60 protein-coding genes and 1 other annotated feature (1 of these 61 only partly in view) are annotated in these 57,503 nt (G+C 41.9%); of the genes, 42 read left to right on the top strand and 18 right to left on the bottom strand.

The annotated features are described in order from the left end of the window. The first annotated feature begins 50 nt into the window (after window positions 1-50). Both metK and asnB read left to right on the top strand, forming a co-directional pair. Window positions 51-1,253 carry a methionine adenosyltransferase gene (metK, locus tag MHH61_RS03665; RefSeq protein ID WP_024424909.1) on the top strand — a complete coding sequence of 401 codons (1,203 nt, stop codon included), beginning with the start codon at window positions 51-53 and terminating at the stop codon, window positions 1,251-1,253. Between the two features lie 148 nt (window positions 1,254-1,401). Beyond that, window positions 1,402-3,300, top strand: a complete 1,899-nt coding sequence (gene asnB, locus MHH61_RS03660; protein WP_024426217.1) for an asparagine synthase (glutamine-hydrolyzing) — start codon at window positions 1,402-1,404, stop codon at window positions 3,298-3,300. A 142-nt stretch (window positions 3,301-3,442) separates the two neighbouring features. Here asnB and MHH61_RS03655 read toward each other — a convergent pair whose 3' ends face one another. Then, window positions 3,443-3,958: a gamma carbonic anhydrase family protein gene (locus MHH61_RS03655; protein ID WP_024426216.1), complete on the bottom strand. Its 516-nt coding sequence runs from the start codon at window positions 3,956-3,958 to the stop codon at window positions 3,443-3,445. A gap of 45 nt (window positions 3,959-4,003) precedes the next feature. On the opposite strand from MHH61_RS03655, the gene MHH61_RS03650 reads away from it, so the two are divergent. After that, window positions 4,004-4,783 carry an alpha/beta hydrolase gene (locus MHH61_RS03650; protein WP_024424906.1) on the top strand — a complete coding sequence of 260 codons (780 nt, stop codon included), beginning with the start codon at window positions 4,004-4,006 and terminating at the stop codon, window positions 4,781-4,783. A 30-nt stretch (window positions 4,784-4,813) separates the two neighbouring features. Then, window positions 4,814-5,893 carry a tetraprenyl-beta-curcumene synthase family protein gene (locus MHH61_RS03645; RefSeq protein WP_025092387.1) on the top strand — a complete coding sequence of 360 codons (1,080 nt, stop codon included), beginning with the start codon at window positions 4,814-4,816 and terminating at the stop codon, window positions 5,891-5,893. Window positions 5,894-6,072: 179 nt separating this feature from the next. Here the strand turns inward: MHH61_RS03645 and MHH61_RS03640 are convergent, their stop codons facing one another. Together MHH61_RS03640 and MHH61_RS03635 are read right to left on the bottom strand one after the other, a co-directional pair. Next, window positions 6,073-6,645, bottom strand: a complete 573-nt coding sequence (locus MHH61_RS03640) for a class I SAM-dependent methyltransferase (protein ID WP_125587185.1) — start codon at window positions 6,643-6,645, stop codon at window positions 6,073-6,075. Continuing rightward, window positions 6,642-7,607 carry a TIGR01212 family radical SAM protein gene (locus tag MHH61_RS03635; RefSeq protein ID WP_368004463.1) on the bottom strand — a complete coding sequence of 322 codons (966 nt, stop codon included), beginning with the start codon at window positions 7,605-7,607 and terminating at the stop codon, window positions 6,642-6,644. Before MHH61_RS03635 ends, MHH61_RS03640 begins: the two co-directional genes overlap by 4 nt. 152 nt (window positions 7,608-7,759) lie before the next feature. Here MHH61_RS03635 and MHH61_RS03630 point away from each other — a divergent pair, with 152 nt between their 5' ends. From MHH61_RS03630 to MHH61_RS03600, 7 genes are all read left to right on the top strand, one after another. Beyond that, entirely contained in the window at window positions 7,760-8,035 is a 276-nt protein-coding gene (locus MHH61_RS03630) for a YtzC family protein (protein WP_024424902.1), read from the top strand. 144 nt (window positions 8,036-8,179) lie between these two features. Beyond that, on the top strand, window positions 8,180-8,359 hold the full coding sequence (locus MHH61_RS03625; RefSeq protein ID WP_125587184.1) for a hypothetical protein: 180 nt from the start codon (window positions 8,180-8,182) through the stop codon (window positions 8,357-8,359). A gap of 17 nt (window positions 8,360-8,376) precedes the next feature. Continuing rightward, window positions 8,377-8,769 carry a GntR family transcriptional regulator gene (locus MHH61_RS03620; RefSeq protein WP_019743690.1) on the top strand — a complete coding sequence of 131 codons (393 nt, stop codon included), beginning with the start codon at window positions 8,377-8,379 and terminating at the stop codon, window positions 8,767-8,769. Beyond that, window positions 8,762-9,640: an ATP-binding cassette domain-containing protein gene (locus MHH61_RS03615; RefSeq protein WP_125587183.1), complete on the top strand. Its 879-nt coding sequence runs from the start codon at window positions 8,762-8,764 to the stop codon at window positions 9,638-9,640. Before MHH61_RS03620 ends, MHH61_RS03615 begins: the two co-directional genes overlap by 8 nt. Beyond that, complete coding sequence (locus tag MHH61_RS03610) at window positions 9,634-10,620, top strand: ABC transporter permease subunit (RefSeq protein ID WP_025092389.1); 987 nt, start codon at window positions 9,634-9,636, stop codon at window positions 10,618-10,620. The genes MHH61_RS03615 and MHH61_RS03610 overlap by 7 nt, the downstream gene beginning before the upstream one ends. Window positions 10,621-10,641: 21 nt before the next feature. Next, window positions 10,642-11,340 (top strand): ABC transporter ATP-binding protein, encoded by a 699-nt coding sequence (locus tag MHH61_RS03605; protein WP_044332340.1) that lies wholly within the window; start codon window positions 10,642-10,644, stop codon window positions 11,338-11,340. After that, entirely contained in the window at window positions 11,330-12,640 is a 1,311-nt protein-coding gene (locus MHH61_RS03600) for an ABC transporter permease (RefSeq protein WP_024424896.1), read from the top strand. The genes MHH61_RS03605 and MHH61_RS03600 overlap by 11 nt, the downstream gene beginning before the upstream one ends. 65 nt (window positions 12,641-12,705) lie before the next feature. On the opposite strand, the gene MHH61_RS03595 is transcribed toward MHH61_RS03600, so the two are convergent. Together MHH61_RS03595 and MHH61_RS03590 are read right to left on the bottom strand one after the other, a co-directional pair. Further along, window positions 12,706-13,404: a hypothetical protein gene (locus MHH61_RS03595; RefSeq protein ID WP_024426209.1), complete on the bottom strand. Its 699-nt coding sequence runs from the start codon at window positions 13,402-13,404 to the stop codon at window positions 12,706-12,708. A 287-nt stretch (window positions 13,405-13,691) separates the two neighbouring features. Continuing rightward, a complete protein-coding gene (locus tag MHH61_RS03590; RefSeq protein WP_125587182.1) occupies window positions 13,692-14,495 on the bottom strand; it encodes a PAS domain-containing protein in 804 nt (267 codons plus the stop codon). A 422-nt stretch (window positions 14,496-14,917) separates the two neighbouring features. On the opposite strand from MHH61_RS03590, the gene MHH61_RS03585 reads away from it, so the two are divergent. From MHH61_RS03585 to MHH61_RS03560, 6 genes are all read left to right on the top strand, one after another. Beyond that, complete coding sequence (locus MHH61_RS03585) at window positions 14,918-15,247, top strand: DUF4257 domain-containing protein (protein ID WP_008343006.1); 330 nt, start codon at window positions 14,918-14,920, stop codon at window positions 15,245-15,247. Between the two features lie 103 nt (window positions 15,248-15,350). Continuing rightward, window positions 15,351-15,572 (top strand) — a binding site (T-box leader). Window positions 15,573-15,669: 97 nt separating this feature from the next. Next, window positions 15,670-18,084 (top strand): leucine--tRNA ligase, encoded by a 2,415-nt coding sequence (leuS, locus tag MHH61_RS03580; protein WP_024424893.1) that lies wholly within the window; start codon window positions 15,670-15,672, stop codon window positions 18,082-18,084. A gap of 130 nt (window positions 18,085-18,214) precedes the next feature. Further along, window positions 18,215-19,117, top strand: coding sequence for a dienelactone hydrolase family protein (locus MHH61_RS03575; protein ID WP_125587181.1), 903 nt, complete (start codon window positions 18,215-18,217; stop codon window positions 19,115-19,117). Between the two features lie 46 nt (window positions 19,118-19,163). Beyond that, window positions 19,164-19,916: an NAD(P)-dependent oxidoreductase gene (locus MHH61_RS03570; RefSeq protein WP_025092391.1), complete on the top strand. Its 753-nt coding sequence runs from the start codon at window positions 19,164-19,166 to the stop codon at window positions 19,914-19,916. Window positions 19,917-20,135: 219 nt separating this feature from the next. Next, window positions 20,136-20,996 carry a carbohydrate ABC transporter permease gene (locus tag MHH61_RS03565; protein ID WP_087976618.1) on the top strand — a complete coding sequence of 287 codons (861 nt, stop codon included), beginning with the start codon at window positions 20,136-20,138 and terminating at the stop codon, window positions 20,994-20,996. Window positions 20,997-21,021: 25 nt separating this feature from the next. Continuing rightward, window positions 21,022-22,521: an extracellular solute-binding protein gene (locus MHH61_RS03560; RefSeq protein WP_024426205.1), complete on the top strand. Its 1,500-nt coding sequence runs from the start codon at window positions 21,022-21,024 to the stop codon at window positions 22,519-22,521. 45 nt (window positions 22,522-22,566) lie between these two features. Here the strand turns inward: MHH61_RS03560 and MHH61_RS03555 are convergent, their stop codons facing one another. Both MHH61_RS03555 and MHH61_RS03550 read right to left on the bottom strand, forming a co-directional pair. Beyond that, on the bottom strand, window positions 22,567-23,409 hold the full coding sequence (locus MHH61_RS03555) for an aldo/keto reductase (protein ID WP_024426204.1): 843 nt from the start codon (window positions 23,407-23,409) through the stop codon (window positions 22,567-22,569). 10 nt (window positions 23,410-23,419) lie between these two features. Next, complete coding sequence (locus tag MHH61_RS03550; RefSeq protein WP_024426203.1) at window positions 23,420-24,607, bottom strand: MFS transporter; 1,188 nt, start codon at window positions 24,605-24,607, stop codon at window positions 23,420-23,422. Window positions 24,608-24,762: 155 nt separating this feature from the next. Here MHH61_RS03550 and MHH61_RS03545 point away from each other — a divergent pair, with 155 nt between their 5' ends. Next, a complete protein-coding gene (locus MHH61_RS03545; RefSeq protein ID WP_003217763.1) occupies window positions 24,763-25,134 on the top strand; it encodes a helix-turn-helix domain-containing protein in 372 nt (123 codons plus the stop codon). Window positions 25,135-25,172: 38 nt separating this feature from the next. Here the strand turns inward: MHH61_RS03545 and MHH61_RS03540 are convergent, their stop codons facing one another. Then, window positions 25,173-27,473, bottom strand: a complete 2,301-nt coding sequence (locus MHH61_RS03540) for a helix-turn-helix domain-containing protein (RefSeq protein WP_125587180.1) — start codon at window positions 27,471-27,473, stop codon at window positions 25,173-25,175. A gap of 231 nt (window positions 27,474-27,704) precedes the next feature. Here MHH61_RS03540 and MHH61_RS03535 point away from each other — a divergent pair, with 231 nt between their 5' ends. The 7 genes from MHH61_RS03535 to MHH61_RS03505 all read left to right on the top strand — a co-directional run bounded on the left by MHH61_RS03535 (window position 27,705) and on the right by MHH61_RS03505 (window position 32,986). Further along, window positions 27,705-28,670 carry a sugar ABC transporter permease gene (locus MHH61_RS03535; protein WP_024424886.1) on the top strand — a complete coding sequence of 322 codons (966 nt, stop codon included), beginning with the start codon at window positions 27,705-27,707 and terminating at the stop codon, window positions 28,668-28,670. An 18-nt stretch (window positions 28,671-28,688) separates the two neighbouring features. Beyond that, window positions 28,689-29,801: a glycoside hydrolase family 88 protein gene (locus MHH61_RS03530; RefSeq protein ID WP_125587179.1), complete on the top strand. Its 1,113-nt coding sequence runs from the start codon at window positions 28,689-28,691 to the stop codon at window positions 29,799-29,801. Beyond that, window positions 29,798-30,322 carry a lipoprotein YteS gene (locus MHH61_RS03525; RefSeq protein WP_125587178.1) on the top strand — a complete coding sequence of 175 codons (525 nt, stop codon included), beginning with the start codon at window positions 29,798-29,800 and terminating at the stop codon, window positions 30,320-30,322. Before MHH61_RS03530 ends, MHH61_RS03525 begins: the two co-directional genes overlap by 4 nt. Before the next feature lie 17 nt (window positions 30,323-30,339). Beyond that, a complete protein-coding gene (locus MHH61_RS03520) occupies window positions 30,340-31,629 on the top strand; it encodes a Gfo/Idh/MocA family protein (protein WP_125587177.1) in 1,290 nt (429 codons plus the stop codon). Between the two features lie 24 nt (window positions 31,630-31,653). Beyond that, complete coding sequence (locus MHH61_RS03515) at window positions 31,654-32,337, top strand: YesL family protein (protein ID WP_125587176.1); 684 nt, start codon at window positions 31,654-31,656, stop codon at window positions 32,335-32,337. 54 nt (window positions 32,338-32,391) lie between these two features. Then, the gene (locus tag MHH61_RS03510; RefSeq protein ID WP_024424882.1) at window positions 32,392-32,703 is read left to right on the top strand and encodes a rhodanese-like domain-containing protein; all 312 of its coding nucleotides are present in this window, start codon (window positions 32,392-32,394) and stop codon (window positions 32,701-32,703) included. A gap of 100 nt (window positions 32,704-32,803) precedes the next feature. Beyond that, the gene (locus MHH61_RS03505) at window positions 32,804-32,986 is read left to right on the top strand and encodes a sporulation protein Cse60 (protein ID WP_024424881.1); all 183 of its coding nucleotides are present in this window, start codon (window positions 32,804-32,806) and stop codon (window positions 32,984-32,986) included. Between the two features lie 44 nt (window positions 32,987-33,030). On the opposite strand, the gene MHH61_RS03500 is transcribed toward MHH61_RS03505, so the two are convergent. From MHH61_RS03500 to MHH61_RS03485, 4 genes are all read right to left on the bottom strand, one after another. Next, a complete protein-coding gene (locus MHH61_RS03500; RefSeq protein ID WP_024426197.1) occupies window positions 33,031-33,555 on the bottom strand; it encodes a CbrC family protein in 525 nt (174 codons plus the stop codon). A 130-nt stretch (window positions 33,556-33,685) separates the two neighbouring features. Further along, window positions 33,686-35,161 (bottom strand): BCCT family transporter, encoded by a 1,476-nt coding sequence (locus tag MHH61_RS03495; protein WP_175579188.1) that lies wholly within the window; start codon window positions 35,159-35,161, stop codon window positions 33,686-33,688. Between the two features lie 197 nt (window positions 35,162-35,358). Next, window positions 35,359-35,556 (bottom strand): hypothetical protein, encoded by a 198-nt coding sequence (locus MHH61_RS03490; RefSeq protein ID WP_024424878.1) that lies wholly within the window; start codon window positions 35,554-35,556, stop codon window positions 35,359-35,361. Beyond that, entirely contained in the window at window positions 35,553-36,824 is a 1,272-nt protein-coding gene (locus tag MHH61_RS03485; RefSeq protein WP_125587175.1) for an NAD(P)/FAD-dependent oxidoreductase, read from the bottom strand. The genes MHH61_RS03490 and MHH61_RS03485 overlap by 4 nt, the downstream gene beginning before the upstream one ends. 175 nt (window positions 36,825-36,999) lie before the next feature. On the opposite strand from MHH61_RS03485, the gene MHH61_RS03480 reads away from it, so the two are divergent. Then, window positions 37,000-38,622, top strand: coding sequence for a polysaccharide biosynthesis protein (locus MHH61_RS03480; protein ID WP_025092401.1), 1,623 nt, complete (start codon window positions 37,000-37,002; stop codon window positions 38,620-38,622). 16 nt (window positions 38,623-38,638) lie between these two features. Further along, a complete protein-coding gene (locus MHH61_RS03475) occupies window positions 38,639-39,355 on the top strand; it encodes a pseudouridine synthase (RefSeq protein ID WP_024424876.1) in 717 nt (238 codons plus the stop codon). 130 nt (window positions 39,356-39,485) lie between these two features. Here the strand turns inward: MHH61_RS03475 and MHH61_RS03470 are convergent, their stop codons facing one another. After that, window positions 39,486-39,707, bottom strand: coding sequence for a DeoR family transcriptional regulator (locus MHH61_RS03470; protein WP_008356419.1), 222 nt, complete (start codon window positions 39,705-39,707; stop codon window positions 39,486-39,488). 370 nt (window positions 39,708-40,077) lie between these two features. Further along, the gene (locus MHH61_RS03465) at window positions 40,078-41,376 is read right to left on the bottom strand and encodes an NCS2 family permease (RefSeq protein ID WP_024424875.1); all 1,299 of its coding nucleotides are present in this window, start codon (window positions 41,374-41,376) and stop codon (window positions 40,078-40,080) included. Window positions 41,377-41,470: 94 nt separating this feature from the next. On the opposite strand from MHH61_RS03465, the gene pepV reads away from it, so the two are divergent. Both pepV and MHH61_RS03455 read left to right on the top strand, forming a co-directional pair. Continuing rightward, window positions 41,471-42,871 carry a dipeptidase PepV gene (gene pepV, locus MHH61_RS03460; RefSeq protein WP_125587174.1) on the top strand — a complete coding sequence of 467 codons (1,401 nt, stop codon included), beginning with the start codon at window positions 41,471-41,473 and terminating at the stop codon, window positions 42,869-42,871. A 29-nt stretch (window positions 42,872-42,900) separates the two neighbouring features. Next, window positions 42,901-43,527, top strand: coding sequence for a Type 1 glutamine amidotransferase-like domain-containing protein (locus MHH61_RS03455; RefSeq protein WP_125587173.1), 627 nt, complete (start codon window positions 42,901-42,903; stop codon window positions 43,525-43,527). Window positions 43,528-43,575: 48 nt separating this feature from the next. Here the strand turns inward: MHH61_RS03455 and cysK are convergent, their stop codons facing one another. Next, entirely contained in the window at window positions 43,576-44,508 is a 933-nt protein-coding gene (gene cysK, locus MHH61_RS03450; protein ID WP_164512179.1) for a cysteine synthase A, read from the bottom strand. A 91-nt stretch (window positions 44,509-44,599) separates the two neighbouring features. On the opposite strand from cysK, the gene thpR reads away from it, so the two are divergent. From thpR to MHH61_RS03430, 4 genes are all read left to right on the top strand, one after another. Continuing rightward, complete coding sequence (gene thpR / locus MHH61_RS03445) at window positions 44,600-45,151, top strand: RNA 2',3'-cyclic phosphodiesterase (RefSeq protein ID WP_125587171.1); 552 nt, start codon at window positions 44,600-44,602, stop codon at window positions 45,149-45,151. Window positions 45,152-45,176: 25 nt separating this feature from the next. Next, window positions 45,177-46,112 carry a hypothetical protein gene (locus MHH61_RS03440; RefSeq protein WP_125587170.1) on the top strand — a complete coding sequence of 312 codons (936 nt, stop codon included), beginning with the start codon at window positions 45,177-45,179 and terminating at the stop codon, window positions 46,110-46,112. 48 nt (window positions 46,113-46,160) lie between these two features. Beyond that, the gene (locus MHH61_RS03435; RefSeq protein ID WP_024426188.1) at window positions 46,161-47,090 is read left to right on the top strand and encodes a YegS/Rv2252/BmrU family lipid kinase; all 930 of its coding nucleotides are present in this window, start codon (window positions 46,161-46,163) and stop codon (window positions 47,088-47,090) included. A gap of 283 nt (window positions 47,091-47,373) precedes the next feature. Then, entirely contained in the window at window positions 47,374-48,174 is an 801-nt protein-coding gene (locus MHH61_RS03430; RefSeq protein ID WP_024424868.1) for a phosphotransferase family protein, read from the top strand. On the opposite strand, the gene MHH61_RS03425 is transcribed toward MHH61_RS03430, so the two are convergent. Then, complete coding sequence (locus MHH61_RS03425) at window positions 48,171-48,446, bottom strand: YtzH-like family protein (RefSeq protein WP_025092409.1); 276 nt, start codon at window positions 48,444-48,446, stop codon at window positions 48,171-48,173. The two genes, MHH61_RS03430 and MHH61_RS03425, sit on opposite strands and share 4 nt — an antisense overlap. Before the next feature lie 188 nt (window positions 48,447-48,634). On the opposite strand from MHH61_RS03425, the gene trmB reads away from it, so the two are divergent. The 3 genes from trmB to MHH61_RS03410 all read left to right on the top strand — a co-directional run bounded on the left by trmB (window position 48,635) and on the right by MHH61_RS03410 (window position 52,013). Continuing rightward, window positions 48,635-49,276 (top strand): tRNA (guanosine(46)-N7)-methyltransferase TrmB, encoded by a 642-nt coding sequence (gene trmB / locus MHH61_RS03420; RefSeq protein ID WP_024424866.1) that lies wholly within the window; start codon window positions 48,635-48,637, stop codon window positions 49,274-49,276. Between the two features lie 116 nt (window positions 49,277-49,392). Beyond that, window positions 49,393-50,241 (top strand): MBL fold metallo-hydrolase, encoded by an 849-nt coding sequence (locus tag MHH61_RS03415; protein ID WP_125587169.1) that lies wholly within the window; start codon window positions 49,393-49,395, stop codon window positions 50,239-50,241. Window positions 50,242-50,369: 128 nt separating this feature from the next. Next, entirely contained in the window at window positions 50,370-52,013 is a 1,644-nt protein-coding gene (locus MHH61_RS03410) for an NAD-dependent malic enzyme (RefSeq protein WP_044332427.1), read from the top strand. Between the two features lie 41 nt (window positions 52,014-52,054). Here the strand turns inward: MHH61_RS03410 and MHH61_RS03405 are convergent, their stop codons facing one another. Beyond that, a complete protein-coding gene (locus MHH61_RS03405) occupies window positions 52,055-52,369 on the bottom strand; it encodes a PepSY domain-containing protein (RefSeq protein WP_003217759.1) in 315 nt (104 codons plus the stop codon). A 199-nt stretch (window positions 52,370-52,568) separates the two neighbouring features. Here MHH61_RS03405 and MHH61_RS03400 point away from each other — a divergent pair, with 199 nt between their 5' ends. Next, on the top strand, window positions 52,569-53,642 hold the full coding sequence (locus tag MHH61_RS03400) for a M42 family metallopeptidase (RefSeq protein WP_024426183.1): 1,074 nt from the start codon (window positions 52,569-52,571) through the stop codon (window positions 53,640-53,642). Window positions 53,643-53,688: 46 nt separating this feature from the next. Here MHH61_RS03400 and MHH61_RS03395 read toward each other — a convergent pair whose 3' ends face one another. After that, a complete protein-coding gene (locus MHH61_RS03395; protein ID WP_024426182.1) occupies window positions 53,689-54,135 on the bottom strand; it encodes a YtoQ family protein in 447 nt (148 codons plus the stop codon). A 200-nt stretch (window positions 54,136-54,335) separates the two neighbouring features. Between MHH61_RS03395 and MHH61_RS03390 the strand changes: the two genes are divergently transcribed. The 5 genes from MHH61_RS03390 to MHH61_RS03370 all read left to right on the top strand — a co-directional run. Further along, a complete protein-coding gene (locus tag MHH61_RS03390; protein ID WP_024426181.1) occupies window positions 54,336-55,364 on the top strand; it encodes a PTS transporter subunit IIC in 1,029 nt (342 codons plus the stop codon). Further along, window positions 55,351-55,671 (top strand): thioredoxin family protein, encoded by a 321-nt coding sequence (locus MHH61_RS03385; protein ID WP_024424860.1) that lies wholly within the window; start codon window positions 55,351-55,353, stop codon window positions 55,669-55,671. The genes MHH61_RS03390 and MHH61_RS03385 overlap by 14 nt, the downstream gene beginning before the upstream one ends. 20 nt (window positions 55,672-55,691) lie before the next feature. Continuing rightward, complete coding sequence (locus tag MHH61_RS03380) at window positions 55,692-56,504, top strand: DUF1444 domain-containing protein (RefSeq protein ID WP_076840277.1); 813 nt, start codon at window positions 55,692-55,694, stop codon at window positions 56,502-56,504. 16 nt (window positions 56,505-56,520) lie between these two features. After that, entirely contained in the window at window positions 56,521-57,126 is a 606-nt protein-coding gene (ytpR, locus tag MHH61_RS03375) for a YtpR family tRNA-binding protein (protein WP_024424858.1), read from the top strand. Between the two features lie 196 nt (window positions 57,127-57,322). Continuing rightward, on the top strand, window positions 57,323-57,503 hold the beginning of the coding sequence (locus tag MHH61_RS03370) for a DNA translocase FtsK (RefSeq protein ID WP_125587168.1). It continues 2,540 nt past the right edge of the window; the window shows 181 of its 2,721 coding nt (coding positions 1-181); its start codon is at window positions 57,323-57,325; the stop codon falls past the right edge of the window.

Genomic DNA, 57,503 nt, shown 5'->3' with positions numbered 1-57,503 from the left:
GAGGCCTCATCTTGGGATGATGTGGTCTTGTACAGGAGGAAATAGCCATTATGAGTCAAAATCGTCGTTTATTTACTTCAGAATCAGTGACAGAAGGACATCCGGATAAAATCTGTGATCAAATTTCAGACAGCATTTTGGATGAAATTTTAAAGAAAGATCCAAATGCACGTGTTGCCTGTGAAACTTCTGTTACAACCGGTCTCGTATTAGTAAGCGGTGAAATTACAACGTCTACTTATGTCGATATTCCAAAGACGGTGCGTGACACAATTAAGGAAATTGGCTACACACGTGCGAAATATGGTTTTGATGCGGAAACATGTGCGGTACTTACATCAATTGATGAACAGTCTGCTGATATTGCGCAAGGTGTAGACAAAGCGCTTGAAGCACGTGAAGGAACAATGACTGAAGAAGAAATTGATGCGATTGGTGCAGGTGACCAAGGATTGATGTTTGGTTTTGCTAACAACGAAACCGAAGAGCTCATGCCGCTGCCAATTTCACTAGCGCATAAATTATCTCGCCGTTTAACAGAAGTACGCAAGAATGAAACACTTGCATACCTTCGTCCAGACGGAAAAACACAAGTCACAGTTGAATATGATGAGCAAAACAAACCAGTTCGTATTGACACAGTGGTTATTTCTACGCAGCATGCACCAGAAGTGACGCTTGAACAAATTCAAAGTGACTTAAAAGAGCATGTCATCAGTCCTGTCGTTCCAAGTGAACTGATTGATGAACAGACAAAATACTTTATTAACCCAACTGGCCGTTTCGTGATCGGTGGACCTCAAGGGGATGCTGGTTTAACTGGACGTAAAATCATCGTTGATACGTATGGCGGGTACGCTCGTCATGGCGGCGGTGCTTTCTCAGGTAAGGATGCAACGAAGGTTGACCGTTCTGCGGCATACGCTGCACGTTACGTAGCGAAAAACATCGTAGCTGCCGGCCTTGCAGATTCTTGTGAAGTACAGCTTGCTTATGCAATTGGTGTTGCACAGCCTGTATCGATTTCAATTGATACATTCGGAACAGGAAAAGCTTCTGAAGAAAAATTAATTGAAGTGGTTCGTGCAAACTTTGATCTTCGTCCAGCTGGCATTATTAAAATGCTTGACCTGCGCCGTCCGATCTACAAACAAACAGCTGCATACGGGCATTTCGGCCGTCACGACTTAGATCTTCCGTGGGAAAAAACGGATAAAGCCGATACACTTCGCAAAGAAGCATTGGGACAATAACAACATAAAAAACCGCTTATTTTAAGCGGTTTTCCTTTTGATTAAAAAAAAATATGCAAAAAGCGAAAAAATGTGAAACAAAATCGGACAAAATACTGTCTAATTATAGGTCTACTTTTAAGAAATAACATAACGTGGAGGCAATAATATGTGTGGGTTTGTTGGTGTATTTAATCACCGTCCATTGTCCGAAACTACTGAACAGGAAGAGCTAATTAAACAAATGAATCGTCTCATCGTTCATCGTGGTCCGGATGATGAGGGTTACTTTCATGATGAGCATGTAGGATTTGGATTTAGACGTTTAAGTATTATAGATGTTGAGCACGGAAAGCAGCCGCTTTCTTATGAAGATGAAAAGTATTGGATTATTTTCAACGGAGAAATTTATAACTATGTGGAGCTGAAGGAAGAGCTTGTGAAAAAAGGCTATACGTTCAGCACAGATTCTGATACGGAAGTACTTCTTGCCACATACCGTCATTATAAAGAAGAAGCGGCTTCAAAGCTTCGCGGCATGTTTGCATTTTTAATTTGGGATAAAGAAGCGCAATTATTATATGGCGCAAGAGATCCTTTTGGCATCAAACCGCTTTATTTTACACAAATGGATGAGCAAGTGTACTTTGCGTCTGAACGCAAAAGCTTGATGGCAGTGAACGAGAACATTTTATTTGATGAGACATCCTTACAGCAATATATGTCATTCCAGTTCGTACCTGAGCCAAATACACTTGATCAAAAGGTTCACAAAGTAGAGCCAGGTCATCAGTTTACTTTACGCCCAGGACAGGAGATTGAATTTAAGACTTACTGGAAGGTTCAATTCAAGCCTGAGCAAACACAAGAACAAAAGCTGATTGAAGAAGTCCGCGATGCAATCTATGATTCTGTGAAAATTCATATGAGAAGTGATGTACCTGTTGGTTCATTCCTATCAGGTGGTATCGATTCTTCTTTCATCGTATCTGTCGCAAAGGAATTTCATCCTGAGCTGAAGACGTTTTCTGTTGGTTTCCAGCAGGATGGCTTTAGTGAAGTTGATGTAGCGAAGGAAACGGCTGATAAGCTTGGCTTACAAAACTTCAGCGCGGTGATTTCTCCTGAGGAATATATGAATGAGCTTCCGAAAATTGTTTGGCATTTAGATGATCCTTTAGCTGATCCGGCGGCGATTCCATTGTACTTCGTGGCAAAGGAAGCGAAGAAACAAGTGACGGTTGTTCTTTCTGGTGAGGGAGCAGACGAGCTGTTCGGTGGATATAATATTTACCGTGAGCCGCTTTCTCTTAAACCATTTGAATCTGTACCATCTATGCTGAAAAAGCTTCTTCTTCGTCTGGCGCGCTTAATGCCAGAAGGAATGAAAGGAAAAAGCTTTATCGTCCGCGGCTGTACACCATTAGAGGAACGTTATATCGGTAATGCGAAAATCTTTGAAGAGCCAGTAAAGAAAAACCTCTTAAAGCAGTATGATCCGAACATTACATATCGTGATGTGACGAAGACATACTTCGAGGAAAGTGCAGGCTACAGTGATATTAACAAAATGCAATATGTTGATATTCATACGTGGATGCGCGGGGACATCTTACTGAAAGCAGATAAGATGACAATGGCGAATTCTCTTGAGCTTCGTGTTCCTTTCCTTGATAAGGTCGTATTTGAAGCGGCTTCTAAAATTCCAGAAGAGCTGAAAACAAAAGATGGCACAACGAAATATTTATTGCGTAAAGCAGCAGAAGGCATTGTGCCTGACCATGTGTTAAACCGCAAGAAGCTGGGCTTCCCTGTTCCAATTCGTCATTGGCTGAAAAATGAGATGAACGCTTGGGCGAAAGACATCATTAAAAACAGTCAAACTGACGAATATATTAACAAAGCGTATGTGCTTGATTTATTAAATGAACATTGTGCTGGTAAAGCAGATCATAGCCGTAAGATTTGGACTGTCCTGATCTTTATGATTTGGCACAGCATTTATGTCGAGCGCAGTATTGATCCAGAGCAATTGAATCATCAACCGAAAGAAGTCATCTTCAGTTAATGAAAAAAGGTTTTCAGCTTTGTGCTGAAAACCTTTTTTGTCATGATAGAAAGGGATGGAAAAGGGTAAAATAACAAGCGGTTCATAGTTATTGCTTAATATCCTGAAAAAAACATGATAAAGTGAAGATACACGTATGATGTTAACGAGATAAAAGGGAACGATAGTATTGTCCTTTTTCTACATATTCTCTGCGGATTCGGTCCATGTCTTGGATATCTTCATCTGTTAACAGCCGAACGACTTTGGCTGGACGGCCAAAAGCGAGTGATCCTTTTGGGATGACCTTTCCTTGAGGGACAAGACTTCCTGCACCGATAAAGGCGCCTTCGCCAATCTCCGCACCATCGAGAATAATAGACCCCATGCCAATGAGGGCATTTTTTCGAATGATTGAGCTATGTAATGTGACTTGGTGTCCAATAGTAGCACCATCTTCAATAAGAAGTGTTTTTCCAGGACTTTGATGCAGGCACGATAAATCTTGAATGTTGACGTTCTTTCCAATTCTCACAGGGGCAACATCGCCTCTGATGACGGTTTGAAACCACACGCTCGAATATTCTCCGATTGTGACATCACCGGTAATGGTGGCGTTATCTGCGACAAAGACCGATTCATGAATCTCAGGTGTAAACTGATGATATGGATAAATCACTTTTTCGACTTCCTTTCTTAATACAACATTTGTGAGGTGTTTACTTTGTGGACTTGGCATGCTGAAAGACCAGTTGGTACAATTGTCATTGTACATGGTGCGAGTGAATATCACGGCCGATATAAATGGCTGATTGAAATGTGGCGGAATGCAGGCTATCACGTCGTCATGGGTGACTTGCCTGGACAAGGCACATCAACACGTGCGCGAGGCCACATTCGTTCGTTTCAAGAATACATTGATACAGTCGATGAATGGATCGAACATGCGAAATCATTCAGACTTCCTACTTTTTTACTTGGACACAGTATGGGTGGACTCATTTCAATTGAGTGGATGAAGCAGTATACCCATACGAAGTTGAATGGCCTTATTTTATCATCACCTTGTTTAGGTCTGCAATTTAAACCGAAGAAGCTGATGGATTTTGCGTCAAAAGGTCTAAATGTGCTGGCACCGTCTTTTAAAGTGGAGTCAGGTCTGTCGATTGAACTAGCGACACGAAATCAGGCGGTCATTGAGGCAGACTCAAATGATTCTCTTTACGTGACAAAGGTGTCGGTTCGCTGGTATCGAGAGCTGATCAAAAATATCGATGCGGCGATGCAGCCGACGAATGTCTTTAAATCGATCCCGCTCCTTTTAATGCAGGCGGGAGATGATAAGATCGTCGATAAAACGAGGGTGATTAAATGGTTCAATGGCATAGAATCAACCAATAAATCATACCGTGAATGGGAAGAGCTGTATCACGAAATTTTTAATGAACCAGAAAGAGAAGATGTGTTTAAGGCGGCAAGAGCCTTTACAGATCAATATATTTGATTGTGAGCTTTAAGTTGGGGGTGGAGAGATTTGTCAGTACCAGAGCGTCCTTTTGCACTGATGACAAAGGTGTATAAAGATATTTTTCCGCTTGTTCATCAGGAGCTGAAAAAGTGGCGGGCTCATGCAGAAATGATTGAAAATGAAGAACTGAGAACGCAGGCACTAGCGAGCATATCGAGTAAAACGTTTCACTGTGAAGGCGGAGGCATTTTATCTCTTCTAGCAGGCGATGAGAAAGAAACGTGCATTGAATTCATTGTGGCGTATCAAACCATCAGTGACTACTTAGATAACCTATGTGACCGCAGCACGTCGCTTGATCCTAAGGATTTTCATATGCTGCATCAAGCGATGAGAGATGCGCTTGATATTCATGCTGAGCTCAAGCCATACTATCAATTCCGTGATGATCAAGAGGATCATGGATATTTACATGCGCTTGTCCGCACATGTCAAGACGTGCTTACGCGCGTTCGGCATTATCCGATCATTCAGCCATATTTACACACGCTGTGTGATTACTATAGTGACCTGCAAGTACATAAGCACGTCGTTCCTCATGAGCGTGTACCACGGCTAGAGTCATGGTTTCGCCAATATGAAAAAGATTTGCCGAAGATGGAATGGTATGAGTTTTCAGCTTGTGCGGGATCAACGTTAGGAATATTCTGTCTTGTGGCGTATGCGCTGCAGCCTGATTTTACAGAAAAGCAGGCGAAACAAATTTACGAAAGCTATTTCCCTTATATTCAAGGTCTGCACATTTTACTCGATTATTTAATAGACCAAGAAGAGGACCGGCTTGGGGGAGATCTGAACTTTTGCTCATACTATGATTCTCATCATGAGATGATGGATAGACTTCAGCATTTTATCGAAAAAGCGGATGAGCAGCTGAAAGGCATTCCGCATGAAAACTTTCACAAATTGATTAACAGAGGATTACTGGCGGTCTATTTGTCCGATGAAAAAGTGACAGCCCAAAAAGAGATGAACAAGCTGGCAAAGCGGCTGATCAAATCAAGCGGGAAAACATCGTTCTTTTTCTATATTAACGGAAGAGCCTATCGGACCTATCAGAAAATGCCTTGGATGAAATCATCATAAAAAAGCTCAAATCCATTAGGATTTGAGCTTCAGCGTGTAGACAAACCCTCGCATTCGGTGTCAGGTCTGCGCGCCGGTACTCACGAATGTCAAATTCGCTCCGTTCCGGTGCTTGCCCGTTCCTAGACTGCAAAGGTTTTCTATCACGCTGAAAAGAAGAAAAAAAGCTAAAATGCACATCATTTTAGCTTTTTTTCAATGGCGACCACAAACGGCGGGTCGTTTTGAATATTCATGTATTGATATGATAAAACTTGTACCTCTTCATGAGGCAGTGATCTGCAATAGTCGAGAAGCACTTCTTTTTCTCTTTTTCCTTCGGGATGTCCGTGGTAGATCACAAGGACGATCAGACCTCCGGGTTTGAGCCATTCGAGGAGCTGCTTGATGGCTTCAATGGTTGTATGAGCCTGAGTGGTGACGGCTTTATCGCCTCCGGGCAGATACCCAAGGTTAAACACTGCACCGGCTATTTGTCCATAAGCATCCTTCGGAAGATGATCCGCCAGTTTTTCATGCCCATCATGGATGAGGTGAACGTAAGGATAGTGACCGCCAAGCCTTTTGCTTGTCTGCTGCAAGGCTTCCTCTTGCACGTCGAATGCAAACACTTGTCCATCAGTTCCTACAAGGTCAGCTAAATAGAGTGTATCGTGGCCGTTGCCCATTGTTGCATCTATAACGATGTCGCCTTTTTGACAAGCGCGTTCTAACAGCTCTTTACTAAAAGGAAGCATGCGTTTCAAAATCATTTGGCTGCTTCTTCCAATCTGACGAAACGTTTCCCTTGGTAGCTGTTACGTCTTTCGAGTTCAGCATTAATGGCATTGAGTACTTCCCACTTGTTTACACTCCACATTGGACCAACCATTAATTCAATTGGGCCGTCACCTGTAATACGGTGAATAATCATTTCTGGCGGCAGAACCTCCAGCTGATCACAAACAAGCTGAACATATTCCTCCTGGCTTAAAAACTCAAGCTTTCCTTTTTCATATTGCTTGACCATTGGAGTCCCTTTTAAAAGGTGAAGCAAATGAATTTTAATTCCCTGCACATCTAAATCCGCAACAGCTTTTGCTGTTTCCATCATCATGTCCCGGTTTTCAAGAGGCAATCCATTGATGATATGTGAGCAGACACGAATTCCGTGTTTTCTCAGTTTTTCTACACCTTCAACGTAGCATTCATAATCATGAGCACGGTTGATGAGCATAGCTGTCCGTTCGTGTACTGTTTGAAGACCAAGCTCTACCCATAGGTAAGTGCGTTCGTTTAATTCGGCTAAATACTCCACTACGTCATCCGGCAGACAGTCAGGTCTTGTTGCAATGGATAGACCTACGACACCATCCAGATTCATAACGGTTTCATATTTTTCTTTTAGGACAGGAAGCGGTGCATGTGTGTTTGTATACGCCTGGAAATACGCCATGTATTTTCCGTCTTTCCATTTTGTATGCATCCGGTCTTTGATTTCGTTAAATTGAGTGATGAGATCATCAGCCCGGTTTCCTGCAAAATCACCAGATCCAGCGGCACTGCAAAATGTACAGCCGCCGTGGGCTACAGTACCATCACGGTTTGGGCAGTCAAAGCCGCCGTCTAAGGCTACTTTAAATACTTTATGACCAAAGTGTTCACGCAAATGGTAGTTCCACGTGTGATAACGTTTTTCGCTGTTTGAATATAAAAAAGGGTTATGCTGATCCAAGTCAGTAACCTCCTTGCATAATAATAGGCATCCTTAAAGTTTAACAAAAATCACGAAGGAGGACAATTGAATCTGTCCAACATTTTCTTTAGTGAAAAAGCTTTACATGGGCAAAATAGGCGGGAGCGATGATGAAATGGAGGGAATGTAAGATGGCAACAAGGCAGTCGATCGATGAATTTATCCAAAAAAGTACGGAAACCCTTGAGTTTGCAAATGAACAATTTGATTTGAGCTCACGTCAGGAACATTATAATGAGGAAGAGTTTTCAAAAGCACAGCTCATGCTTGAGAATACGGTCAACGAATTAGAAAAATTAAAAGATGTCGCCAATGACCAGCAAAGAGAACGGTTAGACAGGGCGCGTGTTCAAATTCAGAGCTTGCAAAACCAAATGATTTTAGGGATTTCCTACGATAATGAATGATGAACAGATCCTTCTTTTAAGGGTCTGTTTTTTATTTTTTTTAATAAGTGATTGACTTTTATACTGGGTGTCTATATTGTATTAAGTGTACTACATCAACTAATACACTACAGACACTTAAAAAGTGAAGAAAGGTGTTCAACCATGAAAAAAGAAAAAAAACCAATCAATTTAAAGTGGATGGTGCTGGCTGTTGCGTTAGCATGTACATTTTTTTTCGTTCTTGTTTTCATTGGTTTTGAAGTTCAAAAAGATTTGATACCCAGTTCAGTTCCTTTAATGCAAGGACATGATCAAGCGATAGGACTGCAAAAGCATGAATGAGGAAAGAGGGAGTCATCATGATTCAAATAGATCCAAGAAGCGCTGCGCCAATATATGAACAAATCATTGAGCAGCTCAAAATTTTATGTTTAAAAGGCGTGATGAAGCCAGGTGACAAACTGCCCTCTGTCAGAGAGCTCGCCACCATTATTATTGCCAACCCAAACACCGTCAGCAAAGCGTATAAAGAGCTTGAGCGGGAAGGGATTATTGAAACTCTGCGGGGCCGCGGTACGTATGTAACAGAAGGTGCTCAGTTAAAGCTGAATGAAGGGAAGGTGCTCGAGATGAAAGAACAGTTAAGACAACTCATCATAGAAGCTCATTATGCTGGTATTGATATTCATCAGCTCAAGGAATGGCTGGAAGAGATCGGCTCAAGTCTAAAAGGAGGAAAACAAGTTGATTGAGGTCAGAAATGTATCGAAGAAATTAAATGGACGCGAAGTACTCAGCGACGTTTCCTTCAAAATAGGCGAAGGTGAGATCTTCGGTCTGCTTGGCCGGAATGGCTCTGGGAAAACAACACTTCTCAGATTGATTCAGCAAATTCTTCTTCCGGATGAAGGAGAGATTTATTTTAAAGATGTGCTGGTGAAAGACCACCCTTTAGTAAAGCAAAATATTGTATTCATGCCAGTCGTGAATCCTTACTTTGATAGATACAATTACGGACAGCTTGTCCAGCTGTTAAAGCATTTATATCCAAAGTTTGACGTGACCTATGCCAATGAGCTTGTGAACCGCTATGAAATTCCGGAAAAAGTGAAGTATCGTGAGTTGTCTACAGGGTTAAAGAAACAGCTGTCATTAATTTTAAGCTTTGCCATCAAACCAGCGGTCATTTTATTAGATGAGCCGACTGATGGTATTGATGCCGTCACAAGAAATGACGTTCTTCAGCTGATGATTGACGAGGTGGCAGAACGACAAACAACGATTTTAATTACATCTCACCGCTTAGAGGACATTGAGCGCATGTGTAATCGAATTGGATTTTTAGAAGGAAATGAACTCACAAGTGTCATGGATTTAGATGAATTAAAGAATGACTATGTCAAAATCCAAATGGCCTTTGAAGAAGATATGAACTTAAGTATTCGAAAAAATGGCGTGGCGATTTTGGATCAAGCGGGTGTTTTCTATACAGCGCTTGTTCTAAAAACCGACGAAGAAGCTAAAGAGTACTTGAAGTCACTGAAGCCAAAAGTATGGCATGAACTGCCTGTGAATTTAGAAGAAGTGTTCATTGCGAAGTTTGGAGGGAAACGCAGATGGTAAAGCGGCAATTATTATATAAGGAGTGGAAGCAATCTGAGCTGACATTCATTTTAGTGATGCTTGTTGCGGTCTTTGCGACGCCATTATCCCTCTTAATGGATTACTCAACCTTTCAAGATTGTTTGAAAAATCCAGACTGTATACTGGATTCAACAACATTCACTTATCTGTTTAAGAAGGATGCATTTCTCTCACTATCATGGTTAATGGGAATATTTTTTGCTGTGATTCAGCTAGGATTTGAGAGAAATAAAGGGCAGATGGACTTTACATTATCCTTGCCATTTAGCAGAAGTGCTATCTTTCATACCAAGTTTTTCTTAGGTGCTGGCATCATCGCAGGCGTTCATGTTGTCTCATACCTTATCATTTATTTACTCAAATTAGGTCTTCATCCAATAGAAACACCTGAGTTCAACAGTCGTTATTTTTATGCACTGTTGTCAGCTTTGATGATCTACAGTTTATTTTTTGCAGCAGGTACATTAACAGGAAGTGCTATATCCCAAGCAATCGTTGGATTCAGTACGTCCATTCTACCATTTTTGTTAATTGGACTTCCGATCGTTCATTTAGATTTTATCTTTAGAACAAGTGAGAGGTGGATAGATACGAGCCTCAATTATTTGATATCGCCTATTTCACCAATTACTTATATTACAAATGACATTTTTCAACAAGAATATCAGCATTGGTTTAATGGTGAAGCATTCATCATTCCACTTGTCATGATGGTCATATTTTACTTGATTGGTTTGTTTAGCTTTATAAAACATCCAATTGAAAGAAATGGCCGCTTCTTCCTTTACTCAAGTATGGATAGACCTATTCAGATTATGGTCATCGTCTTCGGTGTTCTAGGGTTTGGATGGTTTGGTTTTTCTTCAGATAATTCCATATTTGGTTATATCGTTGGCATGCTCATCGGTGGAGTCGTAGGCGCCTTAACGAGTTATTTCTTAATCTATAGAAAAAGATAAACAGAGAGCAGGGGAGTAGAGATGATTCAGATTCAAGCATTAGATCATGTATTTAAAATTGGTAAAAAGGGCAGGGAAAATGAAATTCCTGTGCTGAAAGGGATTGACCTGTCCATCAAAAGAGGCGATATTGCTTGTATTGTTGGACGAAGTGGTTCGGGGAAATCGACTTTATTGAACTTAATATCAGGCTATATTACGCCAACGAGCGGAAAAATTGTCATTGATGGCACCGATGTGACCGGCTTTAATGAAAAAGAATGGGCAGACTTTCGCTTAGATCACTTTGGCTTTATCTTTCAAAGCTTTCAGTTGATCGGGAGCTTAACAACGTATGAGAATGTTGAACTTCCGCTTACTTTAAAAGGGGTGAAGCCGTCTGAACGAAAAGTGAAAGTAAAAGAAATGCTGAAACGAGTAGGACTCGAACATCATGCAGGACATTACCCAAATGAGCTGTCAGGCGGACAGCAGCAGCGTGTGAGTATTGCAAGAGCCTTGATTTTAAATCCATCTATTATTTTAGCGGATGAACCAACTGGGAGTCTGGATTCAGAAACTGAAGGAGAAATTTTAGCCTTTATCCAGCAGCTCAATCGCGAAAAAGGGATTACATTTGTCATCATTACACATGACGATGAAGTCGCTTCAATCGCAGACACAACGTTCCAGCTTCACGACGGTGTATTAAAGAAAGGGGAACAATCCATTGAAATTTAGAGATCAGGTCAAATTCATTAGAAGAAATATGAAGAAAAATAGATTGCGTGTGTTTATGACCATTCTTGCGACGACAATGGCATGCTCTTTCTTAATCGTTCTAGCGTCTGTCGGTTTTGGTTTGCAAAAATCAGCTCAAGATGAAATTATGAAACAGCAAATCATCACTGAAATTAAAGTGTTAGGAAAAGAAAAAGGAGACGTTAAGATTGATGATTTAAAGAAATATGATCATGTGAAATCTGTCGTCTCAAGAACGGCGATCAATCCATCGGTTAACGTCGAGCTCGATAACCGTTCAAGTGAAACGCAGGCTGCTTTGACTGATATGAAAGAAGAAAAAGAAGCAGGACTTGAGCTAGACCGAGGAAAAGTCCCAACATCAGCGAACGAAATTGTGGTTGGGTATCATATGGCGCAGCAACTGTGGACAAAAAAAGAACGCGAAGCCTATGAAAAAGAATTAAACCAGACGTCAAATGGGGAAGAAACACCGAAGGAGCCAAAAGGCTACACGAAGGATATTTTAAATAAAGTGATTCAAATCAAAGTGCCAAAACTAAATGAAGAAGGGGAAGTCGTTAAAGAAAAAACATTTGATTTCCGTGTAGTAGGTGTTTTGAAAAAGCCGAATTTGGAGTGGCAGGAGGATCATAAAATTCTGATTCCGAATGCTTATGAAAAAGAATTTGGTCAAATACTCGACCTGTCTCCTGAAGCTGGAAATGTCGAAAAAATGACTTCTGTTTATGCAGATAAATTCGACAATGTCGGTACGCTCACGAATAAACTGACAGATGAGGGCTATCAAGTCATCTCTGTAACGAACCAGCTTGAAGGAATGGATATGTTCTTTACGGTCTTCAAAATTGGACTCATTTTTGTCGGATGTATTGCAGTCATTATTTCTGCCATCGGAATTTTCAATACGATGACTATGGCGGTAACAGAGCGAACACAAGAGATTGGTATTATGAAAGCCATTGGTGCGAATCCATCCATTATCAAGCGGATGTTCCTAATGGAAAGTGCTTATATTGGAGTCATCGGATCAATCATCGGTATTATCATCTCATATTTGATTAGTTTCGCCGTTAATTTAATCATCCCAGCCATTTTGTCGTCCATGTCTGAGGGAGGATCAAGCGATCAATTCTCGATTACTTTTTCCTATATTCCACTCAGCCTTGTCATTACAGCGACAGTGATCAGCGCAGGGGTAGCGATCATTTCAGGGCTTAACCCGGCACGTAAGGCAACAAAAACGAATGTATTAGCAGCTTTAAGAAGAGAAATCTAAAAAAGAACCTCCTGTAAACCCGATTGGGCGCTCAGGAGGTTCTTTTTTATCTTAATTAAACATTGCTATTGCTTAGGTGCCCTGTATCCGGCACGCTCTGCTTCTTCTACTGAGCAGAACATTTTGGTTACATTCTTTGTTCTAGAGTAGTATCTGCTGCTTGGTGTGTGGTAAATACCGTTGACACTCCCTTTAATGTTACAGGCAGCCGATTCTTTTTTTGTTTCCTTTTGTGATTCATGACCGCCTGTGCTTTTTCCTTCATCTTTAGGTGCGGAGCGCTGGACGGTGGAAGACTTCGTATCGCTGCTGCTATTCTTGATTTCTTGTTTGAGTGTTTCATTGCTGGAGGTGAGCTTGTCTATTTTCTCTTCAAGCGATTGAATGGTCTTCTCTTGCTGTTTGACCGTTTCTTTTTCTGAGGTGATGGTTTCTAGCTTCTTTTCCAGCTTTTCTTTTTCCTTCTCCGCATCTTCTAAAGAGGAGGTAAGCGACTCTTTATCAGCTTTTAAGCGCGAAATGTCAGATGAGAGTTCTTTTTGATCCTTTAACAGCTGTTCGGAAGATGGATCGGCTTGTGCCTTTGGCGCATTTCCAGCAGTAAGCGGTAATGACATAATGGAAAAGAAGAGACCAATGATCAAAAAAGGATAAAAAAGTTTCTTTGAAAAAATCAGCTCGTTTTTGCGTTTGAGTAAGAAGAAATTGACAGCATACCCGATGGCAAAACAAACACATAAAAGACCTAATATGAGTAAAAACATATCTAACAGCCCCCCTAAATTGCTATTTACACCTATCATACCTCATTTTTCCATTTTGGGGAGCGGTTCAATTAAAAAAACCCTGTTTACACAGGGTTTTCCAGCGTGTAGACAAACCCTCGCATTGGTTGTCAGGTCTGCGCTCCGGTGCTCACGAATGTCGAATTCGCTCCGCTCCGGTGCTCGCCCTTCCTAGACTGCAAAGGTTTTCTATCACGCTGAATAGAAGACAAAGAGCTAAAATAAAGATCATTTTAGCCCTTTGTCAACAATCTGAAAAACCCTGTTTACACAGGGTTTTCAGCTAATGGTAATCCTTTTATGGCTTCTTTTACTGTCAAATAAGTGATTGTATTCTGGAAATCTGTATCGAGGTCTTTCATTTTCAGCGCAAGCTGCGGCTTAATCCCAGTGATGATCAGTTCGGTTCCAGTTAGATTGAGAAGATGATGCAGTTTGAAAATACGTGCTGCGACGGAATCATCGACCTCGATTAAACCAGAAAGGTCGACAATTAAATAATCATCCTTTGAATCATCTAATATACAGGTTAACTTAGCGACAATGGCATCAAAGCGTTCTTCAGATAATTTTCCGATAAGCGGAAGAGCAGATACACCATTTTTGATTGGGACGATTGGCGTCGAAAGAGAGGTGACTTCCTGTAAGGAATCTTCTAGGAGCTGTTCATATTCTTTCTGTTTCGTAATATCCTTTTGAAAACCAATGAAAAATGTTTTGTCATCTTGTTCAATGTATAGAGGATCTATATTGAGTTCATTCCAAAAAAAAGTGCCGTCTTTTTTATAATTTTTTAGCTGTGTGGTAATAGGTATTTTGTTTTGAATTCCATGACGAATTAAAGCAAGCTGCTTTTGATCCGTGTCTTTTCCTTGAAGGAATCGACAATTACGACCAAGAATCTCATCTGGTTTGTATCCAGTCATTTGTGTAAAGCCGTGATTCACATAAACGATAGGGTTATCCTCTAAGGAAGGGTCTGTAATGACAACACCGATCCGCGCATGATCCAGCGCTTTTTTGATGAGTTCAAGCTGTTTTTGCAAGCCGAAAATGTTCGAGCTGACCATATTACCCTCCTTTGCTGCTATAAGACATATCAAATGGTTGTCTTTTCAACCAAATGAATCCTTTTAAACGTAACATAACATATGTTCTGTTTCAACGATTGCAAACGCTTTGTTAAATTTGTCATCATAGTTTGTCCTCCATTAGAATAGAGTAAGTAAGGAGACTTTTCATTAGAAAAAGAAGGAATCAATTACTCATCATTCATAATATGACAAAAATAGTTAATATGGATTAGGTGAAAATGATTCCAATGCATCAAGATTGTTTTTAGGTCATTCACATATAATGGAAGAAACAAGCTTTTTTTCTTCGTTAGAGAGAATAGACCTTTTACATGGATTATGACGGAACAGCAGAATGGCATTACAGGGGGCTGGACAGCCTGAAGTCGCTTTACTATTCTAAGGGCTTTAGGAAGGTGATGAAAATGCTGCAACAAGTCATTATTGCTTGCGCCATTGGAGGGGTCATGGGCATTCTCGGTCACGTAAAGAAAAAAGGCAGGCTAGAGAAGCCCAGAATGACAAAAAAGTTTATTTACTTAGGGTTTATTGAAGATTGGCTCGTTGGGATGATTGCCGCTACACTGCTTGTCTTATCCTCAAATCCCGAATCTAGTCTGCACTTGATCATCTTATCCATTATTTCAGGTTACGGAGGAGAAGCAGTTCTGCGAAGCTTCGATTTTGTGAGAGAAGAACGTTCACAGGATGCAGGCTCCAACCGTCATAACCGATCTCCACACGAATAATATCCTCTACTTTACCCTAGTCTAGGGTACATTCCCATTGTATACAAACCTGCTTGCACTTATGATCATAATTCTATAAAATACTACTTAGATGACGGTTACGATAAGAACAGTGAAGAGGAGTAGTAGGAAAGCAGTATTTGTCTTTAGAGAATTGACGGCTGGTGAAAGTCAATCAAATCTGCTTCTGAACTCGCCTCAGAGTTGCAGTTGCGTTAAAGCTTCTGTCGCATGTCTGCGTTAAAGATATTAAGTGAGCGTACGAACAGCATGTTACGCTAACAAGGGTGGTACCGCGGGAACCAAAAAATCTCTCGTCCCTTTCCAGGGATGAGGGTTTTTTGTTGATTTTAGAAAAATCTGAATTCTTGCAGTGGTCATCTAAGCAGATAAAGCCGTACATATTAAAGGAGGTTTTCACATTGAGTTTTCAGCATCGGGAAATTGAAAAGAAGTGGCAGGATTATTGGCTGACACATAAAACATTCGCCACATCTGACTCGGAAGATAAACCGAAGTTTTATGCACTTGATATGTTTCCATATCCATCAGGAGCAGGGCTTCATGTCGGGCACCCTGAGGGCTATACAGCAACGGATATTCTATCACGCATGAAACGTATGCAGGGATATGATGTTCTTCATCCAATGGGGTGGGACGCATTTGGGCTCCCGGCAGAACAGTATGCACTTGATACAGGAAATGACCCGGCGGCCTTTACAGAAGAGAACATCAATAACTTCCGCCGCCAAATTCAATCACTAGGATTCTCGTATGATTGGGATCGAGAAATCAACACGACAGATCCGAATTACTACAAATGGACACAATGGATTTTCTTAAAATTGTACGAAAAAGGATTGGCCTATATCGATGAAGTACCAGTGAACTGGTGCCCAGCGCTTGGCACAGTGCTTGCAAATGAAGAAGTCATTGATGGAAAAAGTGAACGCGGAGGCCATCCTGTTGAAAGACGTCCTATGAAGCAGTGGATGCTAAAGATTACAGCATATGCGGACAGGCTGTTAGAAGATTTAGAGGACATTGATTGGCCTGAAAGCATCAAAGATATGCAGCGTAACTGGATCGGACGCTCTGAAGGAGCGCACGTTCATTTTGAAGTAGAAGGACATGACGAACAGTTTACGGTTTTCACAACGCGTCCTGATACACTATTTGGCGCAACATATGCAGTGCTTGCACCAGAGCATGCACTTGTTGAAAAAATTACATCAGATGCTCAAAAAGAAGCTGTTAAAGCGTATATCAAAGAGATTCAATCAAAGAGTGACTTAGAGCGGACAGATCTTGCTAAAACGAAAACAGGTATTTTCACAGGCGCGTATGCCATCAATCCTTTAAATGGTGAAAAGATGCCGATCTGGATTGCCGATTACGTGCTGGCGACTTATGGAACTGGAGCCATTATGGCGGTTCCTGCCCATGATGAACGTGACTATGAATTCGCCAAAACCTTTGATCTTCCAATTAAAGAAGTTGTAGAAGGCGGAGACATTGAAAAAGAAGCCTACACAGGTGATGGAAAGCACATTAACTCTGATTTCCTAAATGGCTTAGGAAAAGAAGAAGCGATTGAAAAAGCGATTGCATGGCTTGAAGAACATCAAAAAGGTGAAAAGAAAGTCACATATCGTTTAAGAGACTGGCTGTTCAGCCGTCAGCGCTACTGGGGTGAGCCGATTCCAATCATTCATTGGGAGGACGGAACATCTTCAGCTGTTTCAGAAGAAGAGCTTCCACTGATCTTGCCTAAGACGACAGAGATTAAGCCAAGTGGTACAGGTGAATCACCATTAGCCAATATTAAAGACTGGGTTGAGGTTGTAGATCCTGTTACAGGTAAAAAAGGCCGCCGCGAAACGAATACAATGCCGCAATGGGCAGGCAGCTGCTGGTATTTCTTACGTTATATTGATCCTCATAACACAGAAGAGCTTGCCTCTCCTGAAAAGCTGAAGAAATGGCTTCCAGTTGATGTGTATATCGGCGGAGCAGAACACGCTGTACTGCATCTTCTATATGCACGCTTCTGGCATAAGTTCTTGTATGATATCGGTGTTGTTCCAACAAAAGAACCTTTCATGAAATTGTTCAACCAAGGTATGATTCTTGGGGAAAACAATGAAAAAATGAGTAAGTCAAAAGGAAATGTGGTCAACCCAGATGATATCGTAGAATCTCATGGTGCGGATACATTACGACTTTATGAAATGTTCATGGGACCTTTAGATGCATCAATTGCTTGGTCTGAAACAGGACTTGATGGCGCTCGTCGTTTCCTTGATCGTGTATGGCGTCTCTTTACAAATGAAGATGGTTCACTCAGTGATAAAGTGACAGAGCAATCTGGCGGCGCATTAGAACGCAGCTATCATGAAACAGTTATGAAGGTAACGGATCATTATGAAGGCTTGCGTTTCAATACAGGAATTTCACAATTAATGGTGTTTATCAACGATGCCTATAAGGCGGATACACTGCCGAAAGAATATGCAGAAGGCTTTGTAAAGCTTCTTTCTCCAATTGCACCGCATTTAGCAGAAGAGCTTTGGAATAAACTTGGTCATGAAGGATCTATTTCTTATGAAGCATGGCCTCAATATGATGAGTCAAAGCTTGTCGACGATGAAGTAGAAATTGTTGTACAGCTTAACGGTAAAGTAAAAGCAAAATTAACCGTTCCTGCTGATGCAACAAGGGAGCAGTTAGAAGAGCTTGCGAAAAATGATGCACGTGTAAAAGAACAGCTTGAAGGGAAAACCATTCGTAAAGTGATTGCAGTTCCTGGGAAGCTTGTCAATATTGTTGCGAACTAATGATGACACCCATCGGTATGAACCGGTGGGTGTTCTTTATTTCCCGGGACATAATTTTGTCGAAAACAAGGTGATTCCCGCATCGGTCTCGTATTTTAACAGGTGATCAAGAAAATGAGGAGTGACGTCAATGGAAAAGGAAAGCAAACGTGAACAACTGCTCAGTCTGTTAGGAGAAATGCCAGAACGTCATCGCGTGGAGTCTTATACGTTAAAAATGGAAGAACGTGAATCATATGTGGTTGAAACTCTCATTCTCTCTATGAATGGTGTAGAGGAAGTCCCTGCTTATTTCGTGAAACCGAAGGATACGGTGAAAAAAAGACCCGTTGTGCTGTTCCAGCATTCACATGGCGGGAATTACGTGAATGGGAAGGAAGAGCTGTTAAAAGGTGCTCATTATTTGCAAACGCCTTCATATGCAAAAGAGTTTACGTCTAAAGGATATAGTGTACTGGCCATTGATCATGCAGGGTTTGGTGAGAGAAGAGGAAGAACAGAAAGTGAAATTTTTAAGGAAATGCTTTTAACAGGAAAAGTGATGTGGGGCATGATGCTGTATGAAAGTATGTGTGCGATTGATTATTTGCTGTCTCGATCTGATGTGCTGGCGGACAGGTTAGCTGTCTTTGGGATGTCAATGGGCGGTCTTCTTTCCTGGTGGACGGCTGCACTTGATGAGAGGGTCAGTGTGTGTATTGATCTTTGTGCACAGGTGGACCATCATACATTAATTGAAACGAACAATTTGGACAGACATGGCTTTTATTACTATGTACCGAGCTTGGCGAAGCATTTTACAGCAGCGGACATTCAAGAAATGATTTTTCCAAGACCGCATTTAAGCTTAGTTGGAAAGCTTGATCAGCTCACGCCTGCTGAAGGCGTTGGAAGGATTCAAAAGGTATTGAGTCAAACCTATGAAGCTGCTTCATTGAAAGAACGTTATCAGCTTACCTGTCTTCATGCAGGTCATTTTGAAACAGCCGCTATGCGTCACGAGGCGACACGATTTTTGAAAAAGTGGCTGTAATCAAGAAACGCTTGGACATACTACGTCAAAAGAAAGGAGGAGACAGATGAAAAAAATCACCATCATTGGCGGATGCGGTGTGATTGGACGTCTTTTAACAAAAGCGCTCTCTGCTGAGTACAGCGTCACGATTATTGATCTAACAAGCTGTGTAGAAGGAGTCATTTTAGCCGATGCAGCGAATGAACAGAATGTATATGAGGCAATTCCGCGGGATACAGATGTCATCTTGCATCTTCTAAACATGGACATGACGCATGATGTGATGGATCATGAAGAATTTGCAAAAATGACTGATATTTTTTGGAGGAGTACCTATTATATGTTTCGTTCAGCTGCGCGGCATGGCATACGAAAAGTCATTTTTGCAAGCAGCAACCATGTGACGGATCGTTATGAAGAGGATGGACGCTCCTTACTTGGACGGCAGATTACAACTGACGATGTGCCTGCGACTAAAAATGTCTATGGCATATTAAAGTTTGCTTCCGAACAGCTGGGACGTTTGTTCCACGATCAATCGGGAATGTCTGTCATCAATTTAAGAATTGGAACAGTTGTAACAGATGAGATGAAGGCATTGCACAAAAAGCAAAGAACTAAAAGAACTCTGCTGTCACATGAGGATCTTACAGGTATGATAAAGGCAGCGGTTGAATCGGATATTCCCTTTGGGACCTATTATGCTGTATCAGAAAATGAAGAAAAGCCGTGGTCTACTGAGAAAACGAAACTGGAGTTAGGCTATGAACCAGATGTCAATACGACGGAAATCCTCGAAGAAAATGATCGAGCATAAGGCATAATCATGTCATGAGCTAATGATCTTATTCTTTTGTTTCATGAGCATAAAAGCACGGCTGACATGATCTATCCAGTTGGTCTGTCAAAATGATTATAGACGCTTTCTTCCCCCGTTTGTTACATTTTAATCACGATATCGTCACAGGCTGCAGCTTACTTTCAGATGAAATGATAACGCTTTCAAAGAAAGGGCGTGATGAACATAGATCGTTCTATTAAAGGCCGATTGTTCAATTTATTTAATTACTCTTTTCTACTCATGTTCGCATTAATATGTGTGCTTCCGTTCATCCATGTCATTGCCGCCTCTTTTGCAACAGTAGAAGAGGTCATCACGAAGAAGTTTATTTTGTTCCCGACGACGTTTTCTCTAGAGGCATATCGATATATTTTTTCTACAGATATTGTGTATCGCAGCCTCATTGTGTCCATTCTTGTGACGCTCGTTGGAACAGCTGTCAGCATGTTTTTGTCCTCGCTTATGGCATACGGGCTGTCTCGTCAGGAGCTAAAAGGCCGGAGAACACTGATGTTTCTCGTTGTTTTCACGATGCTGTTTAGCGGAGGTATGATTCCGACGTTTATTGTGGTGAAAACACTTGGTCTGCTTGATACCTATTGGTCACTTATTCTCCCGGTTGCAATCAATGCGTTCAACTTAATCATTTTGAAAAACTTCTTTCAAAACATACCGGCAAGCCTTGAGGAATCAGCGAAGATGGACGGCTGTAACGATTTAGGGATTTTCTTTAAAATTGTGCTCCCACTTTCTTTGCCAGCCATTGCTACTATTTCACTTTTTTATGCCGTGACGTATTGGAATACGTATATGACTGCCATTCTGTATTTAAATGATTCAGTGAAGTGGCCGATTCAAGTACTGCTGAGACAGATTGTCATTGTCTCAAGCGGAATGCAGGGAGATATGTCGGATATGGGCTCATCCACCCCACCGCCAGACCAGACGATTAAAATGGCTGTGATTGTTGTGGCAACCATTCCGGTTCTGCTTGTCTATCCATTTATTCAAAAGCATTTCAACAAAGGGGCATTACTAGGTTCTGTAAAGGGTTAAAAAGATGGAACAACGGAGGGATCTTATGGGGAGAAAGAAATTATGGCTGATTGCGTTTGTTCTGTTATTTGCAGCAAGCGGTCTTCTGTCAGCATGTTCAAGTAAAGGGGCAAACTCATCAGATGAGAAGGTTGATTTAGACAAAAAGGTAAAGCTGACATGGATGGCGATTTTATATCATCAGCAGCCGCCGAAGGATTCCGTTTTAAAAGAGATTGAAAAACTCACAAATACAGAGCTTGATATTACATGGGTGCCTGATGCTGTAAAGGAAGATCGTTTAAATTCCGCTCTTGCAGCAGGGAATTTGCCGCAAATTGTGACGATTCAAGACATTAAAAATTCGTCTGCGATTAATGCGTTCAGATCAGGGATGTTTTGGGAAGTCGGTCCGTATTTGAAGGATTATCCAAATTTAAGTAAGATGAACGAACTGATTAATAAAAACGCTTCTATAGACGGCAAGCTTTATGGCATCTATAGAGAAAGACCACTTTCAAGACAAGGGATTGTCATTCGAAAGGATTGGCTTGAAAATTTAAATTTGGATACACCAAAAACATTGGATGATCTGTATGAAGTAGCCAAAGCCTTTACGGAAAAAGACCCGAATCAAAACGGAAAAGCCGATACAATTGGCTTTACGGATCGGAACGATTTAATTTATGGCGCATTTAAAACGCTTGGTTCATATGAAGGAATGCCGACAGACTGGAAAGAAGAAAACGGGAAATTCACGCCGGACTTTATGACAGATGAGTACATGAATACAATGAAATACATGAAAAAGCTGCGCGACAATGGCTATATCAACAAAGACTTCCCAGTGACAAGCAAAACACAGCAGCAGGAATTATTTTCACAAGGAAAAGCAGGTATCTATGTTGGAAATATGGTAGATGCCGTGAACCTGAGAGATGATGCGACAGATAAAAACATGAAAGTTGATATTATCAACCGAATCAAAGGCCCAGATGGCAAAGAACGTGTGTGGGCATCAGGGGGGCATAATGGCATCTTCGCATTCCCTAAAACAAGCGTGAAATCAGAGGCGGAATTAAAGCGGATTTTGGCTTTCTTTGACCGTATTGCCGAAGAAGATGTATATGGTCTCATGACGTACGGTATAGATGGCAAGCATTATAAGAAAGAAGAAGGAAATACATTTGTCAGGGAAGAAAGCCAAGTGAAAGGCTGGCAGACAGATGTACAGCCGCTTGTCAGTCTTGTAGGAATTGATAAACGTTACTTAAAAAATAAAGGGGATGCAGTTCGTTCTAAATATGAAGAGCTAGAAGAAGACAATCAAAACATCATCGTTGCCAATCCTGCTGAAAGCCTGTATTCAGAAACAGCATCAGAGCGTGGAAACGAATTGAAGAAAATCATCGATGATGCGACGTATAAGTTCATTCTTGGTGACATCAGTGAAGATCAATTTCAGAAAGATGTAGAGAAGTGGAAATCCAATGGTGGGAATAAAATCATAGAAGAATATGAAGCTTCCTTTAAAAAATCAAAATGATCAAAAAGAACACCCCCGCAAAGCAAAAAGGCGGGGGTGTTTTGATTAAAAGTCGAAGTTATCTGGATCTGGACCGATACGTTTGTTTTCATTTAAGTCAGAAAGACGTTTCATATCTTCATCAGATAAGACAAAATCAAATATATCAGCGTTTTCCTTTAAACGATGTGCTTTCGTTGATTTTGGAATGGTGATGACACCTTTTTGTACATCCCAGCGCAAAATAATTTGAGCAGGTGTTTTACCGTATGTGTCTGCGAGCTCTGTGATCAGCGGGTGATGCAGCAGTTCACCCTGCATCAGCGGTGACCAAGCTTCCATTTGAATGCCATGAGAGTTCAAATACGTATAGAGTGTTTCCTGCGTTAGTTTTGGATGAAATTCTACTTGGTTGATCGCTGGTTTGATGTCTGCATCTTTTAATAGCTCGTCTAGGTGATGCGGCTGGAAGTTGCTCACTCCGATGGCTCTGACCTTTCCTTCACGATACAAGGTTTCCAGTGCACGCCAAGCTTCTTTGTATTTTCCTTCAACCGGCCAATGGATTAAATACAGATCAAGGTAGTCAAGCTGAAGCTTTTTTAAGCTTTCTTCGTATGCATTTAGAGTAGATTCATATCCTAAATCGGCATTCCACACTTTTGAGGTGACAAAGATGTCCTCACGGCGCAGTCCTGTTTCTGCTAAACCAAGCTGTATGCCTCGTCCAACACCTTCTTCATTTCCGTAAATAGCCGCTGTATCAATACTGCGATAGCCTAATTGAATGGCTGTTTTGACAGCATCAACTAATTCAGCTCCATCTTCCACCTTGAATACACCAAGGCCAAAGCCTGGCATGAGGACCCCATTGTTTAATGTTTTTGTACTTTGTAAATGTTCCATCATAAAAACTCCTTTAAATGGTTTGTGTTTGTTCTTTTTGTTCCATTTGATAACTGATCATCGTAAGAATGGCTGCGATGAGGACCATGATGCCGCCGACCCATCCTGTATGCACAAGGCCAAGTGTATCTGTCACGATGCCTCCTAAAAATGAGCCAATGGCAATACCGGCATTAAAGGCAGCGATATTCATAGCAGATGCGACGTCAACCGCTCCAGGTGTGTATCTTTCTGCAAAATCAACGACGGCTACTTGCAGCCCAGGCACATTCATGAAAGCAAACAGCCCCATCAGCATGACGGTTCCAATGCCTAATACTGTGAATCCTGCAGTGAAGCTAAGAATAAACAAGATGATGCTTTGGATAATAAACATATAGATCAGTGCTTTCATTGGCTGTTCATTAGCAGCTTTTCCGCCAATGACATTTCCGGCTGCGATCGTGATTCCGTATAAAAGCAGGATCAAGGCCACAGCCCCAGGCGCAAGCCCTGTCACATGCTGCAAGAGAGGAGATAAATACGTGAAGACGACAAAGGTTCCTCCATACCCTGTGGCTGTAATGACAAATAAAAGCAAAATTCTTTTTGTTTTTAATAGGACAGCTTGATCTTTAAAAGATGTTTTCACACCCTGCTTTAATTGAGACGGCACAAGAAAATAGTTGGATATCAGTGCGATTAGACCAATGATCACAATCACACCAAATGATGTCCGCCAGCCGAGCTCATGACCAAGAAATGTTCCGAATGGCACACCTGTCACAGTCGCTACTGTTAAACCAGTGAACATAAAGGCAATCGCGCTTGCCCGTTTTTCTTTCACGACAAGGCTTGCAGCAATCGTAGAACCGATGGACATGAAGATTCCATGGGATAAAGCTGAAATCACCCGGCCGATTAACAGCACTGAAAAAGTCGGGGCAATGGTGGCAAGTGTATTACCAATCAAAAAGACGAGCATAATGAGCAAAAGCAATGTCTTTCTTTTCATCGTGGAAGTAAGAGAAGTCAATATAGGCGCGCCAAATGTCACACCAAGTGCATATAAAGAGACAGTCCAGCCCGCCTGACTGACGCTCACTCCAAAGTCCTCTGAGATCATTGGCAAAAGACCGACACTAATGAACTCAGTTGTTCCTATAGCAAAAGCACTAATCGCTAGTGCGAGAAGAGCAAAATGGTTTTGCTTTTTCTTCATAAGTAAGTTCACATCCTTCTGTGATGACATTTTGATAGACGAAGCCGATCGGCAAGAGTTATTATCTAACATAGATGACGAAAAAAAAAGTACGTACTTTTTTGTAATATAGGTACTAAAAAGTGCCTGTTCGTACAAAGAGGAGTGAACATTCGATGGAAAAGAAAAAATATAATATCTCTGTGGAAGCAACGCTTGAGGTCATAGGCGGGAAGTGGAAGTGTGTGATTTTATGTCATTTGACACACGGGAAAAAACGGACGAGCGAATTGAAGCGGCTCATGCCAAACATCACACAAAAAATGCTGACGCAGCAGCTGAGAGAGCTTGAAAGTGACGGGGTCATTAATCGGATTGTCTATGAACAGGTGCCGCCTAAAGTGGAATATGAATTAAGTGAATACGGACAGTCGCTCGAAAGAATCCTCAATGCGCTATGCGATTGGGGAGCAGCTCATATTGAACGTGTGTATGGAGAGCCGCTTTCCGTGCTGGAAGACAGCATCTTAAATGAACAGTTTAAATAAAAGAGTCCCGCTTTCTTGTGAGAGCGGGACTCTTTGTCTTACGAGCCTTTTTTCTGGTCGCGGTATTTCCCAGGAGTTGTACCTTCCAGCTTTTTGAAGGACCGGATGAAATTTTGCGGGTTTTTATATTTCAGTTTTTCCGAAATTTCTTTGACGGACATATCGGTTTCTACAAGCCAATTTTTAGCGACATGGTGTCTGTAGGAAGAGAGATATTCACTAAAGGAGATATCCATTTCCTTTCTGAAAATACTGCTTAAATAATTTGGATTGTAATGCAGGCGTGTGGCGATTTCATCCAATGTGAGATCTGAGTCGAATTCTTGATGAATAATATGAATGATTTTTTCTGAGATGTTTTTGTATTGTGAGTCTTCACGTGCAGCAAGCTGGTCAATAATTGGCCGAATGATTTCATGTTTCAGCCATGCTTCCGTATCTTCAAAGGTTTTAAATTCAAAAATCGTATCATAGAGCATTTTGTTATCTTCGACCTCAAATAATTCAATGCCCAGCAAATGCATCAGCTCGATTAAATTGTTTAAAAAACGAGCGAGGGCGATATGGTATTCGTGCGGTCCTGCATTTTTAGAGAAAATGGATTGCAGGAGTACATGTAAATAGTGATCCGCTTTGCCTTGATCGCCAGCTTTCATCGCATCAAATAAATCATGCTGCAACTGCTTTGGAAAATGGGTTTTGAACGTCTTTCCTTGCTGAATATGCTCATATAAGATAATGGACTTTTTCTCTGCTTTAAGTCTGTATTTTAAGGCTTCCTTTCCTTCAATGTAAGCATGTTTTGCCATCGTGAGTTCTTTAAACTGGCGGCTGATCCCAATGCTGATCGATAAACCAAGCTCTTCTTCTATACGCTGCTGAATGCTTTCTGCTAATTGATTTAAATATTCAGTAAACTCTTCATCTGACTTTGAGTGGTTGAGGATAATCGTTGTTTGATGCTGATTGACAACGGTTGGCTGAAGGTGCTCCTCTTGCGGAATAATCTGCTCGATCAGTCCATTGATCGCAAATAAAAGCAAGTCAGCATCTTTTTTTTCATAAGGTGTTCCTTTTAATGTATCGATTTGGGTCACAAGCATGGACAAATGAGACCAGCCCTGAGGAAAGCCTAAGCTTTGGAACCGGTTGTTAACTTCTTCATCTGTCAGCTTTCCAAGCAGCAGCCGTACCATAAAGTATTGCTGTAAGTGTGTCACTTGCTGCTCAATCCGTTCCTCTAAATCATTGTTTTGATCTTTCATTTGTTTAATACTCGATTCAATCAACTCAAATTCATTTTGAAAAGGCTGTTTTTGCAAAAATGATTCATTGCGTGCAAATGACTCGTATAATAAGCGGATTGGTTTATAAAAGTGTCTAGAACCGAACCATGAAAATAGTAATGAAAGCGCTAACAAAATAGTGCAGATAATAAAGGTAATCCACCCAATTGATTTCGTTTGCTGCTTAAGTTCTGGAATTGAAACAAAGGATAGGTACGTCCATTCATTATAATCTGATTTTTGAAATGTGATTTGATAGTTGAGTTCGTCGACCTTCATATCAAATTGGCCTGATCGTTTTTCAAGTGAGAGCACATGCTTGACGATATCTTGATGTTTCAGCGATTCACCAATTTGTTCTTTGCGATTATGTAGCAGCACTTTTCCGTTTGTATCGATCACAAACATACTATCCGATTGAGAGAAGTCAGGCATGTTATCAGCAATGACGCAGCTTGGAATGCTGGCGACAGCGATTCCCTTTTTTTGAACGCTGTTCATAGGCAGTTGTTTGATTAAATTCACATTGTACTTACAAAAGGATGCTTTTCCTTCTTTTGTCGCAACAAGTGGATTATTCTCTTCAAGTGCCCAGCTGGAGTGACTTGGTATATTGAGGTAAGAGGTCAGCGCTTTTTCTTGGTCTTCGCTTGTGACATGATAAAGCCCCGAATTGTTCATGTACCAGTCTTCCATTTTACTGACGAGTGTAATATTGGAAAGATCGGTGTCAAAGGTTTGCAGGTAGTTCAGTTCCTGCTGTACTTGATTATAAAGCTGGAATTGGTCTGGATTTAAAGGTTCTGCCAGTGTTTGAAGGAGAGGCGGCGAACTGACATAGTGAGTGAGAGAATGATCAACAGTTTTTAAAATATGCTCAATATTGGATTGCGTTTGTTTAACGCTGTCGAGCTTTTCATTTGAGATATTTTCAAGTGCTGTTTTTTGTGAATGCTGATAAGAAAAAATGCCGACAATGATAACAGGAATCGTACTAAGTATGAAAAAAAACGTCACTAGCTTGTAATAAAATTTGTACTGCCTTCTTTTCATAAAACCCCCCATTTCAAACAAAACAATCTTTTCCCCTTAATTTATTAATCCAAAAATCTGGTAGGTTTGTCAATAATCATTTTCTGAGATTAGGATCATTTTCTTATGTTTTATGTAACGTTTTGAGTAGCATCACCTATGAAAATATGATCTGTTGATATGATTGTAGACGGATTTTTCATCCTTAAGATACAGTTAACACATGCATTAGCATGAGGGGAGGCTTTATCAATGAAAACAGAGGATGTCACTGCCAAGGGTGTGCCTGCGGCAGCTTTGAAAAGCGAAAAAAGAAAGCGCTTACTTAATCAATTGCTTAGTCAAAAGTTTTTGTATTTAATGATTTTGCCGGGGCTCATTTATTTTATTGTTTTTAAATATGTGCCAATGTGGGGGCTCATCATTGCCTTTCAAGATTACCAGCCGTTTCTCGGCATTCTTGGCAGTGAGTGGGTTGGATTCAAACACTTTATTCGATTGTTTACAGAACCAACATTTTTCATCTTATTAAAAAATACACTGATTTTATTTGCCATGAATGTCGTGATTTTCTTTCCAATTCCGATCTTATTAGCCCTTCTTTTAAATGAAGTGAGATTGGCATTGTTTAAGAAATTTGTACAGACGATGATTTATATCCCTCACTTCATGTCATGGGTGATTGTCGTGTCCTTATCTTTTGTTTTGTTAACAGTAGATGGCGGGTTAATGAATGAATTGATTGCTTTCTTTGGAGGAGAAAAGATTAACTTCCTTCTTAGTCAGGAATGGTTTAGACCGATGTACATTTTACAGGTAATCTGGCGGGAAGCAGGATGGTCAACAATCATTTACCTTGCGGCGATTACAGCGGTAGATCCGCAGCTATATGAAGCAGCAAAAATGGATGGGGCCGGGAGACTGAGACAAATGTGGCACATCACACTTCCTGCCATTAAAAGTGTTATTGTGGTTCTGCTTATTTTAAAAATCGGTGATACGCTTGAGCTTGGCTTTGAGCATGTCTATCTATTACTGAACGCAACGAACCGGGAAGTAGCAGAGATTTTTGATACGTACGTTTATACAGCAGGTCTTAAGCAAGGACAATTCAGCTATAGTACTGCTGTTGGTTTATTTAAAGCAGCCGTTGGACTTATTTTGGTCATGCTGGCAAACCGTTTAGCGAAGAAATTCGGGGAAGAAGGTATTTATTAAAAAAGGAGATGAGGAAGAATGACTTTATCGATTGAAAAGGGATCACCGCTTGAGCATGCAGAGAAATTAGCACAAACCCTTATGAAAGCGTATACTCCGATTGAGCTGCCGCCAGCTGGAAGATGGCATTATCATCAAGGGGTTTTCCTTTGCGGCGTCATGAAACTATATGAGGCAACAGGGAACGAGGCGTATTTCGATTATGTGAAAAACTATGCGGACTCACTCATTGATGAGTTCGGAAATTTATTATTTCGCAGGGATGAGCTTGATGCCATTCAAGCAGGACTCATTTTATTCCCTCTTTACGAACGAACGAGAGAGAAGCGGTATGTGCTGGCGGCCGAGAAGCTGCGCGGACTTTATCGTACGCTAAACCGCACGTCTGAGGGCGGATTTTGGCATAAAGACAATTATGCTTATCAAATGTGGCTCGATGGTCTCTACATGGGCGGTCCTTTTGCCTTAAAGTATGCTCAGCTTAAAGGTGAAGAGTCACTAGTGGAGATGGTCATCCATCAAGAGCATCTCATGAGAAAGCATACGAAAGATGAACAAACAGGTCTGTATTATCACGCGTGGGATGAACGAAAAACGATGCCATGGGCTGATCAAAAGACCGGCTGTTCCCCAGAGTTTTGGGCAAGATCGTTTGGCTGGTATGTCCTTGCATTAGCAGATATGATCGAGGATCTGCCCGAGCATCATGAGAGGCGGAAGGTGTGGAAGGAAACGCTGACAGACATGCTGGAAAGTGTGGCAAAGTACCAGGATCAAAAGACAGGTCTCTGGCATCAAATCATTGATAAAGGAAATCACAGTGACAATTGGCTTGAAAGCTCAGGGTCGTGTTTATTCATGTACGCCATGGCAAAGGCCATGAATGAAGGGTATGTGAGCCTCCGTTATGTTGATCATGTGGTCAGAGCATATCAAGGCTTGATTCAGCATAAGACGGCTGAGAAAGAAAATGGTGATTTTACCATCAATGATATTTGTATCGGAACATCTGCGGGATTTTATGATTACTACGTTGGAAGAGAGCGGAGCACAAATGACTTGCACGGGGCAGGCGCTTTTATTATGGCGTTAACTGAGCTAGAAAAGCTGTCTGTTTTTCAAAAGGCATGAGGAGGCAAAAAAGAGCCGTCGTATGGCTCATCAGTTTCATCGCTGCCATTTGTTTATCTGCCTGTCAGGGGAAAACAAACGGGATCGATGTCCTGATTTTTTCTGATATGTCAAAGGGAATGAAAGATCAATTAGTGGAGAAGGCTTTTCAACCGGAACAAGAGACTTATAGCGTCCACATCTTTCCGGCGATTCCTGAAAAGCTTCTTGTTGAAATTACCTCAAAAGAGGGGGACGTGATGCTTGTTCCAGAAGAAATGTTTAGAACGTATGATGATCCTGAAAGCTTTCAGCTGCTGGAAGAGATGAAAATAGGCGATCAAGCAGCAGGACCATATACGGTCGAGGACAAAAAGACAGGGAAAACGGTCGATTATGCAGTTCAAATTAATAAAGGAAAGAAAAAACTCAACGGCTATACCTTTCAATTACACCGAGGTATGGTCGCCTTCATTCCCGTGTATGCTGATAAGTCGGAAGAGGCACTGTCTCTTATGAAACAGCTTCGTGAAAACCAATAGAAAATGGGGTGGGGAATGTGAAACGGGTCGTGATTTGCGGGTTGAGCCATCGTGCGTTCAATATGTTTATTCAACCGCTCACAGAGGATTTCAATGAGCATTATCGGATTACAGGCCTCCTCGATATAGATCATCAGCGGTATATACTTTGTCAGGAGCGTTTTCCGTCACTCCGGGGCGTTTCGTTTTTTCATGAAGATGCATTTGATCAGATGGTCAAAGAAACAAAACCAGATATCGTCATTGTGGCAGGCAGGGATGACACACATGTCACATATATCATGCAGGCACTTGACCATGATCTAGATGTCATCACCGAAAAGCCGATGGTGACAACAGCAAAAGACGCCAAAAAAGTGATGGAAAAAGAAGCGGAAAGTAAAGGGAAGGTCACGGTCACCTTTAATTATCGCTACAATCCTTTCCATCGAAAGGTAAAAGAACTGATTCTAGACGGGAAAATTGGAAGGGTCACTTCTGTTGAACTGAGCTGGCTTATTGATACGTATCATGGTGCTAGTTATTTCAAAAGGTGGAACCGTACACGTCAATTTTCTGGCGGACTGTCCATTCATAAGTCGACGCATCATTTTGATCTGGTCAACTGGTGGATTGATCAAAAGCCGAAGCAAGTATTTGCCTACGGGGCGCTGAACTATTACGGCAGTGAAAGCCCTTGGAATCCCTTGCAGGGGGAGGAAAATAGATTTTGCGGAACATGTCATGTGAAGGATATATGTCACTATGAAGCAAGGTGGAATCCGCGGGTTGAGCGCTCGAAGGTGGAGGACGACCATATTGAATCCGGTCAGGAGCAAACGCAGCAGTACTCAAACTATCGCCCGGATGCGTGCATTTTTGATCAGGAAATTGATATTGAGGATACATATGTGGCGTCAGTCGCTTATGATCAAGGGGCTCTGCTCAGCTACTCGATTCAATTCTCAGCCCCATATGAAGGCTACCGTCTGGCCATTAATGGGACGAAGGGGCGTATTGAAACAAATGAGTTTCATGTGCCATCAAGAATTCCTTTTCAATTCCCAGAACAAACAATTTCTTATTACCCGATGTTTGGATCAAAGGAGACGATTGAAGTCGTGAAGCAGCCAGGTGGACATGGAGGCGGAGATCCTCTGCTATTGGCTGATTTATTTATAGGAAAAGATCCCTTGATTGACTATGACATCTTAGCAGGAGCAGAGGCTGGTGCTTATTCGATTGCTCTTGGGGAAGGCATGTGGCGCTCTGTTACAGAAAATCGCCCAATTGAAATCGATGAATTGTTTCATAAAGAGACGGTGTAAAGAGAAAGAGAGGAGGGGAAAGAGATGGATCATGATGGTTCAATGAGCAGAATGCTGAGGATGTGTGAGTGGGTGATGAGACTCGCCTATACGAATTTGTTATGGCTTTTGTTCACCATTCTAGGCCTTGGCGTTTTTGGCTTGATGCCCGCGACCACTGCGTTATTTTCCGTGATGAGAAAGTGGATTCAAGGTCATGAGCAAGTCAATATACTCCGCACTTTTTGGAAGGTATTCAGGGAGGAGTTTGTACGCTCTAACATCATTGGAGTGGTGCTATTCATCATTGGAACGATTATTTATGTCGACCTTGCTTATATTTATCCGACGAGCTGGCTTTTACATGTGCTTCGCTTTGCTATATATATTTTCGGTTTTCTGTTTATTGTGAGCTTATTTTATATTTTTCCGCTGCTTGCTCATTACGATTGGAAAAAACGTCTCTATCTGAAATTCTCTCTTCTGCTTGGTGTGTCATATTTGCAATATACACTCTCTATGCTTGTTTTCTCGGCTGTGCTGTTTGTTCTGTTTGCTTATTTACCGGGAATCGTGCCATTTTTTAGTGTGAGCATACTCGCCTACGGTCATATGTGGCTGGCCTATCAAGTCTTTAAAAAGGTAGAGTTTGAAATTGAGCACGAGACAGCAGAAGTGAAAAAGCGGCTGCCCTCTTTCCTTCAATCGAAGCGGGTGAATACGCAGTGAAGTGAATCATTTGCTATAATGGTGTCACCGTAATGAAAAGGAGAGATGAGAGTCGTGTCAGTGAAAGAAATTTCAATAGAAGAATTAAAACAAAAGCTGGAGCAGGAAGATGCCATTCAGCTTGTCGATGTACGTGAGGATGAAGAGGTAGCAGAAGGGATGATCCCGGAAGCTATTCACATTCGAATGGGCGATATCCCTGAGAAGCTGGATGCATTCGATCAAACGCAGGAATATTATATTATTTGCCGCTCTGGTAAACGTAGTGAAAATGTCTGCTATTACCTAGAAGATCAAGGCTACCAAGCAACAAATGTCGTTGGCGGGATGCTTGCTTGGACAGGAGAAACAAAACCGAAGCTGTAATTAGAAGGCCTTTCATCTTAACGATGAAAGGTTTTTTTGTTCATATGCCTCTCTTTATGTGCATAAAGATAGAGTAGCGAGAGAAGGGAGAGTGGCATAGGTGCTAAAGGTAGCTGTATTTGATGAAGAGCATGAGAAAGATTTGCAGAGCGAAATTAATCATTTTTTAAAAGGAATGGATGACGACCAAATCATTGACATCAAGTACAATGTAGCGGTGATCTGTGAGCAGGGAGGAGAACAGCTCTACTGTTTTTCTGCACTCATTTTATATAAAAAATAGATGGCATCAAAAAAGGACCTGCTTGAAGGGTCCTATTTCTTTGGTTAGCTGGCGTCAATATATAACCGGTGCTTGTTGCAGTGAACACATTGAAAAAGATAGCCTTGTAAGTCTCCTCCGTTGACGAGCCATTGCTTTAGGTTCTCTTTCGTTAATCCTTCGCCGCTGCAAATGTCTTCGATATCCTCGGCGAGTTCTTCCTCTAGATGTTCAATCTCTTTCCAGCCGACATACTGGACGATTGCGCAAAAATCTCCGCAATGACTTAACCAATATTCCTGCTGCCATCCGCGATAGCCTGGCGTTCTGAAGATCAGCTCATCGATATATTCCTCTTGATCGACGTCATCACAGCTCGCATCGTCTTGAAAGGTTCCATTGTATTTTTTCGCCGCTGATCCATCTTTAATGCACCAAGGACAAATTCCCTCCACATCTTCAACAGTATAAAAAGGGCCATGGTACACATAATCTCTTTCTTTCTCACAAACAGGACATGTCGTATGCTCTTTTTTGATCACGTTTAACGAAACTGGATCTGGGTTGTACTTGAACGTAGGTAACGTCATATAAACCTCCATTATGTAGAAAGTGATGATTCATCATTATTTTAAAGGAATCCTCAAGCTCGCGACAATCTTAAATTGTATATATAGAAAAAAGCCGTTCGGATAAGGAACGGCTTTTTCTCGCTTGCGATTATGCTTTTTTTACTCTTGGACTTCTTGGTTTATTGACTTGATTGGTTTGTTTGATGATTCTTCGTTCATCATTTAGTGATTTATACAGCGAGACAATCATCAATATAATGACAACGGAGAACGGCAAGGCTGCGAGCTTGGCTGTATTTTGCAGGGCTTCAAGTCCCCCTGAAAATAAAAGCACAGCAGCAACAGCCGATTGGATAATGCCCCAGCTGACTTTGACACTGCCAGAAGGGTTCAATGATCCGTAGGTTGTCTGCATTCCAAGCACAAATGTAGCTGAATCAGCCGATGTAATAAAGAATACGGCGATTAAAATGAGTGCCAGTATCGATGTAATCATCGCCAGCGGATATTCATTCAGTACACCGAAGAGCATCGTTTCAGTTGAAAGACCTGCAACATCGACAATATTCTTTTGCTGTAAGTCCATTGCAGATACACCGAAAATCGAGAACCATAGGAAGACTAGGATGGAAGGAGCGACTAAGACACCCAATAAAAATTCGCGAATTGTTCGCCCGCGTGACACTCTAGCGATAAAGATCCCGACAAATGGTGCCCAAGAAATCCACCATGCCCAATAAAAGATTGTCCATCCATTAATCCATTCTCTCTTTTCAGGATCATTGGGAGATAGACGGAAGCTCATTTGAACGATATTGGATAAGTATTGTCCAATCGAGTCAGTAAATGAATTTAAGATAAAAACAGTTGGACCTACCAAAAGTAAGAAAAACATCAGAACAGCTGCTAATACCATATTGATATTACTTAAGTATTTAATGCCTTTTCCAATCCCGCTTAAAGCAGATGCAAGGAAAAGCACCGTCACAATGATAATAATGATCAATTGTGTACTAAAGGCAATTGGAATATGAAAAAGATAATTCAATCCACCATTTATTTGTGCCGCACCTAATCCTAGGCTTGTTGCAACACCAACCACAGTTGCAAATACCGCAATACAATCGATGGTTTTACCGATCCATCCGTGAATTTTATTTCCTAAAACAGGCTGCAGTGTTGCACTGATTAAACCAGGTGCATCTTTTCTAAATTTAAAGTAAGCAATGCAAAGTGCAACAATGGCATAAATAGCCCATGCATGAAGCCCCCAGTGGAAAAAAGTATAGCGAAGGGAATCGCGGAAGGCCTGCGCAGTTTCAGTCTCCCCTGTTGGTGACTGAATAGCATAGTGGCTGATCGGTTCAGCTGCTCCGTAAAAAACAAGACCAATTCCCATACCGGCACTAAATAGCATAGCAAACCAAGAAAATAAACCAAATTCAGGCTCTTCCCCCGGTTTTCCTAGCGTAATCTTACCGATTGGGCTAAAGATAAAGAATAGACAAAAGCCGACAAGCAGTGATACCACTAACAAGTAATACCAGCCAAAGTCATTTGTAATGTATGTTTGAATTTGATCTGTGACATTTTGCAATGTGTCTGGAGAAAACGCTCCCCACATCACGGCAACAAATGTGATCGCAATCACAATCCAAAATACACTTGATACGTTTTTCACACCATCTCACTCTCCTGTTGTTCTACACGTTTAAGCAGAGGACTTCGCTTAATATCCCCTAACTCAACTTATTTCAAACAAAAAGAGGCGAGCTTCTCACTCGACCTCTACTTTACCGTAACATGTTTTGCTTCCATTTATCAACTATCGATATGGGAAGACGATTTTTCCTCAATCCGTTTGCGAAGACGGTAGACATATTCTTTTAAACATACGGCGAAAATGGTAAACGCCAAAACAATGGCGACTTTTAACGGGGTAATGGACAGCTTCAAGAAAACAGCGGCTGTCAAACTGATAACGACCGCAAGAACAATCGGTAATGCACGTCTGATCATTGATCTCTCTCCTTTGCTTCTAGTGCAGCATTCATGCCGGCAAGCCTGCCTGTCACAAGTGCTGATGTGATATTGTAGCCGCCTGTGTAGCCATGGATGTCTAAAATTTCTCCACAGAAATAAAGACCGGACATTTTTTTAGACGCCATTTTCTTCGGTTCAATTTCCTTCACAGAAACGCCGCCTCCTGTCACAAACGCTTTGTCCAAGGATAGCGTACCATTTGCATGCACAATAAAATGTTTGCAATCATGGGCAAATGCACGCAGTTTATCCTTGGCTAGACCAGAGAATGTGTCTTGTGGATCAATCCCGTTCCGTTCTAACAGAAACAATAAATAGCGTTCTTGCATCCAAGACTTGAGGACATTTTTAATGGCTTTCTTCGGTTCATTTTTAAGGTCACGATAAAGCTTCTGGAACAGCTCCTCGTCATTCAGCTTCGGATATAAGTCTATTTGCAGGCGGACTGTTGGCTGTTTTTTCAATTCCTTCACAACAAATCCGCTGCATCTAAGAACAGCTGGACCTGATAAACCAAAGTGAGTAAAAATCATATCCATGACATGTGTGACGACGGGTTTTCCTTTTTTATTTAAAACACTGACAGCCACACTTCTTAAAGAAAGACCTTGAAGCACTTTTTCTTTAATAAATCGTTCATCGGATGTGACCGGTACCTCTGTTGGGAAGAGCTCTGTAATGGTATGACCGGCTGCTTCTGCCCATGCATAGCCGTCACCAGTAGAGCCGGTATGTGGCACACTTTTTCCGCCGACAGCAATGACGACAGACTTACTTGAAATTTTTTCATCATTATTTGTAACAATTCCAGCTGCTTGTCCGTCTTGATACAGAACTGTTTTAATTTTTTCGTTCGTTCGAATGGTGACATTGAGGGCGCGGAGCCTGTCTAGAAGGGCATCCACAACAGATTGTGCTTTGTTTGATACAGGGAACATACGTCCATGGTCTTCTTCTTTTAGTTCAATGCCAAGGTTTTCAAAAAACGAAATAATATCCTCGTTGTTGAACTCAGAAAATGCACTATATAGAAAACGGCCGTTTCCGGGAATATGTTTGATGATTTCTTCTACTGGAAGGCGATTGGTGACGTTACAGCGTCCGCCGCCAGAAATGGCCAGCTTTCTGCCAAGTTTGTTTCCTTTGTCAATTAACAGAACAGTCGCACCGTGCTCTGCTGATGCAATCGCGGCCATCAGCCCAGAAGGTCCGCCGCCAATGACAATGACATCATAATGTTTCATGTTACATTCCTCTTTCTACTTTCAGTCATTTTTCTATTATAACGAAGATTAGGGAAGGCTGAAATATGAATTGATTGGTTTTGTGACTTCCGTATTGGATTTGTTACCTGTGTATTGAATTGATGTGGTAAAATAGTTAAGTTGAATATTCATTAGAAAAATGGTGGTTAAGCGCATGTCTAATAAACTGCTTCGTGGTACGTTGGTTTTAACGATAGGGACGTATCTCTCTCGTATTCTTGGTATGATTTATTTAATTCCATTTAGCGCAATGGTTGGAGCTACTGGTGGTGCGCTATTCCAATATGGATACAATCAGTATACGATCTTTTTAAGTATCGCTACGCTTGGTTTTCCAACAGCGGTATCAAAATTTGTTTCCAAATATAATGCGATCGGCGATTATGAGACAACAAGAAAAATGTTCAGGGCGGGTATGTCGGTCATGCTTGTCACCGGGATGATCGCCTTTTCTATTTTATATTTGTCCGCACCGATTTTTGCCAAGATTCAGCTTGGCGGATCAAATGAAACAGGCGGTTTGACTGTCGATCAAGTAGTATATGTGATTCGAATGGTCAGCTTAGGTCTTTTGGTTGTACCGATCATGAGTCTTGTACGCGGGTTCTTCCAAGGACACTCCATGATGGGACCGACAGCTGTTTCCCAAGTGATTGAACAGCTTGTCAGAATCATCTTCCTATTAACGGCAACGTTTATTATTTTAAAGGTGCTTGACGGCGGGCTTGTCATTGCTGTCGGATATGCAACATTTGCGGCTCTGATCGGTGCATTTGGCGGTTTATTCACGCTTTATTTATATTGGCTGAAGCGGAAGGACAGGCTCTTAGCCATGCAGCCGAATACAGGCGCTCACTCTGATTTATCTTATAAGCAAATGTTTACAGAGCTGTTTAGCTATGCGGCGCCGTATGTGTTTGTTGGACTTGCGATTCCTATTTATTCTTATATCGATACAAACACAATTAACAGAGCCATGATTGCATCCGGACATCAGGATATTAGTACAGCGGTATTGTCCATTGTGACGTTATATTTACCGAAGGTCGTGATGATTCCTGTGTCACTTGCCACAGCGTTTGGCTTAACATTGATTCCGACGATTACGGAATTATTTACAGCACGTAATTACAAGCTGCTCAATAGACAAATTGATCAGACGATGCAAGTCATTTTATTTTTCGTGCTGCCTGCTTCATTTGGTATCTCGGCATTGGCTGGACCGGCTTATTGGTTTTTCTATCCGTCTGTTCATCCTGAGATTGGGATTTCCATTTTGTTCTGGTATGCACCTGTTGCATTATTGTTTTCTTTATTCACCATTAATGCAGCGATTCTGCAAGGGATCAACAAACAAAAATTTGCGATCGTCAGTCTTTTGTTAGGGATCATTATTAAAACGGTTCTGAACATCCCGCTAATCAGCTGGCTGCAAGGAAATGGTTCTGTATTGGCAACAGCATTAGGCTACAGTGCGTCCATCTTGTATATGTTTATCATGATTAAACGCCATGCCGGCTATTCGTTCCGCAGAATTTTCAAACGTTTTATTCTCATTGGTATTTTAACGGCGATCATGGCTGTCGTGGCATATTTGACAAGTCAGCTTGTGAACCAAGTAATTTCTTATGAAGACGGAATTTTACAAGCGGGTATCGTCATTTTGATTTCCATGATCACTGGCGGCGGTGTGTATATGTACTTGTCTTATAAGGTGGGATTACTAGAGCGTGTACTGGGCAGCCGTATGCCGAAATTTTTAAGAAAAAAGAGTTAAGAAGAGGTAGATATTCATGAGGCTTGATAAATTACTTGCTAACAGCGGCTTTGGTTCAAGAAAAGATGTGAAAAAGCTTGTCAAAGCCCGGGCGGTCACAGTGAATGGAGAAGTGGCAAAGCAGGTGAAAGATCATGTTGATCCATCAAATGATGAAGTACTCGTACACGGAGAGCGTGTAGAATATAAAGAATTCATTTACTTAATGATGAACAAGCCAGACGGGGTGATCTCGGCAACTGAAGATCTGCGGGATGAAACGGTTGTCGATTTACTTGAGCCGGAGGATATCGCAAGGGAGCCATTCCCTGTGGGGAGACTGGATAAGGATACGGTCGGTCTCCTTCTCCTCACAAATGATGGACAGCTTGCTCATCAATTACTTTCTCCAAAAAAGCATGTGCCAAAAACGTATGAAGTTCATTTGAAATATCCTTTAGGAGATCAAGACATTAAGCGTCTTGAAGAGGGCGTTGTCATCTTAGATGATTATCATACGAAGCCGGCGAAGGTGGAAGTAGATGCAAATGAAGAGGAAGATACACGCATCCGTTTGACGATTACTGAAGGGAAGTACCATCAAGTGAAGCTGATGGCGCAAGCGGTGGGAAATGAAGTGATCTTTTTAAAAAGGCTCTCGATGGGGGCAGTCTCTTTAGATGAAGATTTAGCACCCGGAGAGTACCGTGAATTGACGGATGAAGAATTAGACAGCTTAATGAATCGTGAATAACGTAAGAACAAAAGAAAAGAAGACAAAGGGCTAAAATAAAAATCATTTTAGCCCTTCGTCAACAATTTGCAAAAGAAAAGAACCGGCATATCGCCGGTTCTTTTTGTTATATGGACAATTCATTATACGCTTAAGATGATATTTTTACTTTTTTTCTCGTTGTTTCCCATTTGCCTCTGCTTGGACTATGAACAAGATCGTTATAGGCAAGCACGTTTAAGTCTCTTTGAATGGTTCTAGGTGTGATCCCGAATTCATCAACCAGCTCTTGTGTCGTCACAAGACCTTTCTCTTGAATGAACATATAGACTGATTTGATTCGAGTCATCATACGGTTTGTTGAAGGTTTCAAAAAACCACTCCCTATCAATAAGATCGGATGGACTTGACTAACCACAACTTACTACACTAAAACTGCGAAATAAGGACAAGCAACAATGGTAAATGTTCGTGTTTCTTAATGTTTTATTCTATTATACACGTTATTATGCATCTAGTTCCACCAAAAAGTCAACTTTACGTGTTTTTAAACTTGTCTTCATGAAATAAAATATGGTATATATCATGATTTGAATCCGGTTACAACCCAATAATGATAAGGGATGCGATTGAAGCTGACATTTTCAAATTCCGAAAAATAAACACAGAAAATTTACAAAATAAAAAATTCAGTGAAGGCAAAAAGGCACATTCCATGTGAGGATGTGCCTTTTTTGTTTCTGTTATCCTTCTAAGAAAAAGAGCTGAATGAAAAATAAGACCGCAAAGATGAGAACAAGCACATGTACTTCTCTCCATTTCCCTTTTGCCAATTTCACAAGCGGATATGAAATAAATCCAAGTGAAATTCCTGTAGAGATACTAGAAGTCAGCGGCATCGAAAGAATAACAAGGAAAGCAGGGAATGCCTCGTCTAGTTCGTTCCAGCGAATGCGTGACACCGAGTTCATCATCAAGCAGCCAACAATGATTAAAACAGGTGATGTGATCGATGGTAAAGAAGAAATAGCTTGAACGAGCGGGCCAAAAAATAATGCCACAATAAACAGTGCAGCGACCGTTAAAGACGTCAGCCCAGTTCTTCCGCCAGCAGCTACTCCTGATGATGATTCAATATAAGCAGTGGTTGGGCTTGTACCAAACATAGAACCAACCGTCGTTGCAGCAGAGTCAGCAAGCAGGGCTCTGCGCACTTTTGGCAGCTGGCCATTTTTCATTAATCCCGCTTGTTCGGCAACGCCGATCATCGTGCCTGTTGTATCAAAAATCGTCACCAGTAAGAAGGAGAAGACGACAGCATACAAATGATGAGAGAACACGTCACCAAAGGCAGCGATTGGATTTGTAATCAGCATGCCTTCAGGCAGTGCAGGGATGTCCATCAGTGTTTTAGGGAAATGAAGCTGGCCGGTTGCGAGCGCAATCAATGTGGTCGCTAACATGCCGATAAACAGTGCACCATTTATTTGAAGCACCATTAAAATAACCGAAATCATTAAGCCGACAAGCGTTAAAATGACAACAGGCGAGCTTAAATTGCCAAGCTTCACAAGGTTTTCTGGATCAGCAGCGATGATCCCAGACTGACGAAGGCCGATAAATGCAATGAAAAGCCCGATTCCTGCTGTAATACCGTACTTTAAATTATCTGGAATGGCTTGAATCAGTTGTTTTCTAAGGGATGTTAACGATAAAATAATAAAGAGTATACCAGCAACAAATACCGCACTAAACGCTGTTTGATAGCTGATGCCGCCACCGCCGACAACGGTAAAGGTGAAATAGACATTCAGCCCCATGCCTGGTGCAATGGCAATCGGATAATTTGCAAATAGTGCCATCCAGAGCGTACCGACAACAGCAGCGATGATTGTTGCAGTAAAGACTTGGTCAAAAGGAATACCTGCTTTTGAAAGAATTCCCGGGTTGACGGCAACAATATAGACCATAGTAAAGAATGTCGTCATACCAGCGATTATTTCTTTCTTTATGTTGGTTTGATTTTCTTTTAACTGAAACATAAAATCCTCCATTTACGAACATTATCACAAAACAATTAATATAATATTCGTTTTAAGGGTGGATTGCAACCTTTTTTCAAGGAGGAATGGAAAAATGAATTGGGAAGCTGAAGTAATACGAAAAAAAGACGACTTAATTCAGGACACACAATCTTTCTTACAAATTGAAAGTGTCCTTGATGAAGAAGGCGGCAAAGAAGGAAAGCCATTTGGTGAAAAAGTCGATGATGCCCTGCAGTATATGCTGAAAAAAGGGGAAGACGAAGGCTTCACAGTCAAGAATGTCGACGGCTATGCAGGTCATATTGAATACGGAGAAGGCGAAGACATTGTAGGTGTGCTGTGTCATGTGGACGTGGTGCCTGCTGGCGACGGCTGGACAACCCCGCCATTTTCAGCTGACATCAGAGAAAATAAAATCTTTGCACGCGGGGCTATTGATGACAAAGGCCCAACCATGGCGGCATTTTATGCGCTGAAGATCTTAAAAGATACTGGTCTGCAGCTGTCGAAAAAAATTCGAATGATCATTGGAACAGATGAAGAAAGCGATTGGCGCTGTGTGGACCATTATTTCAAGCATGAGGCGATGCCGCAAATCGGATTTGCACCAGACGCCGATTTTCCGATTATTCATGCGGAAAAAGGGATTATTGATGCCACCCTGTCATTTACATATCAACAAACAGCGAATCATCAGCGCTATACGCTGAAGCAATTTACATCGGGTATGAGGCTCAATATGGTGCCAGATGAGGCAGCTGCTACTGTGACTGCTGCACAGGCACACGATGCTGAATTAATAAAAACAGCTTTCGAAGCCTATCTTGCTGATCATCAATTATCTGGTGAGGTAAAAAGCGCAGCGGATGGACTGCATTTTACATTAAAAGGGGTATCTGTTCATGCCATGGAGCCGGCGCATGGGACAAATGCGGGCATTCATATGGCGAATTTCTTATGCGGACACGAATTAGATGAGCAGGGACTTGCCTTTACTTCCCAAATCAACGTTTTATTTGATCAGGATACAAGAGGACAAAAGCTGGGAATTGCTTGCAAAGATGAGATTAGTGGAGATTTGACGTTGAATGTTGGGACAATCCGCTATAAACAGAATGAGGAAGCAAAGCTAGGGTTAAATGTCCGCTATCCAGTGACAGCAAGCGGCAAGGACGTCAAAAAAGGAATTGAAAGCATCAAAGGGGCGGCTCTTCTAAAATTCGAAGACAGTCCTCCGCATCACGTCTCAAAAGATCATCCGCTTGTGAAAACCTTGCAGCGGGTATATGAGGAACAAACGGGAGATCCTGCAAACCTTATTGCCATTGGGGGAGGAACGTATGCGAGATCTTTAGAAGCAGGCGTTGCCTTCGGACCTCTATTTCCTGGCAGACCAGACTGCGCCCATCAAAAGGATGAATATATTGAAATTGATGACTTACTGAGAGCAACAGCTCTTTATGCACAAGCCATGTATGAATTAGCAAAATAGAAATTGGAAAAGAGAAGAGGGGATTCACAGTGAAAAAAATGTTCTTATGCTCTTCATTCAAAGACAGCTATTCTCTCTTATCTGACTTTGCGGGTGAATCTTTAAAAGGAAAGCGCGTGACTTTCTTTCCAACGGCAAGTGCTGTAGAAGAAGTCACGCACTATGTAGAGGCAGCGAAGGAAGCCTTTCAGCAATTAGAGATGCAGATTGAGACTGTGCAGATAGATGAACAGTCCGCTGAAGAGATCGCACAGATGATCAAACAAAATGATGTGATCTACGTTTCAGGAGGCAACACTTTTTATTTATTGCAGGAGTTAAGAAAGCATCGTCTCGATGACGTCTTGAAAGAAGAAATCAACAACGGCAAGCTGTACATCGGAGAATCTGCGGGGAGTATCATCATAGCGCCAAGCATTGAATATATCTCCCTGATGGATGAACAAAAGAAGGCGCCGGAGCTTTCATCATTTCAAGGTGTCAATGAAATAAGCTGCTATCCAGTACCGCATATGCATAATGCCTATTTAGGCGAGGCTGCGCAGCAAATCACAGAGAAGTATCAGCAGACGCTCGATCTATGTCCGCTTACTGATGAACAGGCTTTACTTATCAGAGGGGAACAGGCTGAGGTGAAATCTGTCAAAATATCTTAACTGTGAAATGAAGAAAAAGGAACAGGGATTCATCGCCCTGTTCCTTTTTTAATCTTGAAAAACATCACTTGATAAGTATCGTTCGCCCGTATCTGCTGTCATACAGATCACAATTTGATCAGCCGGCAATTGCTTGGCTGTTTCAATGGCTGCATAGCAAGCCGCCCCAGAGGATGGGCCTACTAAAATTCCTTCAAGCTTAGCGAGCTGCCGTGTGATGTGATAAGCATCTTCGTCACTTACTTGCACGATGTCATCATAGATGTGCTCGTTTAAAATATGGGGGATAAATCCTGGGCTTGTGCCAACAAGTTTATGCTTCCCAGGTTTCCCGCCAGATAAGACAGGGGAACCCTTAGGCTCTGCCACACGGATGGTTAAATGAGGGAATGCCTTTTTTAATTCCTCTCCAGTTCCTGTAATAGTACCGCCAGTTCCAGCTGTTGCGACAAAGGCTCCAAGGGGCTGTCCAAGTTGTTTCACAGCTTCCATAATTTCGACTGCTGTTGTGCCTCTATGTGCATCTGGGTTCGCTCTATTGTCAAACTGCATGGGAATAAAGCTATGAGGAATTTGAGCAGCCAGTTCCTCAGCCTTGCGGATGCAGCCTGGCATTTTTTCTTCTCCTGGGGTTAAGACGACCTGCGCCCCGTATGCCTTCAAAATATTGATTCTTTCCTTTGTCATCGTATCAGGCATGACAAGGATGGCTTTGTAGCCTCTTGCGGCGGCATTCATGGCTAAACCAATCCCTGTATTCCCGCTCGTAGGCTCAATAATGGTTGCTCCTTTTGTGAGTTTCCCTTGTTTTTCTGCTTCAATGATCATATTGTAAGCCGCGCGGTCTTTTACACTTCCGCTGGGATTAAATGATTCCAGCTTTAAGTAAACAGCCGCCGCATTTTCTGGCTGGAGCCGCTGTAATTTGACAAGCGGTGTATCGCCAATCAGCTCAGCTATATTTTGTGCAACTTTCATCAGATGACACCCTTTCTTCTCATTCGGCATTTCTTTAGTTATACTATCATCAATGGGGATTCGTAAAGTTTGTTAAAAAAGGACAGGTGATATTGTGTCAGAAAACCGTCATTATTTTATAGGGATTCACATCCCTGAACAACTTGCGCATCAAATCAAACAAGACATTGATCAAAGGAGCGGACTGTTCTTTCAAAAATGGACAGCACCACATGATTATCATGTGACCCTTATCTTTTTAGGCGCCATTCCAGAAGAGCGTTTAAAAAAGATCATCCAGCTGCTTGACATCCTTTCAAATGAAGCGTCTGCATTTCCACTAGAGCTGAATGAGGTAGGGCAGTTTGGTGCGAAGGAACGCCCAAGAGTCTTTTTTGCAAAGCCTCATGAAAGTGAGCCGCTCATGCACTTAAGAGAAAAGGTGAAAGAAGCCGTCTTGGCAGCAGGACACCCTGTTGAAAAGAGACCGTTTCATCCGCATATGACGATTGCGCGCAAATGGAATGCGGATGACCCTTATAAAAAGCAAGCACCTTTACGCAAAGAGCCATATGTGATGGAGGTTTCTCGTATCACTTTATTTGAAATACGTCCGAAGGAAACCCCTCGTTATCACGCAATCAAACAATTTACACTACATAAATGATTCTAGAAGTTGGAGTGAGCAGCAGATGGCGCAAATTATCAAAATTCAAGATTATATATCACGATATGAACAAGACCCGCATCACTATATCAATCAATTCAATCGGTTGAAAAAACAAAGATGGGACGAGTTAAAAAAGGCTTCAAAAGAGGAGGCGCAGCAACCGTTTGATCAAATTCCTCAACAAGCGCCAGAACAAGAGGAAGAAAAGAGAAAGAAATTCTCCTTAAAGAGAAAGCAAAAAGAAGCCGATATGAAAAAGGAACGGGACCTGAGTCTTTTTAACGAGCCGACAGATATAGAGCAAGGGGTTTTCAGAAACGTTCCTACCGATGAAACGAAGCTGATTCACTTTTTTAAGGATCATCTCTTTGAAGTGCAATTAAAATGGGCGAGTTCGACGATTTCACATATTTCAACCGTTTCCCATCATATTCGGTATGATGAAAAGCTGCGGATGCTTGCAAGGCAGCTTCCGGATTCTTATTTTGTGATGTACAAGCCGGTGCTGCTCATTCAAAAAGCTGAGATGGAATTATGTCCGATACTCATCACGCCGCTCGAAGTGATCTGTTTATCCTTCTTAGAGGCCGAGCCAGACAGCGTCTATATTGGAACGAAGGAACGTTTTTGGGAAAAACGGGCGACTGGGAAAGCTGTTCAGTCCGTCTTGAATCCTTGTGCAAGCCTTTTGCGCTCTGGCACCGTCGTGTCAAAGATCTTACAGCAGAGTGGTGTAGACCTTCCTGTGAAAAAAATCCTCATCAGCCGAACCTCTTATATTGATTTACCTGAAGTTCCATATGGGATGGAGGTTATCGATAAGAAGAAGGCAGAAGAGTGGTTTGAAAAGCAGCGGAAAAATACGGCGCCGACAAAGCATCAGCAATTTAAGGCGACAAAGGCATTGCTTACTTATGGTGAATCAGACAGCAAAAGAAGACAGGAATGGCTCGATTAAAGGCATGATGGAAGGTCACGAAAAATGAGACCTGAGTGGAGCTAATATATGAATGAATGGTACTTTATCGTTAATCCAGAAGCAGGACATGGAAAAGGACTCCGCACATGGAGGAGCATAGAGAAAGAATTACAAAAGGTGGAGGTCTCTTATCGATCATTTCTCACCCAGCATGAAGGCCATGCCGAAGTTTTGGCAAGACAAATCAGTGCCATGCAGGATGACAGGCTGAAGCGCTTGATTGTTATTGGCGGTGACGGCACCATTCATGAAGTACTGAATGGCTTAAAGGAAGTCGATCATGTGCAGCTTAGTTTTGTCCCTGCTGGTCATTGGAATGATGCTGCGAAGGGTCTCGGTATCCATCGTCATGATGTCCTAAAAGAAGTGAGAAAGCAAAAGAGAATGCTCACCAAAACATTTTCTCTCGGCTCCTTTCAAGATCATGCCGAAAGTCCGCAATCTGTTCTCTTTCTCAATCATATCGGTGTGGGGTTTGACGCACATGTACTGAGGAAAACGGTGCATTTTAGAGGGAAGAAGTGGCTGAAACGGCTGGGGCTTGGCTTTATCATCTATCCTCTGTCATTTCTCCATTCTTTATGGTCGTTTAAGCCGTTTGATCTTGCGCTATTTATTGAAAATGAGAAGAAAGTCTTTCGCCAAGTGTGGTTTGTGATCGTATGTAATCACCCGTATTATGGGGGAGGGCTGGAAGCAGCGCCGGAAGTGAGTGCAAGGCAGCCAGGTTTTCAAACGATGGTTGTCACAGATTTGAATCCATTCAAAGTCCTCTTGTTTCTAAGTGCAATGGTGTTTCGAAAGCACCTTGGGATGAAGGGGGTTACCCTGTTTCAGCATGAGGAAGCGTACTTAGAAGCAGATGAAAAAATCTTATTTCACGCAGATGGAGAAGTGATCGGCGCAACGCCTGTCTTTGTAAAGGCAAGTGAACGATCCTTAAAATTACGTGCTTAAATAACTTGCGGTATATCGCAGGCAAAGAACCGTGAAAAAAGCCTTCTTTTTCGTAAGGTTCTTGTCCTGATTTTTTAGTTTTGCTTGACGAGTATAAGAAGGTAACGATAAAATCTATAGGACGGCTATTGTTTAGCATCTCATTCTCAATAGCTGTCCTTTTTGTTTTTATGATCATATAAATAAAAAAAGAAACAGCCAATTGATCCTCAATCGGCTGAATTTTGTCGACTAAAAAAGCAAGATTTAAAATATTTTAAGAAATGATGGGTTGAAAATTGATATGAACTGGTTGGGACAAATATTAGGTAGCGAATGGCACATCTCTCCGGCTGGAGGCGCTACGGGAGATGCGTACTTCGCAACACACAATGACCAAAAGCTATTTTTAAAACGCAATACGTCACCGTTTCTTGCGGTTTTGTCAGCTGAAGGCATTGTGCCGAAGCTTGTCTGGACAAAACGGATGGAAAATGGAGATGTGATTACTGCACAGCACTGGCTGAGCGGCAGAGAGCTGAAGCCAAAGGACATGAATGATCGTCCTGTAGCAGAGCAGCTAAGAAAAATTCATACATCAAAAGAATTGCTCGATATGCTGAAACGATTAGAGAAGCACTCTCTAGACCCAGAATCCATTCTGATGCATCTGAAACAGTCCATATTAAACGAGCAAATTGATTCACAAGACATTTCGCGTGCCATCCAGTATTTAGAGAAGCATGTGGAGGCTGTCCATTTTGAGGACAAGGTCGTCTGTCATTGCGATCTCAATCATAATAATTGGCTGCTGACAGATGAAAACCAGCTCTATTTGATCGATTGGGATGGGGCGATGATTGCAGACCCAGCGATTGATCTTGGACCGCTTTTATACCATTATGTTGAGGAAGAGAACTGGGAAAGCTGGCTCTCTATGTACGGCGCCCCGCTGACGGACAATTTGCGAAAGCGCATGGCGTGGTACGTGCTCGCTGAAACCGTATCGTTTGTCGTTTGGCATAAACGAAAAGGGAATGAAAAGGCGCAAAAAGAAGTGCAAGCGGAGCTAAATGCACTCTTAAAACGGTTAAACATCCATTAAGACAGTGGAATGTTCTCGACCCACTCAGACAGATGTGATTGATGCTCCTCAATATGTGCATCAATTGAACTGACAGAGGTGCCCTTTTGGCTGTAATCATAAATATCTGTTAACAGCTGACGAATGTCGGGATCCAGATCTTCTTTTGCCAGCATTAATTGAATCACGCGTCCCACCTGTTCATATTCTGCAACAGTCCCGCAGCAATCAAGCTGGTGATCGGTTAAAATATCTTTGATTAATTGAAGCTGATGTTGACGGTTTAAACCCATACAAATGCTCCTTTCCTGCGTGTCATTTATGAGGTTAAACTGTGCATTCAGCGCCCAATTTATACATGCGGCAGACCAGCTCAAGCGAAGGGCTGGTCTTTTTATATGGACATAGAAGATGCTGTCTTGCAGGTCTTTATGTTTCATGGTATCTTGATAAAATGTAAAGAAAATAGAGGTGTATCAAATTGAGAATGCGACATAAACCATGGGCTGATGATTACTTAGCTGAGAATGCTCATATTGCTTTAGCAAGTCCCGAGCAATATAAAGGGAAATGGCATGAGCTGTTTGGAAATGATCATCCAATCCATATTGAAGTTGGGACAGGAAAAGGGAGCTTTATTGCTGGAATGGGCAAGCTTCATCCTGATATCAACTATATTGGCATTGAATTATTTAAAAGTGTTATTGTGACAGCAGTAGATAAAATCAAAGAGACAGATGTTGAAAATGTAAAGCTTTTGAATATCAATGCTGAGACGCTGACAGATGTGTTTGCGGAAAATGAGATTGACCGGGTATATTTGAATTTCTCTGATCCGTGGCCAAAAGCAAGACACGAAAAGCGCAGATTGACGTTTAAAACCTTTTTAGAGCGATATGAACATATTCTCCGTCCAGGCGGTGAGTTACATTTCAAAACAGATAACCGCGGGTTATTTGAATATTCCTTAAAAAGTTTTTCTGCATATGGACTTCTTTTAACGTATGTCAGCCTAGATTTACATGAGGACGGCTTAGAAGGAAACGTGATGACTGAATATGAAGAGAAATTCTCGTCTATGGGACAACCGATCTATCGTTCAGAAGTCAAATTCCCAGAATAACAAGTGATATCAAGCTGGCTGCAAAGAAAAATGGCAGCCAGCTTTTTTTATGAAAAGATTGGTGCATGCGATTTTTGGCTGTATTTGCTACGATAGAAAAAGGAGGGATGACAGCAATGGAGACAATGAAGATAGGTGAAATGGAACTGTTTTGGTTAAACGGGGGAGATACGCACATGGACGGCGGTGCGATGTTCGGTGTCGTGCCAAAGCCATTATGGTCAAAAAAATACCAGGTAAATGACCGCAATCAAATTGAATTACGATGTGATCCAATTCTTATTTGGTGGAAGGGTCTTCATCTGTTAGTGGATTCCGGCATCGGATCAGGGAAGCTGACAGATAAACAAAAACGCAATTACGGCGTGACAGAGGAAACCAAATTGGAAGAATCTCTAGCAGCGCTTGGCCTGCGCCCATCAGATATTGATTACGTATTAATGACACATCTGCACTTTGATCATGCCAGCGGATTAACAAAACGTGAAGGCGATAAGCTCGTGTCTGTTTTTCAGCAGGCAAAAATCATCACATCGAAAATCGAATGGGATGAAATGAGAGCGCCGAACATTCGCTCAAGAAATACATATTGGAAAGAAAACTGGGAGCCTGTGGCAGACCAAGTGGTCACATTTGAAGAAAGCATCGAAGTGACAGAAGGCATCGAGCTGCATCATACAGGCGGCCACAGCAATGGTCATAGCATTTTAACGCTCACAAGTGAAGGTGAAACAGCGATTCATTTAGCTGATATCATGCCAACACATGCTCATAAAAATCCACTTTGGGTTTTGGCATATGATGATTACCCAATGACCTCGATTCCAGCCAAGCAAAAGTGGCAGGCATTTGCAGAAGAAAAAAATGCGTGGTACTTGTTTTATCATGATGCCATTTATCGTGCTGTAAAATGGGACGAAGACGGGCAGATCACACACGAAATCAAAAGAGAAACAGGAAGATAAAAGATCATCTGTATGTTTTTTTCGCCTTTCACACAAAATAACGACAAAATGAACTTGTGAAAGGAAGAGTGCAGGTGAACCAATTTTATCGTGTACATGGTGATGTGATCGAAACACCATTAAGAGGGATGGAAGTCATGTCAGTCCCTTATTTAAACAAAGGGGTTGCATTTACAAAGGAAGAGCGGGAGGAGCTCGGATTAAAGGGATTTCTTCCGCCTAAGGTCTTAACCTTAGAGGATCAGGCAAAGCGTGCATATGAGCAGTTCAAGGCACAGCCGGATGATCTAGGGAAAAATGTGTATTTAACATCACTTCATGATAGAAATGAAGTGCTTTTTTACAAATTACTTAATGAGCACTTGGCGGAAATGCTTCCGATTGTCTACACGCCGACTGTAGGAACGGCTATTCAGCGTTATAGCCATGAGTATCGAAAGCCAAGAGGGCTCTATTTATCGATTGATGATCTGGAAGGCATGGAGGAGATTTTTGCCTCTTATGGTGTCGATGAATCAATCGACTTAATCGTTGCAACTGATGCAGAAGGCATTTTAGGCATTGGAGACTGGGGCGTTGGCGGGATTGCTATTTCAGTTGGAAAACTTGCTGTTTATACAGCTGCAGCAGGCATTGATCCCAGCCGCGTGCTGGCAGTAGTGCTTGATGCCGGAACGAACCAGGAAAGTCTCTTGAATGATCCGCTTTATGTTGGAAATCAGCACTCCCGCGTTCGAGGAGAGCGCTATGATCAGTTCATTGATCAATATGTCGAGCTTGCCCGCGCTACTTTCCCAAATGCCCTCCTTCACTGGGAAGACTTTGGGACAAAGAATGCCCGTGCGATATTGGAAAAATATAAGGACCGTATTTGTACATTTAACGATGACATTCAAGGGACTGGCGCCGTTTCACTTGCTGCAGTTCTAGCATGTGCAAAGGCTTCGAAAGTTCCGCTGAAAGATCACCGTATTGTCATTTTTGGAGCGGGTACGGCAGGTATTGGCATAGCCGAGCAAATCCGTGATGCGATCGTCAGAGACGGAGTCAAAGAAGAGGAGTCCTACGATCATTTCTGGTGTATTGATAAAACGGGGCTACTCACAGATGATTCACCTGACATTCAGCCATTTCAAAAGCCGTATGCAAGACGTTCTGACGAAGTAAAGGATTATGCCCGTAATGGTCCAAAGCATTCGATTGATCTATTAGAGGTCGTCAAGCAGGCGAAACCAACGATCTTAATTGGCACCTCGACTGTCGGAGGCGCTTTTACAGAGGAAATTGTAAAAGAAATGGCGTCACACGTGGAGCGCCCAGCGATTTTACCGATGTCGAATCCGACCCCTCTTTCAGAAGCAAAGCCGCAAGATCTGATCGAGTGGACTGAAGGACGTGCCCTTGTGACAACGGGAAGTCCATTTGATCCTGTCGAGTATGGCGGTGTCACATATGAAATTGGACAAGCGAATAATGCCCTTGTCTTCCCAGGACTTGGTCTAGGCACAATTGTGTCAAAAGCAAGGTTGATGACAGACAGTATGTTTGTTGCGAGTGCTGAAGCCATTGCAAGCATGGTCAATGTTGGGAAGCCGGGTGCAGCGATGCTGCCAAGTGTCGATCAGCTTCGAACCGTTTCAGCGACAGTGGCCGTCCGTGTGGCGCAGGCAGCAATTGATGAAGGAATAGCAGAAGAAACGCCTGATGATCTTATTCAGGCTGTGCAGGACGCTATGTGGCATCCTGTGTACAAAAAAATCAAAGCCATATAAAAAAAGCTTCGCAAGGACACGTCTTTGCGAAGCTTTCTTGATCAAGCAACAGAATCAATGACATCCACGATCATGCCAGTTTTGGCATCAATCATCACTTCATACTGTTCAAGCTCGCCAAAGGCTGAGCGGGTGATGCCAGATTTGTACACATCAATCGTTTCACCATTTACGGTATACGGTTCTGGTACAGTATAAATCCAAGAGCCATCAATAGGGCCGCGCTGTTTAAAAGCAGATTTCACAATTTTTAATGCTTTTTCAGATGAGATATACGTAGGGAAAAATACTTTCTTTGCAACAATTGCAGCGGCTACGCCAATACTCGCACCAATCAGAACATGTTTTAACTTCAACGTGCTGCACCTCCGTATTGCTGTTTTTTCCATTATACAAAACTTGTCCATTGATGTTAAGGAATCCGAATACTTGAAAGCATATTCAAAATTTCTGGAGAGATACTTGGAAAACCGAAAGAATTCTTATAGTATAAAGTGAGTGTTATTTTTATAGGAATATATATGGTCATTACATAGAAACGAGGTAAACTGTAGAATGAACGAAGAAACATTGTCGCTTTTCCGAAATTTAACAGAATTACAGGGAACTCCAGGAAATGAGCACCATGTGCGTGCTTTTATGAAAAAGGAACTTGAGAAATATTCTGATGAACTCATTCAAGACCGTCTTGGCGGAGTGTTTGGCGTACGCAAGGGGCAGGAAAACGCACCGAAAATTATGGTAGCGGGTCATATGGATGAAGTCGGATTCATGGTCTCATCGATTACGAAAAACGGGATGATTCGTTTTCAAACACTTGGCGGCTGGTGGAGTCAAGTCATGCTGGCGCAGCGTGTGGACGTCCATACTGATCACGGGCCAATTCCTGGTGTCGTCTCTAGTACACCTCCTCACCTTCTGACGCCAGAACAAAAAAGCAAACCTGTGAAGCCGTCAGATATGCTTATTGATATTGGTGCAGACAGTGAAGAAGAGGCAAAAGAGCTTGGCGTTCGTCCAGGACAGCAAATCGTTCCTGCAACGGTTTTTACCCCAATGGCGAATCCAAAAAAGATTTTAGCGAAGGCTTGGGATAACCGCTATGGCTGCGGCCTTGCAATTGAATTATTAAAAGAATTAAAAGACGAAACACTTTCATGTCAGCTGTACTCAGGAGCAACTGTTCAAGAGGAAGTAGGGCTTAGAGGGGCTGAGGTAGCTGCGAATATGATTCAGCCAGATCTTTTCTTCGCTTTAGATGCGAGTCCTGCAAACGATGTGACAGGAGACAAAACACAGTTCGGCCAGCTTGGAAAAGGTGCACTTCTGCGTATTTTTGATCGGACAATGATTACGCACCGCGGAATGAGAGACTTTGTGCTTGATACTGCTGAGACAAACAACATTCCATATCAATATTTCGTATCACCGGGTGGTACGGACGCTGGACGTGTTCATATTTCAAACCAAGGTGTGCCTTCTGCTGTCATTGGGGTTTGCGCACGCTACATTCATACAAGTCATTCTGTTTTGCATGTGGATGATTACGCAGCGGCTAAAGAGTTAATTGTCCGCCTTGTCAAAAATTGTGATCAAAGTACAGTGGATACTATTTACCAACAAGTATAAATAGAATAGAAAAAGGCTGCTTCTTCAATGAGAGCAGCCTTTTTTCTTATTGCTGTTCAAACACATAAGATAACGCCTTGATCGCTTGGTTTACGGTTTCCACAGTGATATTTGCTTTGTTTGAGAGTTCTTTTAATGGATGGTGCAGCTCTTTTGGACGGATTAAAATAAGAGGTTTCCCTTTTGCAATCGCAGCAGATGCATCCATGGCTGTGTTCCACTGCTTATATTTCTCACCAAAGCGTGCAATGACGACATCTGCTTTGTTTAATAAAATTTCAGTACGAAAATTGTTCAAATCAGAAGCTGCATCATCTTTGAAAATGGCATTCGGCTGCTCACCTAAAATATCCTCACCGATGTTATCTGAGCGGTCATGATTTTCCATTGGACCGACAAATGTCACCGGCAGCTTCAAAGATTGGCTTTTCTCCTTGATTTCATCACGCCACTGGCTATGAATTTCTCCAGCTAAATAGACAGTTAATTGCATAACGATCTCCTCCTTTTATACAAACTTAGTAAAGGTTTGTCCTGTTTCTTTTCATGTTACACAAGAAGTGCTTGATAAAGCAAAAAAAATATGATTATGATATTCATGGTAGAGACTATTTTTCATCGCAAGAATACTACATATAATGGGAAGGACAGGCCTCTTCGTCTTTCCTATGAGAAAGCAGGAAGACGACGTTGATGACTTATTTAAAAAGAAAGGGGATCTCCCTTTCGCCAAAGGTGTATTTCATTGATGCACTTTCTTATATGGCTTTAGGTCTATTTGCTACATTAGTGGTAGGTCTGATTTTAAAAACAGCAGGCGGTCTGTTATCACTTTCTCTCATTGTGAAAATGGGTACGCTTGCTATGGGTCTGATGGGACCGGCAATTGGCGTAGCAGTTGCTTATCGCTTAAATGCTTCTCCATTAATCATTTTTGCAAGTGTTGTCTCAGGTGCCGCTGGAGCAGAGCTTGGGGGGCCTGCTGGAAGCTTTGCCGCAGCATTAATTGGTGTGGAACTCGGCAAGCTGGTCAGTGGTGAGACAAGAATTGATATTATTTTAACGCCGCTTGTCACCATTATCACTGGCTTTTTCACCGCTGCTTTCATCGGACCTGGGATTGAAGCCATGATGACAGGGCTCGGCAGGCTCATCATGTGGGGGACAGATCAAAGCCCGCTGATCATGGGCATGCTGGTAGCGACCATTGTTGGACTTGCTCTCAGTTCTCCGATCTCAAGTGCTGCACTTGCGCTTATGCTTGACTTAAGCGGAACAGCTGCTGGTGCTGCAACGATTGGCTGCTGTGCTCAAATGGTTGGCTTTGCTGCTGCAGGCTTTAGAGAAAATCGCTTTGGCGGTCTTGCGGCTGTCGGCATTGGAACGTCAAAATTGCAGCTTTCGAACATTGTGAAAAATCCCCTCATCCTGATTCCGCCGACGATTGCTGGTCTCATTCTCGCGCCAATTGGTATTATTGGCTTTGGGATGGTCAATAATGCGGCAGGAGCGGGAATGGGAACGAGCGGCCTTGTTGGACAGCTCATGACCCTGACCGTCATGGGGTTTCATCCATCTGTATTTTTGGCGATAGCTCTCTTGCATATCGTTGGCCCGGCAGTGATTAGTTTGGTAGTATCAGAATGGATGAGAAAGAAAGGCTATATACAATTCGGAGATTTAACCATACAAACTGGAGGAATGAAACATGAAAAAAATTGAATCTAACGAAGAATTACAAAAAGTGATTCAAGAAGACTTAACGGTATTGTTATTTTCAGCTGACTGGTGCCCGGACTGCACATTTATTGAGCCATTCTTGCCAGAGCTTGAAGCAAACTACCCAGAATTTGAGTACTTCTATGTCGATAGAGACAAGTTCATTGACACTTGTGCAGAGTGGGAAATTTACGGTATTCCAAGCTTTTTAGTCTTTAAAAACGGACAAGAGATTAACCGCTTTGTCAGCAAAGATCGTAAGACAAAGGAAGAGATTGAAGCATTTTTAACAGATTCTCTTTCTAAATAACGAAAGGAGAGTCTAAAACGATGGCAAAAATGACATCAAGGCAGCTTGCGAATGAACTCAAAAGCCGTCTGACGAACGACAGCTGGTCACACGAGTTTGACCGGGAAAAAGATACGCTTCGTATTGAAGATAAACAAACAGGCAAAGGCATCACACTAGAGCTCCCGCCAATTATTGCAAAGTGGGAAGTAAAGCCTGATGAAACCATCGATGAGATCGTTTATTATGTGAAAGAAGCGCTGAGTGCCATGAAAGGCGAAGCGCAGCACATTTCAGGAAAAGAAAAGCAGATCTATCCAGTCATTCGTTCCACTTCCTTTCCTGAGGCATCAAGTGATGGGATTCCGCTCGTGTTTGATGAGCATACAGCAGAAACGAGAATCTACTATGCGCTTGATCTTGGAAGCACCTACCGATTAATTGATGAAAAGATGCTTCAAAAGGAAAACTGGACAAAAGAGCGAATCAGAGAAACTGCCAGCTTCAACGTCCGTTCGCTTAAAACTGTAGTGAAAATGGATGAAGTGGCAGGCAACCGGTTTTATTTCTTCCGTGCAAATGACGGATATGACGCCAGCAGACTTTTAAATGAATCGTTATTACAAGAATACGCGCAAAAAATAGAAGGACAAATGGCGATTTCTGTTCCCCATCAAGATGTATTCATCATTGCAGATGTTCGCAATGATTCAGGCTATGATATTTTAGGACAGATGTCGATGAGCTTCTTCGCCAGCGGTACGGTTCCGATTACCGCATTATCATTTTTATATGATGAGGGGAAGCTTGAACCGATCTTTATACTTGCAAAAAGCAGACCAAAACAGCAGTAGAAGGGAATTTTGAAGAATGAACGTTTTTTATAATGCAGAAGGTGTAGGCGACACACTCCTTATTTCATTGAAAGATGTGACGAGAGAAGAAGTAGGTCATGAAACGTTTGGAGATGTAGTACGCATCTTCAATCAAGAAACAAAAGAAACAACAGGCTTTAATATCTTCAATGCATCGACTTACATGAAAATTGAAGAAAACGGATCTGTCCCGCTTTCTGAAACCATTGTTCAAGATATCAATGAAATTTTAAACCGCAACGGTGTCAGTGAAACGTTGACTGTGGATCTATCACCAAAATTTGTTGTCGGCTATGTGAAGGAAAAAGAAAAGCATCCGAACGCAGATAAATTAAACATTTGCCAAGTTGATGTGGGCGATGAAACCTTACAAATCGTGTGCGGTGCACCAAACGTTGACCAAGGCCAATATGTCGTGGTAGCGAAGGTCGGTGCAGTGATGCCAAGCGGTATGGTCATCAAAGATGCTGAGCTTAGAGGCGTTCCATCAAGCGGCATGATCTGTTCAGCGAAAGAGTTAGATCTTCCAGACGCACCTGCTGAAAAAGGGATTCTTGTTTTAGATGGAAGCCATCAAGCTGGCGAACCCTTTAAAGCGTAACCTCCCATAAACGGGCACATAGGAGCGAAGAATGTGTTATACCAAAAGTCACTAAGTACGTACTTAGTGACTTTTTTTCATCTACAGACAGCATGAACAGCAAAAAGCGGCACTTTTCTCGCTTTTCTGCATGAAAAAGCAATGGTATACTAAAAATCGCCCAAGAAAACGTAAGGGGAGTTAAAGTGAGTGATAAATGATGAGTTGGTTAGATAAATTTTTTAGTGTATTTTTAGGAGAAGAAAAGAAAGAAGAAAAAGCTGCAAGACCTGAAGAAGATCTAGCTGCACCAAAGCAGCCAGCTTTTGAACCGCATAAAGAATATAAAAAAATCGAAGATACGAAAGTGTATTATGAATATCCAAAAGGGAACTTTC

The organism is Bacillus sp. FSL K6-3154 (assembly GCF_040869395.1).
In the GTDB taxonomy this organism is placed as follows: Bacteria; Bacillota; Bacilli; order Bacillales; family Bacillaceae; genus Bacillus; species Bacillus safensis.
Note: the sequence above shows the minus strand (reverse complement) of the source record. Positions and strands in the feature narration are given on the sequence as shown.

What these genes read in the sequence shown, in the direction of transcription:
- metK (WP_024424909.1), top strand. Translation starts at nt 51, where the DNA reads ATGAGTCAAAATCGTCGTTTATTTACTTCAGAATCAGTGACAGAAGGA.
- asnB (WP_024426217.1), top strand. Translation starts at nt 1,402, where the DNA reads ATGTGTGGGTTTGTTGGTGTATTTAATCACCGTCCATTGTCCGAAACT.
- MHH61_RS03640 (WP_125587185.1), bottom strand. Translation starts at nt 6,645, where the DNA reads ATGATTTTGAAACGCATGCTTCCTTTTAGTAAAGAGCTGTTAGAACGC.
- MHH61_RS03630 (WP_024424902.1), top strand. Translation starts at nt 7,760, where the DNA reads ATGGCAACAAGGCAGTCGATCGATGAATTTATCCAAAAAAGTACGGAA.
- MHH61_RS03625 (WP_125587184.1), top strand. Translation starts at nt 8,180, where the DNA reads ATGAAAAAAGAAAAAAAACCAATCAATTTAAAGTGGATGGTGCTGGCT.
- MHH61_RS03620 (WP_019743690.1), top strand. Translation starts at nt 8,377, where the DNA reads ATGATTCAAATAGATCCAAGAAGCGCTGCGCCAATATATGAACAAATC.
- MHH61_RS03610 (WP_025092389.1), top strand. Translation starts at nt 9,634, where the DNA reads ATGGTAAAGCGGCAATTATTATATAAGGAGTGGAAGCAATCTGAGCTG.
- MHH61_RS03605 (WP_044332340.1), top strand. Translation starts at nt 10,642, where the DNA reads ATGATTCAGATTCAAGCATTAGATCATGTATTTAAAATTGGTAAAAAG.
- MHH61_RS03595 (WP_024426209.1), bottom strand. Translation starts at nt 13,404, where the DNA reads ATGTTTTTACTCATATTAGGTCTTTTATGTGTTTGTTTTGCCATCGGG.
- MHH61_RS03590 (WP_125587182.1), bottom strand. Translation starts at nt 14,495, where the DNA reads ATGGTCAGCTCGAACATTTTCGGCTTGCAAAAACAGCTTGAACTCATC.
- MHH61_RS03585 (WP_008343006.1), top strand. Translation starts at nt 14,918, where the DNA reads ATGAAAATGCTGCAACAAGTCATTATTGCTTGCGCCATTGGAGGGGTC.
- MHH61_RS03575 (WP_125587181.1), top strand. Translation starts at nt 18,215, where the DNA reads ATGGAAAAGGAAAGCAAACGTGAACAACTGCTCAGTCTGTTAGGAGAA.
- MHH61_RS03570 (WP_025092391.1), top strand. Translation starts at nt 19,164, where the DNA reads ATGAAAAAAATCACCATCATTGGCGGATGCGGTGTGATTGGACGTCTT.
- MHH61_RS03560 (WP_024426205.1), top strand. Translation starts at nt 21,022, where the DNA reads ATGGGGAGAAAGAAATTATGGCTGATTGCGTTTGTTCTGTTATTTGCA.
- MHH61_RS03555 (WP_024426204.1), bottom strand. Translation starts at nt 23,409, where the DNA reads ATGATGGAACATTTACAAAGTACAAAAACATTAAACAATGGGGTCCTC.
- MHH61_RS03550 (WP_024426203.1), bottom strand. Translation starts at nt 24,607, where the DNA reads ATGAAGAAAAAGCAAAACCATTTTGCTCTTCTCGCACTAGCGATTAGT.
- MHH61_RS03545 (WP_003217763.1), top strand. Translation starts at nt 24,763, where the DNA reads ATGGAAAAGAAAAAATATAATATCTCTGTGGAAGCAACGCTTGAGGTC.
- MHH61_RS03540 (WP_125587180.1), bottom strand. Translation starts at nt 27,473, where the DNA reads ATGAAAAGAAGGCAGTACAAATTTTATTACAAGCTAGTGACGTTTTTT.
- MHH61_RS03535 (WP_024424886.1), top strand. Translation starts at nt 27,705, where the DNA reads ATGAAAACAGAGGATGTCACTGCCAAGGGTGTGCCTGCGGCAGCTTTG.
- MHH61_RS03530 (WP_125587179.1), top strand. Translation starts at nt 28,689, where the DNA reads ATGACTTTATCGATTGAAAAGGGATCACCGCTTGAGCATGCAGAGAAA.
- MHH61_RS03525 (WP_125587178.1), top strand. Translation starts at nt 29,798, where the DNA reads ATGAGGAGGCAAAAAAGAGCCGTCGTATGGCTCATCAGTTTCATCGCT.
- MHH61_RS03515 (WP_125587176.1), top strand. Translation starts at nt 31,654, where the DNA reads ATGGATCATGATGGTTCAATGAGCAGAATGCTGAGGATGTGTGAGTGG.
- MHH61_RS03500 (WP_024426197.1), bottom strand. Translation starts at nt 33,555, where the DNA reads ATGACGTTACCTACGTTCAAGTACAACCCAGATCCAGTTTCGTTAAAC.
- MHH61_RS03495 (WP_175579188.1), bottom strand. Translation starts at nt 35,161, where the DNA reads ATGTGGGGAGCGTTTTCTCCAGACACATTGCAAAATGTCACAGATCAA.
- MHH61_RS03490 (WP_024424878.1), bottom strand. Translation starts at nt 35,556, where the DNA reads ATGATCAGACGTGCATTACCGATTGTTCTTGCGGTCGTTATCAGTTTG.
- MHH61_RS03485 (WP_125587175.1), bottom strand. Translation starts at nt 36,824, where the DNA reads ATGAAACATTATGATGTCATTGTCATTGGCGGCGGACCTTCTGGGCTG.
- MHH61_RS03480 (WP_025092401.1), top strand. Translation starts at nt 37,000, where the DNA reads ATGTCTAATAAACTGCTTCGTGGTACGTTGGTTTTAACGATAGGGACG.
- MHH61_RS03475 (WP_024424876.1), top strand. Translation starts at nt 38,639, where the DNA reads ATGAGGCTTGATAAATTACTTGCTAACAGCGGCTTTGGTTCAAGAAAA.
- MHH61_RS03465 (WP_024424875.1), bottom strand. Translation starts at nt 41,376, where the DNA reads ATGTTTCAGTTAAAAGAAAATCAAACCAACATAAAGAAAGAAATAATC.
- pepV (WP_125587174.1), top strand. Translation starts at nt 41,471, where the DNA reads ATGAATTGGGAAGCTGAAGTAATACGAAAAAAAGACGACTTAATTCAG.
- MHH61_RS03440 (WP_125587170.1), top strand. Translation starts at nt 45,177, where the DNA reads ATGGCGCAAATTATCAAAATTCAAGATTATATATCACGATATGAACAA.
- MHH61_RS03435 (WP_024426188.1), top strand. Translation starts at nt 46,161, where the DNA reads ATGAATGAATGGTACTTTATCGTTAATCCAGAAGCAGGACATGGAAAA.
- MHH61_RS03430 (WP_024424868.1), top strand. Translation starts at nt 47,374, where the DNA reads ATGAACTGGTTGGGACAAATATTAGGTAGCGAATGGCACATCTCTCCG.
- MHH61_RS03425 (WP_025092409.1), bottom strand. Translation starts at nt 48,446, where the DNA reads ATGGGTTTAAACCGTCAACATCAGCTTCAATTAATCAAAGATATTTTA.
- MHH61_RS03415 (WP_125587169.1), top strand. Translation starts at nt 49,393, where the DNA reads ATGGAGACAATGAAGATAGGTGAAATGGAACTGTTTTGGTTAAACGGG.
- MHH61_RS03410 (WP_044332427.1), top strand. Translation starts at nt 50,370, where the DNA reads ATGGAAGTCATGTCAGTCCCTTATTTAAACAAAGGGGTTGCATTTACA.
- MHH61_RS03400 (WP_024426183.1), top strand. Translation starts at nt 52,569, where the DNA reads ATGAACGAAGAAACATTGTCGCTTTTCCGAAATTTAACAGAATTACAG.
- MHH61_RS03395 (WP_024426182.1), bottom strand. Translation starts at nt 54,135, where the DNA reads ATGCAATTAACTGTCTATTTAGCTGGAGAAATTCATAGCCAGTGGCGT.
- MHH61_RS03390 (WP_024426181.1), top strand. Translation starts at nt 54,336, where the DNA reads ATGACTTATTTAAAAAGAAAGGGGATCTCCCTTTCGCCAAAGGTGTAT.
- MHH61_RS03385 (WP_024424860.1), top strand. Translation starts at nt 55,351, where the DNA reads ATGAAAAAAATTGAATCTAACGAAGAATTACAAAAAGTGATTCAAGAA.
- MHH61_RS03380 (WP_076840277.1), top strand. Translation starts at nt 55,692, where the DNA reads ATGGCAAAAATGACATCAAGGCAGCTTGCGAATGAACTCAAAAGCCGT.
- ytpR (WP_024424858.1), top strand. Translation starts at nt 56,521, where the DNA reads ATGAACGTTTTTTATAATGCAGAAGGTGTAGGCGACACACTCCTTATT.